This is a genomic window from Pseudomonas sp. GW456-12-1-14-TSB6 (genome assembly GCF_059424205.1).
In genome coordinates this window covers 110,889-168,559 of record NZ_JBWKZE010000006.1, presented here as the reverse complement: position 1 = coordinate 168,559, position 57,671 = coordinate 110,889, and the positions used below count along the sequence as shown (strand labels likewise).

Here is a 57,671-nt window from a genome sequence, read left to right as displayed (position 1 = left end):
GCAGATCCTGATGGTTTTCGCGGTGAAAGAGCGCAGATTATGCCAATCCAGAGGCCTTTAGAAGCTGACTACGCAACCACCTGCCCTGCCCTTCGGCCCTAGACTGAGGCTACCGAATCGACAACGAAAGGGGTGCGATATGGCAAGTCTCTGGCTGTTTTTCCTGGCGCTGGCAGTGGTCTTTCTGTTGCCCGGCCCGGACATGATCCTGCTGTTGCAGACCGGTGCCCGTCAGGGACGCGGCGCAGCGCTGGCCACGGCGGTGGGTCTGGCCATCGCCCGAGGCTGTCATGTAGCGCTCGCGGCGCTGGGGCTGGCGGCGCTGTTCAAGGCGGCGCCGTGGACCTTCGATGCTGTGCGGATCGCCGGGGCGGCGTATTTGCTGTGGATCGGCATTCAATGCCTGCGCACCACGCTGTTGCCGGATCTGGACGCCGGCACCGTGACGGACAGTCATGCGCAGTGGTATGCAGCCATCCGCCGCGGCCTGCTGACCAACCTGCTCAACCCGAAAGCGTTACTGTTCTGCTCGGTGCTGCTGCCGCAGTTCATCGTGGCAAATGGCGCAGCGGTGCTGACCCAGTTCGCCGTGCTCGGTGCGATGCTGGTGGGCACAGGTCTGCTGTTCGACAGCGCCTACGCCCTGACCGGCGCCGCGCTGGGCCGCTGGCTGAAACACAGCCCGACGGCCCAGCGAGTGCAACAGTGGCTGTTCGGCAGCCTGTTGATCGGCTTTGCCGTGCGCCTGACGTTCGTCCAGCAGGCTTAGACTTTGCGGGCCTTGCGTTGGCGTCGAGTGATCAGCAACAACGCCACCGCGGTGAAGGCCACGATCGCACCGATCTGCACCGGCCACTTGTACGGCCGCAGTGTCGAACGCAACGAGTCGGTCACCTGAGTGACGTAGCGCTTGTCGGCATTTTCGAAGTCCGGATAAGGGCATTGATGGCCGAAATCCACGGCCCACGGCACGTACGGCCCTTCGTCGACATAGCGTTTGTACAAGGCGCTCTGCTCTTCCAGGCTGCTGTTCCAGCCCGCCGCCGAGCACAACACGGCGGCGAACGCCTGACTGGTGTGCGGCAGATTATCCGCCGCACGGCTGGCCAGCGCCGTGGCGACAAAACGATAGTGATAACGCTCATCCGGTTGCGCTTCACTGGCCTTCTGACGTCGCACTTCGGCCTCGCTGACCAGCGGCCCGACTTTCAGCTCGGTGTTTTCCAGGCTGTAGTTGCCGCCGAAGGTCGCGTAATCCGGGGCCATTTCGTAGCCCAGGATGTCCATGCCCCACTCACGGGCTGTCCACGCAGCATTGAACAGTGCGCTGGCACGTTGGGTCGGCCACCACGCTGAGTCGGCCTTCAGGCGTTGCTCGCCATAGAGCCGGGCCTTGTTCTGCAGATCGGCATTGTCGAAATAACCGACCGCTTCTGCGTAGTGCCCCTCACGCAACAAGCGCCGCCCCAGCAGATTGCGCAGGCTGGCGGCCACCGGCAGCGGCACGTAATTGTCGCGATCCTGCTGGCTCAGCGCGGGCGGTGCCGGCACGTTGGTATCGACATAGTTTTTCAGCTCCTCGACCGTCAGCACTCGCTCGGCCACGGTCGCAGCGTCGAACCAGTAAAGGTGCTGGCTGCGATACAACTGGTCGAAGGCCTGCAGGTACTCGCCACGTTGCAGCGCAAGGATCGCGCGCTCGCCCTCGACCCGGCATTTCGGCTGCACGGTTTCGAGATTCCAGTCGGCGGTACGCCGCTCGCCCCAGGATTCGTCCTGCGGGAACGCTTGCGCAGCCTTCGCGTAGGCCGCAGCCGCTGCGTTCCGATCGCCATCGCGCACCGCCAGTTTTGCCCGCAGCCACCACGCCAGACCGCTGTCGCCCGCGTGTTCGAGGAACGCCTTGGCGCTGGCGTAATCGCCTTGCTGATAATTCATCGCCGCCAGGCGATCAGCGTTGTCGAGGCTGCCGCGCGTGCTCGCTTGCAGCGCTTTGACCAGCTTCTTCTCGTTCGGTGGCTCATCGCCGAACGACCAGCCGATCCGGCTGATCAGCGAGGCGGTCACCAGTTGCTGCACCGCTTCGCGGCGCAGCAATTTCGCCAGCCGATCTTCGGGCTCCTCGGCCAGTTCGTTCATCAACTGCTTCAGCGAGGTGTAACCGACGTCCGAGCCGTGCAGGTTCTGCGCGGCATACAGCTTGATCGCGCTGTTCCAGTCACCCGCCATGCGCAACGCCCGCGCCTCTTCGCCGAGGCTGGCCACGCCCAGTTCCAGCGGATCGCTGAAACCGTCGATGCTCAATTGCCGCGTCTGGCGGAAGGCGTCGATGGCGTTTTCCAAGGCTTCGAGCGCATCGCCCGCTTCGCTGCTCATGGCAAAGAACGCCCGGCCCAGCGAATACGCGGCCCAGGTGCTGCGCAACGCACGCTGATCGGCCGGCAGCGCCAGCAACTGACGGAAATACTCGACCGCCAGTTGATGGTCACCGGCGCCGAACGCCACCGCGCCCGCCACATACAGACGCAGTTCCGCCGGCAGGCTCGCACCCTGCGCGTCGACCTGACGCGCGTCGGTCAGGCTGCGCAGCTGTTTGACCAGCGCTTGCTGTTCAGGCGTCAGGCCGATCTGCTCGGCCTTGTCGCGCACCTCGGCGGGTTCTGGCGCCTCGGCGTAGATGTCATCCGGATTGTGGGTGGCGGCGGTGACGTTCTTCAGCCCGGCGATGGTTTTGCCGAGGCGACTGATCTCGAACCTGAAGTTGCCCTCCGGCAGCTCCGCCAGCGATTGCCCGCGATCGTCGAGCAGACGCATCGGGAAGTCCGGGCCACAGGCCAGCGCCGAGCCCAGCGGCAGGCTGAGGCTCAGGCAAAGCAGATGGCGGGGCCAGTTACGGGTCAACATGCGAACCTCCTTGATCAATATTTGCGCAGCGTGCCCAACCGATCGCGCGCTGCCCTCCCGCCGGCAATCGGCCGTCGCGCAGGCGGGTGAAGGTAAGCAGATCCGGGTCTTGTTGCAACGAATAACCGGCGAGCGCGTCAGCGCCTTCGCAGCCCCGGGCCTGGATGGTGATGCGGGCGGGCCAGGCGCTGTCGAGGTTACCGACGTTACGCAGGGCAATGTCTTGCAGGCCATTCTGTTCGGTAAACACCACGCCGAGCTGGCTGCTCAACGCATCGCCTCGGGCGACCGCGCGCAGCGTGCTCAGGCTCCAGGCTCTGCGGTCGTTGGCCAACGGCAGACGAAACCAGATCAGGCCGGCCAGATGCGCCGGGCGATCCTCGCGCAATTCATTGGCGAGTCGGCCCAGTTGTTGCGGATCGGCGAGCAATTCGCGCCGCTGACCACCGCGCTCGAGCGGTACTTCGCTTTCCACCACCGGAGCTCCATCGACATCCGGCAACAGCGCCACGCCATAGGCCGGCAGCGCCAGATAAAACGGTTTGTCGGTCACTCGCCCCCAGGCCTTGGCCCAGCGCCGCGCCTGTTCGGAGTCGAACAGACCGCGACGCGGATCGCTGACGGCATGCACCTGCAACACACTGCTGTCGACGATCGCCAGCAGCGCGGGCAATTGCGGACTGTCGAGCCAGGCAGGTAACGCAGTGATGCTCAGGGGCAGGTTGGCCGGCAATGCCGTACGCAAGTGAGCAAGGAATCCGATGTAAGCAGGCAGGCGGGCACTGCCGGCATCATGGTCGATCTCGACCCCGGCCAAGGTAAGCCCCTGAACTTGCCAGTCAGCGAGCACTTGAAGGATTTGCGCCGTAACCGCTTGCGAATCGAGCGCCTTGAGCTGGCCGTCGAGGCGAATCACCGCGATCAACGGCCGGGCATCGCGTCTCAGCAACGCAGAATCGACGCGTGCCCGACTCCATCCGGCATTCGGGAACGCCTGCAACGCCAAGACCCGCAACGTCGAAAAGTCGTTGCGACTGTCATTCAGGGCAAGCTCATGGGCCGGCGTCCATTGCCGTTGCCAGACGTAAAGTTGCTGATCGAGTGGCACTGCGTCCTGTCGCTCACAAGCACACAGCAACAACACAGCCACCAGGGCGGACCACCCGATGATAAAGCGCATACCTTGCAGATCCCTGAGACATCAGGCTGCAAGGTTACACAAAAGCGTTCAGGGCTTGCGGGCAATGATGACCTGACTTTTCGCCACCACCGCATCCAGCGCCTGCTTGATCTGCGCGCCGCGCGGCGAGTCGAGCACCGCTTGCCAGGTCTCGGCCCAATGGTTGAGCAGCGGATGATCCGGGTTGCTGAACTCGACCTTCGCTTCCCAGAACAGCATCATCCACATCGACCAGTAGAAGCCGTACTGGCTATGGCTGATGATCTCGAGTCCCGCCTCGCTGACCATCGCCTTGAACTGCTCTTCGCTGATGATGCGAATGTGGTTGGGCTTCTGGAAATACTCCGGCGCGGCGATGTCTTTTTGCAGGTCTTCGGAGCTGGGGTGCGGCACGCTCAGCAGATACAGCGCGCCCGACTGGCCGACGCGCACCAGTTCGGCAAGGAACTGCGCCGGGTCGTCGACGTGTTCGATGACTTCAGTGGACACCACGCGAGTGGCGGTGCCATCGGCGATCGGCAGCGGATTGCAGTCGGTCACATGGCATTCGACGCCACGCGCCGGCGTATCGCTCAGGCGCTGGCGAGTCGCTTCGACCTTGGCGCCGTCGATGTCGGCAATGATGATCTTCGCCCCGCGCATGCCGCAGAAATGCACGTTGCCACCGTCGCCGCAGCCAACGTCCAGCAAGGTGTCGTCGGCGGTCACCGGGAAGCCTTTGAACAGCTCGCCGGTTTCCTGGTTGAACCAGCCGCTGAGCATCGCGTCGTGCAGGCCGAGCATGTAAGGGTCGACCTTGTCGGCGACCGGTGCGACAGCGTGTGCGGGGGCCGGAGCCGCCGTGAGTTTTTTCAAAAGGCTCAGCATGAGGTGGCTCCAGGGGGCGAGACAACGGTTCGCGAGGTGCCGAGGCGTTTCACCAGCGTGGCGCCTCGATTGCGCATGGGCATTTCGATCAAGCGGTAATTGAGTTCGCTGAGCAGCACGATCAGGCCACCGGCTATCAGCAGCGTCACGATCGGATGCCCGGCCGGGCTCGGCAGACCGGCACCCTGCAAACGGAAAATCAGTTCCCGCACCAGTTGATAGGCCGGGATGTGGATCAGGTAAATGCCGTAGGAGCGGCTGCCGATCCATGCCATCAGTCGTTGCAGGCCACCGGCCGGCAGCAGGTAATTGCGGTCGTATGAAGCAATCCACACCAGCACGGCGCTGAGCACGGCGATAGACCCGATGCGGTAACCGGCGAAGGTGAAACGGTCGGTGGCCATGAAGCTCAGCAGCGCTCCGAGGCCGATCAGCGCGAACACTCCGGCCCATGGCCGCCGCAGGAATACCGGCTCCCAACGGCGGTAACCCGGCTGCACGCTCCACATCGCCAACAACACACCCAGCGCCAGCGCATCGGTACGAATCACCATCAGCAGCGGCGTGCGCACCGTAAACAGCTGCACCGCCACCAGCGCCAGCAATGCCCACACCAGATGCTTGCGGCACAGCATGATCACAAGCGGGAACAACAGGTAGAACTGCTCCTCCAGCGCCAGGCTCCAGTAGACGAAACTGCTGCCGTATTCGTAATGAAAGAACGCATCGGCAAAGCGGAAGTTGGCGTACTGCAGCACCCCGGCCAACGTGGCCTGGACGTTGGCGGACCACGTCCCGAACGCGCCTGATCGATTCAGAAACACGCACGCCAGCAGCATCAACGCCAGCCACAGCCAGGCCGAGGGCAACAGACGAAACGCCCGACGCAGCCAGAAATTGCGCGTCTGCTCCCAGTATTCCTGGCGATTGCTGCAACCGCGCAGCGCCGGGATCAGGCTGCGGGCGATGACAAACCCGGAGATCGCAAAAAACAAGTCGACGCCCCACCACGGCTGCGCCCAGGCATGAACCCTTTCAAGCAGCGGCACCGGGTCGGTGAACAGGCTGCCCTGCAGGTGATGAAACAGCACGCCGAGTACCGCGACAGCGCGCAGGACTTCGATGTCCATGATCCGCTTGCCGCTCATGACACAGGTCCTGCATCGAGCGGTTTGCGGGCAATGATCACCTGGCTCTTGGGCATGAACCGGTCGAGCATCTGCTTGATCGCCAATCCATCGGGCTGCGCCAGCAAGTCCTGCCAGGTTCTGGCCCAACTCTCCATCAACGGTGGATACGGCGCCTGGATCCGGTCGCGCACGGCGCCACCGAGGTCACGGCCGGCAGCCCGTTCGCTGGCCCAGAAAAAAATCATGCCCATGACCCAGAAAAACCCCGTGGCCTGACGATGCTCGATCACCAGACCGGCATCCTCCACCAGTGCCGCGAAGCGTTCCGGGGTGAAGATCTGCACATGATTGGGCGACTGGTAATAACCCGCCGGGGCGATGCCCTGCTGCAAATGCTCGCCCACCGGTGCCGGCACGCTGAGCAGGTACAGCGCACCGGGACGGCCCATGCGTACCAGCTCGGCCATGAACGGCTCGGGATGATCGATGTGTTCCAGCACTTCCATGCACACGACCTTGCTCGCACAGCCGTCGCTCAGCGGCAATGGCAGGCTGTTGCTGACCAGACCGAGACTGGCCTTGCGGCTCTGCGCTTCGACTTGTCGGGCGAGGTCGCGCACCTTGTCGTGTTCGCTGTCGGTGAAGATCACCGAGGCGCCCTGGCGCACGGCGAACAATGTCGCGACACCCTCGCCACACCCCACGTCGAGCAGGGTGTCGTCCGCGTCAATGACAAAGCCCTTGAGCAACTCACCACTGTCGCCGTTAAACCAGCCGTCGAGCATGGCGTCATGCAGACCCACATCCCTGGGCGACACGCCCGCGGCAACCGGTTCAGGCACGGATACCGGCGCCGGGTGCGCAACCGGACGCAAACGCCTCAGCCATGCGCGGATCATGTCCCCGTGGCTTCCGTTGCAGCGGCACCAAGGTGCTCGTGTACCTGAACGAGAAAATCGCGCAACCGCTGCTCGGCCACCGCCTGACTGCAGAACGCCTGCAGGCTGGCAACGGCCTGCGCCGACATCTGTGCATAGAGCCGGGGATTGTTCTTCGCCACCTCATAGCTGTCGCGATAGGCCACACAGACCGACGCCCAGTTGGTCATATAGCGCAACGTGCGGAACGCCTTGCGCGGATCGTGAGGCCAGGCGGTGAGTTCATCGGTGGACTCCACCACGAATGCGTTATCGGTGCTCAGGTAATCGATCATCGCCGTGGTGCGCGGCGCCACAGCCGGCTTGCCGCAGGACATGAATTCCATCAGTGGCAGACACTGGCCCTCGCCGTAGGACGTGTTGACCACGTACCGGGTGGCCTGCACGAGACGCTCGTAGTCGGCATCCGCGAGGTAGCCGTAAATCAGCACGATGCGACAGCGGTAGGACTGGTTCTTGTACAGATGATGAAGAATGTCGCTGAGCGCCTCTTCGGCATCGTGGTGCGTGAGCTTGAGCACCAGTGTCGCGTCTTCGACATCGCGAAACGTCACACAGAAGGCGCTGAGCATGTCTTCCCAGTTCTTGCGTCCGTCACCGGGATTGAACACCGATGTGTAGACGACACCGTCCAGCAGCAGCTCCTGCTCGCGCGCCGGCGCCTGGAAATCGATGCCCTTGCCACGGCGCAGGTGTTTCGGGCCGAACGCGTCGAGATCGAGCTGACGACTGTCGGCGACCAGCCCTTTGATCGTCAGGCGCACCAGCCCTGTCGAGGGCTGGCCCTGAAGCTGCGCGCCACGGGCCGCGAAGCGATCCCACACCGGCGCCGGCACCGCGACAATCGGGTAATCGGCGCCCATGGCCTCGCGCACGGCGTTGACCGTGTAGCTGGAATGGGTGATCGCCGCGCCGCAGGCCCGGAGCACCGTGCGCCAGTCATTGCGCGGCTCGTTGTCGAAGGGTTCGTTGGGGATGGTGCTGAATTCCCAGGCGAACACCGGCAACGTCGGACATGCCAGGTGGATCGGCGTGCGGTGCGGCGGCGAGAACGACAGGAACACGCAGGGCTCGCCACGGGACAGGCATTCCAGATACAACGCATCGACTTCGCGCGCCGGATCGACGACTTCCACCACACGCCCAAGGCGTTCGAGCACCGGGCGATACTCCTTGAGCACGAAGTAATAGCTGTACTCCGAACGCCCCAGGTTCTGCGCGATGGTGTGCTGGTTGGTTTCCGAATGAATGATGATCAGCATGAGGCGTTGTCCGTCACGGGGGCGGCATCGGCAGCCAGCGGCACGAGGCCGAAAAAGTCCGCCATGCGCCGTTGTACCGGGGCAAACGCGCAGTAATCGTGCATGCGTTCGACAGCGGCGGCAGACATGCGCGCGTATTCCTGCGGCTGCGCCTTGGCCATCCGGTAGCTGTTCTCATAGGCGCTTTTGAGCGAAGCCCAGTCCGGCCGATAGCGCAGGGTGCGGTAAATGATGCGGGTGTCCTGGGGCCAGATCGTCAGCTCTTCGCTGGACCGGACGACGAAGGCCACGGTGTCGTCGATGTAGTCTTCCATGGCCGTGTGATCCGGGGCGATCACCGGTTTGCCGCTGGACATGAACTCCATCAATGGCAGGCACAGGCCTTCGCAGCGTGAGGCGTTCACGTAGAAACTCGCAGCCTGGTAGAGCCGCGCGTATTGCGCGTCGTCCAGATAACCATGCATCACCAGCACCCGGCAGGCGAACGGTGTCAGTTGTGCGAGCAGGGTCATCAGTTCGCTGTAGTAGGACGCCAGATCGTTCTGGGTAATCTTCAGCACCAGTGTCGCGTCAGGCGTTTCGCGAAAGGCCCAGCAGAAGGCGGTAACCAGATGATGCCAGTTCTTGCGGCCGTCCCTGGGGTTGAACACCGTCACGTAGATCACGCCTTCCACCGTGGTCTCGACCACCGAGGACGTGTCCGGCAGATCCAGCGGCGGTGGCTCGGCCACGGCCACCGCATGCGGAGCGGCAATGGCCGGCAGGCGTTTCTCGAGCCAGGCGTGTGTGCGATCCGACAGCAGATCCTGCACACCTTCCCAGTACCAGTGATGCAGGAACTTCACCCGTTCTTCACCCGCCCCCAGCCTCCACAGACGCAGATAATGACGGGCAATGACCAAGCGGCGTTTGAACGTCAGCGGTGGCGGGCGTAGCGCCTCGATTTCGGCCAGTTGTTCGGCAGTCAGCGGCTTGGGCAACAGATCGTCGGCAGATAACGCCAGCGTGCGACTGTCGAAAATGCAGCCCTTGATGGCCAGGGTCGCGCCGGGATTGATCGGCTCACTGACATGTTGCTCACGAATGGCGGCGAAGTTTTCCCACAAGGGCGTCGGCAGCACGAGTACCGGAAAGTCCTCGCCCATGGCGCGGCGAATCGCGCGGGCGGTGTGGCTCGACAGCGTGATGACCCGTCCCTGTCGGGCGAGCATCTGCGTCCAGTCGTGGCGCGGATCATCGTCCCATGATTCATCGGGGATCGAATCGAATTCCCATGCAATCACGCAGATTGTCGGGCATTCAAGGTCGGTCGGGGTATTTTGTGGCGGCGTGAAGGACAGGAAAACGCTGCTTTCACCGGCGGCGAGCAGTTGTCGGTAGAGTGGATCAACCTCGGCGCTAGTGGACACCACATGCACTCGCCCCAGGCTTTCCAGCACCGGGCGATAGGCCTTGAGCACGAAGTAGTAGCTGTATTCGGGACGCCCCAGACTCTGGCTGATGGAGCGGTCGTTGACGTCCGAGTAGAGAATGAAATTCATGGCATCCCACGGTGCAACCGCCATCCCGGCAGCTTCACGCTATGACGGCCGAGCGTCGGATCGAACCGGCATCAGCGCTGTTCGTCCTGCGTCATCGGGCACGTCTCTGTTCTTGTTTTAATGGTCGGTTTTACCCTGTCGCACGATCCTTGCGAAAAGCCGCCGTGGATCGCGACGAGGGGCATTCTAAACACATCCGTCGCGCCTTCGGGAACCGCCCGGCGAGAAAAACCCGACTACTCTGACGAGAACTGACCGGTCACGGTTTGGCCGGTTGAAATTGCTGCGCAATTGGCACAGATTGGCAGCCAAACAACTACAACAATGACTTCACCTGCCGTTCTGCCCGGTTTTTTCAGGGGTCTGACAGACATTCCCTTAAAGCCTGTGGGAAGAGGTGAAAGTTAAAGACCAAGGGGTCGCTGTTTGAAAAAAAGTCTGTTCATCACGGGCCTCAGTGGGTTCGTAGGACAACACATCCAGTCACGTCTGCAAGGGGAAGACGCGACGTGGCAGCTGCTGCCTGCCGCCTCGGCCTACGACCTGACAAAACCGGACAGCCTCATCGATCTGTGGCCACAGCTGCCCGACGCGGTCATTCACCTGGCTGGCCAGACCTTCGTCCCCGAAGCCTTCCGCGACCCGGCACGCACCTTCGACATCAACCTGCTCGGCACCTTGAACCTGTTGCAGGCCCTCAAGGCCCGTGGCTTCAAGGGCACGTTCCTGTATGTCAGCTCGGGCGATGTCTACGGCCAGGTCGAAGAACCCGCGCTGCCGATCACCGAACAACAACCACCCTGCCCGCGCAATCCCTATGCGGTCAGCAAGCTGTCGGCCGAATTCCTCAGCCTGCAATGGGGCCTCAGCGAAGGCTGGCCGGTGCTGGTGGCGCGGCCGTTCAACCACATCGGTACCGGGCAGAAGGAAAGCTTCGTCATCGCCAGCGCCGCGCGGCAGATCAACCGCATCAAGCAAGGACTGCAAGCGCCGCGCCTGGAAGTCGGCGACATCGATGTCACCCGCGATTTCCTCGATGTCGGCGACGTGGTCTCGGCCTATTTCGCACTGCTGGAGAAAGGCACGCCGGGGCAGGTCTACAACATTTGCTCAGGCCGTGAGCAAAGCATCCGCAGCCTCATCGAACAGATGGGCGACCTGGCCGAGGTCGAGCTGCAACTGGTTCAGGATCCGGCACGCATGCGCCGCGCGGATCAGCGTCGCGTCTGCGGCAGCCACCAACGGCTGGCCCGGACCACAGGATGGACGCCGCAAATCACTACACAACAATCCCTGCGGGCGATCCTGTCCGACTGGGAGACGCGAGTACGACAAGAATGACAAAAAGTGCATTGATCACCGGGATCACCGGCCAGGACGGCGCGTATCTGGCCAAGCTGCTGCTCGACAAGGGTTACAAGGTTCACGGCCTTGTCGCACGGCGCAGCAGCGATTCACGCTGGCGCCTGCGGGAGATGGGCGTCGAAGCGGACATCGTCTACCTGGATGGCGACATGGCCGATGCCTGCTCGGTGCAGCGCGCGGTGATCAAGTCGGCACCGGACGAGGTGTATAACCTGGCAGCCCAGAGCTTCGTCGCTGCCTCCTGGGACCAACCGGTGACCACCGGGATCGTCGATGGCCTGGGCGTGACCCACCTGCTCGAAGCGATCCGTCAGTTCAGCCCGCACACGCGTTTCTATCAAGCGTCCACCAGCGAAATGTTCGGTCTGATCCAGGCCGAGCAGCAAGACGAGAACACCCCGTTCTACCCGCGCAGTCCTTACGGCGTGGCCAAACTCTATGGCCACTGGATCACCGTCAACTACCGCGAAAGCTTCAACCTGCACGCCAGCAGCGGCATTCTGTTCAATCATGAATCGCCCCTGCGCGGCATCGAATTCGTGACCCGCAAGGTCACCGACGCCGCCGCCCGGATCAAACAGGGCAAACAGCAGGAGCTGGCCCTGGGCAACATCGACGCCAAGCGCGACTGGGGCTTTGCCGGTGATTACGTCGAGGCCATGTGGCTGATGCTGCAACAGGACAAGCCCGACGATTTCGTGGTCGCTACCGGCGTCACCACCACCGTGCGCGAGATGTGCCGCATCGCCTTCGATCACGTCGGCCTGAACTACCGGGATTATGTGAAGATCGACCCGGCGTTTTTCCGCCCGGCGGAAGTCGAAGTGCTGCTCGGCAACCCGGCCAAGGCCCAGCGCGTGCTCGGCTGGAAACCCAGGACCGACCTCGACACCCTGATCCGCATGATGATGGATGCGGACATGAAACGCGTCGCCAAGGAGTAGGCAGGCCATGCTGATCCCCGTGATTCTGTCCGGCGGTGCCGGCACCCGTTTGTGGCCGGTTTCCCGCGAAGGCCATCCGAAGCCGTTCATGACCCTGCCCGACGGCCAGTCGCTGCTGGGCAAGACCTACCGGCGCGCCGCCGCGCTGCTGGACGGTTGGGGCGACATTGTCACGGTGACCAACCGCGAGTACTACTTCCAGAGCAAGGATCACTATCAGGCCGCGCGCCTGTCCCGGCATCGCGGACACTTCCTGCTCGAGCCCACCGGACGCAACACCGCACCGGCCATTGCGGCGGCGGCACTGTCGCTGCAAGCCCTGCACGGCGATGCGGCAATCATGGTGGTGATGCCCGCCGACCATTTGATCGTCAATGAAGAGGCGCTCAAAAGCGCGGTCGAGCACGCGGTCAATCTGGCGAAGGACGGTTATCTGGTGACCTTTGGCGTGGTGCCGACCGCCCCGGAAACCGGCTTCGGTTACATCGAGACCGGCGCACCGCTCAACGACCGGGGCGCGGCCAAGGTCCAGCGTTTCGTGGAAAAACCCGATCTGCAAACCGCCACCCATTATCTGGAGAGCGGCAATTTCCTGTGGAATTCGGGGATGTTCTGTTTCTCCACCGCAACGGTGATCGCCGAGCTGGCGCTGCACGCCCCCGAGCTGCTGGAACAGGCCCGCGCCTGCATGGCCGCCAGCGAACCGGTGGAAACCGCCGGTTGCCTGCAACAGGAACTGTCGCCCCAGCTGTTCGCCGAGATCACCGACATCTCCATCGACTACGCACTGATGGAGCGCTCGGAAAAGGTTGTGGTGGTGCCGGCGGGTTTCGACTGGAGCGACATCGGATCATGGGGTGCAGTGGCCGCGCTGGTGCCGGCGGACGCGGATAACAACCGCGCCAGCGGCGAAGCGATCTTCATCGACAGCCGCAACAACTTCGTTCAAAGCGATGGCCGGATGGTGGCTGCCGTCGGTGTGGAAGACCTGATAATCATCGACACCGCCGACGCCGTGCTGGTAGCCCACGCCGACCGTGCCCAGGATGTGCGACGCGTGGCCAAACAGCTCAAGGACAAATCCCACGAAGCCTATCGCCTGCATCGTACGGTCAGCCGTCCGTGGGGCACTTACACCGTGCTCGAAGAAGGCCCGCGCTTCAAGATCAAGCGCATCGTGGTCAAACCCGGCGGCAAGCTGTCGTTGCAGATGCACCATCACCGCAATGAACACTGGGTGGTGGTCGAAGGCATGGCCAAAGTCACCAACAACGGCAGCGGCACGACGTTGGTGGCGAAGAACGAATCGACGTTCATCGCCGCCGGTCACAAGCACCGTCTGGAAAACCCCGGCGTGATCGACCTGGTGATCATCGAAGTGCAAAGCGGCGAATACCTGGGAGAGGACGACATCGTCCGCTTCGAAGACCAATACGGCAGGACGGTGTGAATGCTGCTTTCCCTGTACCGCTCGCTGCACGACTACCGGGGTTTCATCCTCGGTAGCGTCAAGCGGGAGTTTCAAGCGCGGTATCGCAATTCGCTGTTCGGCGCGCTGTGGACGGTACTCAACCCGCTGTCGATGATCATCGTGTACACGGTGATCTTTTCCCACATCATGCGCGCCCGCCTGCCCGGCGTGGACGACGGCATGGCCTACAGCGTCTACCTGTGCGCCGGGCTGCTGACCTGGGGCCTGTTCTCGGAAATCACCCTGCGCAGCCAGAACATGTTTCTGGAAAACGCCAACCTGCTGAAAAAAATCAGCTTCCCGCGCCTGTGCCTGCCGGTGATCGTGCTGCTCAATGCAGGAATCAACTTCGTGATCATCATCGGCCTGTTCCTCGGGTTTCTGCTGATCAGCGGGCGCTGGCCGGGCATGGCCCTGCTGGCACTGGTGCCGCTGCTGGCGCTGCAAGTGCTGTTCTGCGCCGGACTGGGCATGATCCTCGGCGTGCTCAACGTGTTCTTTCGCGATGTCGGGCAATTGTTCGCCATCTGCCTGCAATTCTGGTTCTGGCTGACACCGATCGTGTATCCGCTGAGCATCCTGCCCGAGTGGGTGCAGCGCCTGTTGCAGCTCAATCCGCTGACCAACCTGATCGGCAGCTATCAAAACCTGTTCCTCTACGGTCAGTGGCCGGTGTGGAGTTCGCTGCTGCCGATCTTCGTGATCGGCCTGCTGCTGTGCGCGGTCGGCCTGCGCCTGTTTCGTCGGCGGGTCGGCGAAATGGTGGATGAACTCTGATGGGGCACATACGCGTTACGGGCCTGGGCAAGGCCTACAAGCAGTACCCCACCCGCTGGAGTCGCCTGGCCGAATGGCTGATTCCGTTTTCGCCGATGCGCCATCGCCAGCACTGGGTGCTGCAGGACGTAAATTTTGAAATCGCTCCCGGTGAAGCGGTGGGTATTGTCGGGGTCAACGGCGCCGGCAAAAGCACCCTGCTGAAAATGATCACCGGCACCACTCAACCGACCTGCGGCCAGATTCAACTCGAGGGCCGGGTCGCGGCGCTGCTGGAACTGGGCATGGGGTTTCACCCGGACTTCACCGGCCGACAGAACGCAATCATGGCCGGGCAACTGCTGGGCATGCAGGTCGAAGACATCGAAGCGCTGATGCCGGACATCGAACGCTTCGCGGAAATCGGCGAGGCCATCGATCACCCGGTGCGCACCTACTCCAGCGGCATGCAGATGCGCCTGGCCTTCAGCGTCGCCACCGCGCGCCGCCCGGATATTTTGATCGTCGACGAAGCGCTTTCGGTGGGCGATGCCTACTTCCAACACAAGAGCTTCGACCGCATCCGCAGCTTCCGCAAGGCCGGCACCACGCTGTTGATCGTGTCCCACGACCGCTCCGCGATCCAGTCGATCTGCGACTCGGCGATCCTGCTCGAAGGCGGCCACATGGTGATGCACGACAAACCCGAAGCGGTCATGGATTACTACAACGCCCTGCTCGCCGAACGCGAAGGCCAGACCGTGCGCCAGGAACTGCTCGACGGCGGCCAGGTACGCACTGTGTCGGGCACCGGCGAGGCCGGGATCCTCAGCGTGCGCCTGCTCGATGAACGCGGACGCTCCATCGACGCCGCCGAAGTCGGTCAGCCGGTGACACTGGAAGTCGAGGTGGAGATTCGCCAGGACATCGAGCGGCTGGTGCTCGGCTTCATGATCAAGGATCGCCTGGGCCAGGCCATGTACGGCATCAACACCCACCGTCAGAACCAGGCGCTGGAAGACCTGAGTGCGGGTGAACGTATCATCTATCGCTTCGCCTTCGTCATGGGCCTGGGCAAGGGCAATTACTCCGTGGCCCTGAGCCTGTCGCGACTGGACTCGCACCTGGACCGCAACTTCGAATGGCGTGACTACGGTCTGGTGTTCCACGTGATCAACAACCGCCAGGAAGATTTCGTCGGCTGTTCATGGCTGGGCGCCAGCACCTCGATCACCCGCCACGCGGACAGCCTCGCGGAGCGCGCGCCATGACCCGCCTGCTGGTTGAATGCACCCACGTGTTCAAACACCCGAAGGTCAATTCGGGGATTCAGCGGGTGGTGCGCAACGTCATCAAACAGCTGCCGCCGAGCGCCGAAGGGATCGAATGCGTGCCGGTGGTTCTGCTCAAGGGCCAGTTGTACCGAGTGAAGCGTCTGGCGCCGCTGGATTCGCCGCTGTTCAATGCCATCGTCACGTTTGGCGAACGTCTTGAACGGCTGGCTCATCGTTTCTGGCAGCTGCATCAACGGCTGGACACTCGTTGCCGCACAAAACTGGCACGACGCGTGTTGTACGTCGGCTATCGCCTGACCTCGTTCGGTGCATTCGGGCTACCGCTGCGGCTGGTCGGGCTAGTCAATCGCTATCAAATGCCCCAACGCTGCGAGCCGCTGCAACACCAGCCGGGCGATCAACTGGTGCTGCTGGATTCGTCCTGGCATTCCGACTTTTTCCTGCATGCCGAGCGCCTCAAACAGGAAGGTCTGGGCATCGTTGCGGTGATCTACGACCTGATTCCCTTGTCCCACCCGCAGTTCTACGACACGCGGCTGGTCGAGGTGTACAGCGAGTGGTTCGACTGGATCGCCCGCAACGCCGACGGCTTCATGGCCATTTCCGCCACCGTGCGTGATCAGTTGCGTGCAGAAATGCAGCGTCGCCTCGGGTCGGCACAAGTCGGCAAACGCTGGTTCGACTACTTTCACCTCGGTTCGGAGCTGGATCTGCAGAGCGTCGAAGCCGCCGTCGAACCACGTTTGCAACAGCTGTTCGCAACACCGGAGCCGGTGTTCCTGATGGTCAGCACCATCGAGCCGCGCAAGAACCACGACTATCTGCTGGATGCCTTCGACCATGCCTGGGCGAACGGCTCGAAAGCCCGGTTGTGCATTGCCGGGCGCATTGGCTGGAAGTGCGACGCGCTGCTGGCCCGGATCCGCCATCATCCCGAGCTGAACCGACGCCTGTTCATGTTCAACGACTTGAGCGACACCAGCCTCGAACATGCCTACGCCCATGCCAGCGCGCTGGTGTTTCCCTCGTTCGTCGAAGGTTTCGGCCTGCCGCTGGTGGAAGCCATGCAGCGCGGGCTGCCGGCGATGGGCAGCGACATCCCGGTGTTTCGCGAGATCGGCGGTGAGTTCATGGCCTATTTCGACCTGCAGTCGCCGCAAAGCCTCGCCGATCTGGTGCAGAGCTTTGAGCGCAGCGGCCGATTCCCCGCCGCCCGCGATGTCAGCGACTGGCATTGGATCGGCTGGCGGGAAGCCAGCGCGCAACTGGCCGAGCGTACCGCGCGCCATGTGCTGGAGGCACCTCAGGTGTCAGCGAGGCAACATGCGCATAGCCCTTAACGCCCGCATCCTCCAGGCACCGCGCACCGGCATCGGCCATTACGTGGCCGAACTGGTGAATGCCTTGCACACTGAAACCGATATCGAGGTGGCGCTGTTCCATGGCTGGGGCTGGAGTGCGCAACTGCCGGAAGCGGCGATGCCCGGTTATTCGCGCCTGACGCCGCTGCTGCGGCAGATCCCCGGGGCCTATCAGGCGCGCCGCTGGCTTGAACAGAAACGCTTCGATCAGGGCCCGGCGCAACCGGTCGATCTGTACCACGAACCGAGTCTGTGGCCGCTGGCCTTCGATGGCCCGACCGTGATTACCCTGCACGATCTCACGCACCTGCATTTCCCCGAGACCCAGCCACCGGCGCGGCTGCGGGAAATCGAGCGCCGGCTCGCCGAAGGCGTACGCCAGGCGCGGATCATTCTGACCGACTCGCAAGCCATCGCTGACGAGGCCCGGGAGTATTTCGGACTGCCTGCCGAGCGCTTCGTGGTCGCGCCGCTGGGTGTCGCCGAGCGTTTCAGGCCGCGCGATCCACAAGCCATCGATGCGGTGCTCAAGGCCCATGCGGTCGAGTACCGGGAGTACTTTCTCTGCGTCGGCACCCTGGAGCCGCGCAAGAACCTGAATCTGGCCCTGCGCGCCCACGCGCTGTTGCCAGATCGGGTGCGCCAGCGTTTCCCGCTGTTGATCGTCGGCATGGCCGGCTGGCAGCGCGACCAGTTCAGTGATGAATTGCGACAGGCACTGGCTAGCGGGCACGTGTGCCTGCTCGGCTACCTGCCCGATGAGCAAGTCGCGCAATTGCTGGCCGGCGCCCGGGCGCTGATTTTTCCGTCGCTGTATGAAGGTTTCGGCCTGCCGGTGCTGGAAGCGATGGCCAGCGGCACGCCAGTGGTAATCACCCGCTCTTCGGCCATGCCGGAAGTGGCGGGCGACGCCGGCAACTATATTGAAGCTGACGATGCAGACGGCTTGCGTGATGCGATGAGCCGACTGATCGATGATCAAGCGCACTGGCAGGCATGCCGGGAAGCCGGATTGCAGCAGGCACGGCTTTTTTCCTGGAAGCGTTGCGCGCAGGCCACGGCCGGCGCCTACCACCAGGCCATGGGAGGTTGAATGCGAGTTCTTCATTTCTTCAAGACGTACCTGCCTGACTCGGTCGGCGGTATCGAGCAAGTGATCTTTCAACTCTGCGAAAGTGGCGCCCAACACGGCATCGAAGGCCAGGTGCTGACCCTCAGCGCCAATCCAGAACCTGCGGTGGTGCGTCTCGGCCAGCATGAAGTGCATCGGGCCAAACTGGATATCCAGTTCGCCTCCACGGGTTTTTCCTGGAGCGTGTTCAAGCAGTTTCGTGAACTGGCCGCCGAAGCCGACGTAATCAACTACCACTTCCCGTGGCCGTTCATGGATCTGGTGCATTTCGCCAGCGGCGTGAACAAACCGACGGTGGTGACCTATCACTCGGACATCATTCGCCAGAAGCACCTGCTCAAACTCTATCGCCCGCTGATGAACCGCTTTCTCGCCAGCGCCGACCGGATCGTCGCGGCTTCGCCGAACTATCTGCACACCAGCGACGTGTTGCAGCAATTCCAGGACAAGACTCGCGTCATCCCCTACGGCTTGAACAAGGCCGGTTATCCACAGCCCGACATCGAGCGCATGAATCGCTGGCGGCAGCAGCTTGGGGACAAGTTTTTCCTGTTCGTCGGGGTGATGCGCTATTACAAAGGCCTGCACATCCTGCTCGAAGCCTTGAAAGACGTGGACTATCCGGTGGTGATCGTCGGCGCCGGCCCGCTGGAGCAGGAACTGCACGCCCAGGCCGCGGCCCTGGGTCTGCGCAACATTCATTTCCTCGGGCGGCTGAGCGATGAAGACAAGGTCGCCCTGCTGCAACTGAGCTACGCCATCGTCTTCCCATCGCACCTGCGCTCGGAAGCGTTCGGCATTTCGCTGCTCGAAGGCGCGATGTACGGCAAACCGATGATCTCCAGCGAGATCGGCACCGGCACCAGCTACATCAACATCCACAACGAAACCGGACTGGTGGTGCCACCGAGTCATCCACCGGCATTTCGCGAAGCGATGCGCACCCTGTGGGAAAACCCGGCCCACGCCGCCGAAATGGGCCTCAAGGCTGAGGCCCGCTACCGGCAGTTATTCACAGCCGATGAAATGGGCCGCAAATGGACCGAGCTGTATCAGGAGCTGCTGGAGGAAAAGGCGTTGTCCTACGCCTGATCCGTTACAGATCCAGCACCAGCGGCTGGGCACTCTGCGCCGGCACCGCGCAGCAAATCAGCACCTGCCCCTCCTCCGGCACTTCTGCCGGAGGCTGTGGATAATTCACCGCGCCGCTGATCAGCCGCGTCCTGCAGGTGCCGCACGAACCACCGCGACAACTGAATTCCGGCCGCAGGCCGCGGCTTTCCGCCAGCTCCAGCAGACTGCCGCCGTCGGGCTGCCAGCGCGCTTCCTTGGCTGAACGGTTGAACACCACCGATACTGACGTGGTCGCGGCCGGCGGTTGTTCCATCACGATCGCATCCGGATCGGGTTGACGCTTGAGGGTCGAAGGACCAAAGGTTTCTGCGTGGATCTGCCCGTCCCGCACATCCAGTTCGCGCAAGATGTCATAAATACCTTGGGTAAAACCGCCGGGACCGCAGAGCACGAAGTCGACCTGATCGAAGTCCTCGTCGGTCAGCAGATTGCGCAACAGATCGCCATCGATACGGCCACGCAGGTCGAAGTCTTTTCCTTCGACCAGATCGTCTTCCGGCTGACTTAGCACTCGCAACACCTTCACGGCATCACCGGCATCCTCCAGCAACCGATCCACCTCCGCGCGAAACGGCTGGTCGGCGAGGCTGCGGGAACTCTGAACAAACAGGGTCGGACGAATCCGCCGGGTCCGCAGGCCCTGATACACCACCTCACGCAGCATCGACAGCAGCGGCGTGATGCCGACTCCGGCCGCCAACAACACCAGTGGACGGCGCTCCAGCGCCTCGACCGTGAAATGCCCTTGAGGCAAGCGCGCCTCCAGCACATCGCCTACGCGAATCTGCTCATGCAGGTGCGTCGACACCCGGCCTTCGCGTTTCACGCTGATCCGGAAGAAATCATCCGACGGCGCGCCGGACAGGCTGTAGGTACGGATGTGCACCTCGCCATCGAGGGTGAACCGCAGCGGCAGATGCTGCCCGGCGAGAAACACCGGCAGTCCTGCGCCATCGTCCGGCTCCAGATAAATCGAGCGGATGTGACGGCTTTCCATTTCGACTTTTGCCACGCGCAATGGCCGCCAGCTGTCCCCCAATGCCTTGGCCTGCAACCGTGCATCGGCCTGGGCCCAGTTACCGGTCAGCAGGCTGGTGGGTGACATGCCGTCGAAGCGCCAGCGAAGAGCCAGCGCTGCCGGACGCCGAACCAGTTTCTCCACCTCAAACGTCCACAGGCGTTCGGCGCCCTGGAAGGCCTCGATCTGCGGCGCCTCGAGAATGATCTCGGTGCGACCGCTGAGCTGCAACACATCACCTGTGGAAAAGTCGATGAACAGCAAGCCGGCCAAGGGATTGAGCAGCAGATTGCCCAGCGTGTTGAAGTGCAGGTTGCCGGCAAAATCAGGGATCGTCAGGCGATTACCCTCGATCCGCACAAAACCGGGCTGACCGCCGCGGTGGGAAACATCCACCGAACGCTCGCCGTCGACATCAACGTAACTGGCGACAAAGAAAGTGTCGGCGCTTTCGATCAGCGCAATGGCGGCGTCATCGAGGCTGTCACGGTGTTCGGCTTTGCGGGTCTGCGGATCGGTCAGCGGCACCCGCTGAAACTGACGCAATTGAATGTATTGCGGGCAGTTGCCGAACGATTGATCCACCGTCAGACCGAACCCGTTCGCGTCAAGATTATCGATGTGGCCATTGAGCCGATTGCGCCGGCGGGTGTGCAGTTCGATACCAAGCAGACCAATGGCGGCGCCGGCTTGTAACTGCGCCGGGTCATCGGCAGCCGGCAGACTGGCGAACTGCAGTTGCGTCGGCTCGGGAGAGTGAGCAAAGCCCGGCTCCCCCTCCAGCACACTGGCCCAGGGTCGACCTTCGGCATCCACCGCGCCGTACAGCATGAAAGGCAATTGCTCATAGAACTGGCGGTGTTGATCCGGCATCCAGGTGCGAATCACCTTACGCCCGAATTCCGCCATGCGCTCGGCAACGCCGACATGGGCCTGTAACTGTTGCTCGCCAGCGTGCCACGGTGAACGTTCCATCACGGTCTCTCCCCTGCGCCGTCGGCGCAGATTGAATGTCAGACGGTGGTTTGCAGGCCGGCAATGGTGCGCGGCATGCCGACAAAACCGGGCAGCGCCTCGATGCGCGAAAGCCAGGCGCGAACGTTAGCGTAGTCGTCCAGCGACACATTGCCTTCCGGTGCGTGGGCAATGTAGCTGTAGGCCGCCACGTCAGCGATGGTCGGCTCAGTACCCGCCAAATACGGGGTTTTGCCCAGTTCCAGGTCCATCACCTTGAGAAAGTTGTGCGCACGGGTGATGACTTCCTCGGCGTTGAACTTCGCCCCGAACACCGTGATCAGGCGGGCGGCCGCAGGGCCGAAAGCAATCGGCCCGGCGGCAGCGGACAACCAGCGCTGCACATGCGCGGCGCCGACCGGATCGCTCGGCAGCCAGCGGCCGTTGCCGTATTTCTGTGCCAGGTAGACGAGAATCGCGTTGGAGTCGGCCAGTACCACGCCATTGTCATCAATGGCCGGAACCTGACCAAAGCTGTTGATAGCCAGGTATGGCGCCTGTTTATGTTCGCCCTTGGCCAGATCGACGAAGATCAGTTCGGTCGGCAGTTGCAACAGTGACAACATCAGTTCGACGCGATGGGCGTGGCCGGAACGCGGGAAGTTGTAGAGTTTGATCGCTTGCATGGTCGACTCCGCTGGATGATGGCGCCGTTCAGGGTGGACGGCGGCCGTGGGAGCCATCTTCCACCTATCGTGAAAACAACAGAATCACCAGCAAACGCAATCCATTATTTCTCTGGATGAAATAACGCGGCGTTTTTCAGCGCCGGATGCTCACGCAATGCGTTCACCATGAAATCGACAAAACTGCGCACCCGCGCCGGCGCCTTGCGTCCGCCCTGATACACCACATGGATCGGCAACGCAGGCAGTTCGAACTCGGCGAGGACGATTTCCAGTTCGCCGGAGGCGACCTTGCTGGCCACCTGATAAGACAGCACCCGGGTCAGTCCCAGGCCCAGCGACGCCGCCGTGATTGCAGCCTGATTGGCCGTGACCACCAGACGCGGTTCCGGTTTTACCCCGATGAGTTCACCGTGTTCCATAAATGGCCAGCTACGCTGCTGGCCGATGGCCGAAGTCGCCACCACCGGCGCCCCGGCCAATGCCTGTGGATGGGCAGGCCGACCATGGACCGCGAAGTATTCCGGCGAGCCGCAAATCACCCGTCGTACCTCACCTACACGGATCGCATGCTGATTGCTGTCCGGCAACTCACCGATGCGCACCGCGACGTCGATGCCCTCCTCGACCATGCTTACTACCCGGTCGAGCAACAGGGCGTTGATGGAAACGTCCGGGTATTGCGTCAGATAACGCGCCATCACCGGCGTGACAAACAGCTCGCCGAATAAAACAGGCGCCGTCACCGTCAACTGCCCACGGGGCTGGGTATGACTGCCGGCAGCGGAGTCCTCCGCTTCCTGCATCTCGGCGAGAATCCTCCGACAGTCTTCCAGGAAACGCAGACCGGCTTCGCTCAAATGCACGCTGCGGGTGGTACGGATCAACAACTGCGTGCCGATCCGCTGCTCCAGCGCCGCCACCGCCCGGGTCACGCTCGCCGCCGACAGACCCAGACGCCGCGCCGCAGCGGAAAAACCCTGTTCCTGGGCGACGATGGCGAAAACCTGCATTTCCTGGAAGCGATCCACTTTTCAACTCCTAAACCGCGGCGTTCATCCGCTGATGCAAGTCAGGGAATAACAGTTGAGCAAACCAGATCGGCAAACCCGGATAGAGATCACGTGCCTTGGGTGTCGCACTCTGAACCAGACCCAGTTGTACGAGACTTCTCAATTGATCCGTTGCCACCCGATCGGACAATCCCGTGAAGATTTTGAAATCCGCGCGGCTCAACGTGCCCTGCGTCAGCAGAACATGCAAAGCACGGGCTGTTTCCAGCTTGATTCCCTCTCGCTTGATCCGCTCGTCCCAAGCAAAAATGGTATGCAACCTTTCGCGCATATTGGAGATGTTCAACGCCTGCTCTGTATAACGCATCTGGTCGAGACAGGTTTCCAGCATGAAACCGACAAATTCGAACAAACCGGCCTGCGTCAGTTGACCACGACCATCCAGATCCCCACGACGCGGCTTGTCGGCGTTGGCCAGCCGGGCGTAATAGGACGCCTGCTGTCGAGCAAGCCCGCGGGATAAGGACCAGAGCGGCGAAACCAGCCCAAGTTTCTGCAACTGGAGATGCGTCACCAGCCTGACTGTTCGTCCATTTCCGTCAACGAAAGGATGCACCCAGGCCAATCGATGGTGATAAGCCATGACGGCAAGCAGTCGACTCCGAGCGTCCGGCAAACGACCGTATACCTGCTGCATCCGGTTAAGCATGGGCGATACAGATTGGCAGGAGGGGGCCGCGTGATTGCCGACAAGCACTTCCTGACTCGCCACATCCCGCAGTTGACCAGGCACCAGTTGACTCCCGTCACTCAGGCTCAGTTGCTCGTCGCAAGCACCGAGAAAAAGACGCTTGTGCAGGCGCGTAACGAATGCCGGACTGAACAGGGTTTCCCATGACAGGTCCTTATGCATAGTCAGTGCTCGTTCAAATGCCTGCTGTGTGCCGATGTGCGTCATAGCCAGCTCTGTGAGCTCTTTGCGGTGACGTTTTGGAGCTGTCGGGGCAAGCGTCACTGGCTCCGTGAACTGGCCTTCTATCAGGTTGCTGTAAAAACTGCTGGTGACACGCAGTAGGCCGCCGACGCGTTGCAGCATGGGGGGAGAAACCATGGCGCTGAGTTTTCCCGCCTGAAAGGGCACTTGCTCGGCCAGTTGCAATATTTCGCTGGGAAATACAGGCATGAGCGGCTCGAGCCAATGGTTTCCCAAGACAGATTCAGCACTCATCAAACCTCCAGAATCGCGGATTTTTTTGCGAATTCAAGATTACGCTCAAAGCCTTTAATTACCTAGCCTTGAGTAATGTAGGAGATTTCATTAATGGGTGTAGTTAGCGGATTTTTTTTCCGGATTTTCTGTAGGAATTGCTGCGGTGTATCTGTGTTCTGCACAAGAGCGCGAATAATTCGCGCTCTTGTGCAGCCCATCACTCCACCGTCACCGATTTCGCCAGGTTGCGCGGCTGATCCACGTCCGTGCCCTTGAGCACCGCAACGTAGTACGACAGTAGTTGCAGCGGAATGGTGTAGAGGATCGGCGACAGGATGTCGTGGATGTGCGGCATCTGCACCACGTGTGTGCCTTCGCCATTGGTCATCCCGGCTTTTTCGTCGGCGAACACGATCAGTTCGCCACCGCGGGCGCGGACTTCCTGCAGGTTGGACTTCAGCTTCTCCAGCAGTTCGTTGTTCGGCGCGACGGTCACCACCGGCATGTCGTTATCCACAAGCGCCAGCGGGCCGTGTTTCAGCTCGCCAGCTGGATAGGCTTCGGCGTGGATGTATGAGATTTCCTTGAGCTTCAAGGCCCCTTCCATCGCCACCGGAAATTGCGCGCCACGGCCCAGGAACAGGGTGTGGTTCTTCTCGGCGAACAGCTCTGCGATTTTTTCCACCGTGCTGTCCATCGCCAGCGCTTCGCCCAGACGAGTTGGCAGACGACGCAGTTCTTCGACCAGCGTGGCTTCAACGCCTTTGCCCAATGTACCGCGCACCTGGCCCAGAGACAGGGTCAGCAGCAGCAGACCGACCAGTTGCGTAGTGAAGGCCTTGGTCGAGGCCACGCCGATTTCACGACCAGCCTGGGTCAGCAGGGTCAGGTCGGATTCGCGCACCAGCGAACTGATGCCGACGTTGCAGATCGCCAGACTGGCGAGGAAGCCCAGTTCCTTGGCGTTGCGCAGGGCGGCCAGGGTGTCGGCGGTTTCGCCGGACTGGGAGATGGTGACGAACAGGGTGTCCGGCTGCACCACCACCTTGCGGTAGCGGAATTCACTGGCGACCTCGACCTGGCACGGAATCCCGGCCAGCTCTTCGAGCCAGTAACGGGCAACCATGCCGGCGTGATAGCTGGTACCACACGCCACGATCTGTACGTTGCGCACTTTGGCGAACAGTTCAGCAGCTTGTGGACCGAAAGCCTGCACCAGCACCTGATTCGCACTCAATCGGCCTTCCAGAGTGCGCTGCACCACGGACGGCTGCTCGTGGATTTCCTTGAGCATGTAATGACGGAACTCGCCTTTGTCGGCGGCTTCCGCACCATCCGTGTATTGCACGGTCTGGCGCTCGACGGCTTTGCCGGTCACGTCCCAGATCTGCACCTTGTCCCGCTGGATTTCGGCGATATCGCCCTCTTCCAGGTACATGAAACGGTCGGTGACCTGACGCAGGGCCAGTTGATCGGAAGCGAGGAAGTTTTCGCCCAGGCCCAGACCGATCACCAGCGGGCTGCCGCTGCGAGCAGCAACCAGTCGATCCGGTTGCTTTGCGTGGATAACCGCCAGACCGTAAGCGCCATGCAGCTCCTTGACCGCAGCCTTCAGAGCGTCCGACAGGTCCGGTAAGGTCTTGAGTTTTTCAGTCAGCAGGTGAGCGATGACTTCGGTGTCGGTATCGGAACTGAACACGTAGCCCAGCGCCTTGAGTTGTTCACGCAGCGCCTCATGGTTTTCGATGATGCCGTTGTGCACGACAGCGACGTCACCGGAGAAATGCGGGTGAGCATTGCGCTCGCTCGGCGCACCATGGGTGGCCCAGCGGGTGTGGGCAATACCGAGACGGCCAACCAGCGGATGTTCGGCCAGCGCCGCGTCGAGTTCGCTGACTTTGCCGACACGACGAGTGCGTTCCAGAGCGCCGTCATTGGTGTACACCGCAACACCGGCACTGTCATAGCCCCTGTATTCGAGGCGTTTGAGGCCTTCGACCAGAATGGCGGTGATATTACGTTCAGCTACCGCGCCGACAATTCCACACATGCTTATTTCTCCTGACTGACAGTCGCGCAAATCAAGTTGATACCGCGAGCCTGAATCTGATCGCGCGCATCCAGGGGCAGGCGATCATCGGTAATTAGGGTATGGACGCTGCTCCATGGCAGCTCCAGGTTCGGAATCTTGCGGCCGATCTTGTCGGCCTCGACCATCACGATCACTTCCCGCGCCACTTCCGCCATCACCCGGCTGAGGCCGAGCAATTCATTGAAGGTGGTGGTGCCACGCACCAGGTCGATGCCATCGGCACCGATAAACAACTGGTCGAAGTCGTAAGAGCGTAGTACCTGCTCGGCGACCTGGCCCTGAAAGGATTCCGAGTGCGGATCCCAGGTGCCACCGGTCATCAGCAGCACAGGCTCGTGCTCGAGTTCACTCAGGGCGTTGGCCACGTGCAGGGAGTTGGTCATGACCACCAGGCCTGGCTGCTGGCCGAGTTCGGGAATCATCGCGGCGGTGGTGCTGCCGCTGTCGATGATGATGCGGGCGTGCTCGCGGATGCGTGTGACGGCGGCGCGGGCAATCGCCTGTTTGTATTTGGAAACGTTTTGACTGACGTCCGCCACCAGTTCCTGGGGCATGGTGATCGCGCCACCATAGCGACGCAGCAGCAAGCCATGACTTTCCAGGGCGGCGAGATCCTTGCGAATCGTAACTTCCGAAGTTTCGAAGCGCTTGGCCAGTTCATCCACACTCACTTCGCCCTGCTCATTGAGTAAAGACAGAATGTTGTGACGGCGCTGAGGTGTGTTGCGTTTCGACATGGCTAATTAAGTTTCGATTCGAAAGATAACGGAAGCAATCAAAACCTATCAGCTGCGAATCGTCAAGTCGGTGCCCAAAAAAAGACCGCTGGCAGCGGTCTTTTTTAATTTGAGCATTGTAGATAACTCAGCTCTTCTTGATCTTCTCAGGCCGCTTCCAGCCATCGATGTTCTTCTGCCGCGCCCGGCCAACAGCCAATTGCGCGTTATCCACATTCTGAGTGATGGTCGAGCCGGCTGCAGTAGTTGCACCGGCAGAGATATCCACAGGCGCCACCAGCGAGTTGTTGGAACCGATGAACACATCCTCGCCCAACACGGTTTTCCACTTGTTGGCGCCATCGTAGTTGCAAGTGATGGTGCCGGCGCCGATGTTGGTGCGTGCACCGATCTCGGCATCGCCCAGGTAAGTCAGGTGCCCGGCCTTGGCGCCCTCGCCCATGCGCGCGTTTTTCAGTTCGACGAAGTTACCCACATGGGCGCGGGCCTCCAGCACAGTGCCCGGACGCAGACGGGCAAACGGGCCGGCATCGCTGCCTTCGCCCAGCACCGCGCCTTCGATATGGCTGTTGGCCTTGACCACCACGCCTTTGCGCAGGGTGCTGTCCTTGATCACGCAGTTCGGGCCGATGATCACATCGTCCTCTATGACAACCTTGCCTTCGAGAATCACGTTGATGTCGATCAGCACATCGCGACCGACGGTCACTTCGCCTCGCACATCGAAACGGGCCGGATCGCGCAGGGTGACACCCTGAGCCATCAGGCGACGACCGGCGCGCAGCTGGTAATGACGCTCCAGCTCGGAGAGCTGTTTGCGATCATTGGCGCCCTGCACTTCCATCGGATCGTGAGGTTGTTCGGTGGCGACGGTCAGGCCATCGCTGACCGCCATCTCGATCACGTCGGTCAGGTAGTACTCGCCCTGAGCGTTGTTGTTCGACAGGCGACTCATCCAGTCCGCCAGACGATTGGCCGGCACTGCCAGGATGCCGGTGTTGCCTTCAGTGATCGCCCGTTGCGCTTCGCTGGCGTCCTTGTGTTCGACGATGGCGGCAACCTTGCCGTCGGCATCGCGCACGATGCGGCCATAACCGGTCGGATCGTCCAGCTCGACGGTGAGCAAGCCCATCTGCCCGGGTACAACGTGCTTGAGCAGACGTTGCAGGGTCTCGACTTCGATCAACGGCACATCGCCGTAGAGAATCAGTACGGTATCGGCGGTGATGAAAGGAACAGCCTGGGCCGTGGCGTGGCCGGTGCCCAGCTGCTTGTCCTGCAATACGAAATTCAGATCGTCAGCGGCCAGACGCTCGCGCACTACATCGGCGCCGTGGCCGATGACGACATGAATGCGCTGTGGATCAAGTTGACGGGCGCTGTGGATAACATGGCCAAGCATGGAATCGCCGGCAATCGGATGCAGCACTTTTGGCAGCGCGGAACGCATGCGGGTGCCTTGACCGGCCGCGAGGATAACGATTTCAAGAGACATGACTGGCTACCAATCCTGGGTGGTCAGCAACTGCGACCGGGTTTCGGGAATTCTGAAAAGAAAAAAGGGTAGCCGAGGCTACCCTTTTTTATCAATCGCACAACAAGTGGCTGACGGATTAACCGCCAAACTTCTTGCGGATCTGCTGGACGGTGCGCAGCTGAGCTGCAGCCTCGGCCAGACGTGCGGACGCAGCTCCGTAGTCGAAATCTGCGCTCTTCTCATGCAGAGCAGCTTCGGCAGCCTTGAGAGCTGCTTGAGCCTGAGCTTCATCCAGGTCGGCGGCACGTTGCACGGTATCGGCAAGCACCTTGACCATGTTCGGCTGAACCTCGAGGAAACCACCGGAGATGTAGAACACCTCGGCTTCCCCGCCTTGCTTGATCAGGCGGATCGGACCTGGCTTCAGATTAGTGATCAGCGGCGCGTGGCCCAGAGCGATACCAAGATCACCCAGAGCACCGTGCGCAATCACCATCTCGACCAGGCCGGAAAAGATTTCTCCTTCCGCGCTGACGATGTCGCAATGGACTGTCATAGCCATCTGATTGCCTCAACCTAAATTAGCGCCCGTTGCCGGGCGCCTGGATTACAGTTTCTTGGCTTTCTCGATCGCTTCTTCGATGCCGCCGACCATGTAGAACGCTTGTTCTGGCAGGTGGTCGTAGTCACCGTTGAGGATGCCTTTGAAGCCAGCAATGGTGTCTTTCAGGGAAACGTATTTACCCGAAGCACCGGTGAAGACTTCAGCCACGAAGAACGGCTGCGACAAGAAGCGCTGGATCTTACGAGCACGGTTTACCAACTGCTTGTCGGCTTCCGACAGCTCGTCCATACCCAGGATCGCGATGATGTCCTTCAGCTCTTTGTAACGCTGCAGCACGTACTGAACACCACGAGCGGTCTCGTAGTGATCATTGCCGATCACGTTCGGGTCCAGCTGACGCGAAGTCGAGTCCAGTGGGTCTACCGCCGGGTAGATACCCAGGGAAGCGATGTCACGGGACAGAACGACGGTGGCGTCCAGGTGAGCAAACGTGGTCGCTGGCGACGGGTCAGTCAAGTCGTCCGCTGGTACGTATACGGCCTGGATCGAAGTAATCGAACCTTGCTTGGTCGAAGTGATGCGCTCTTGCAGCACGCCCATCTCTTCAGCCAGGGTCGGCTGGTAACCTACTGCCGAAGGCATACGGCCCAGCAGTGCGGATACTTCGGTACCGGCCAGGGTGTAACGATAGATGTTGTCGACGAACAGCAGAACGTCGTTACCTTCGTCACGGAACTTCTCGGCCATGGTCAGACCGGTCAGCGCTACGCGCAGACGGTTTCCCGGTGGCTCGTTCATCTGACCGTAGACCAGGGCTACCTTGTCGAGAACGTTGGAGTCCTTCATCTCGTGGTAGAAGTCGTTACCCTCACGAGTACGCTCACCCACACCGGCGAACACGGAATAACCGCTGTGCTCGATGGCGATGTTACGGATCAGTTCCATCATGTTTACGGTCTTGCCTACACCGGCACCACCGAACAGACCGACTTTACCGCCCTTGGCGAACGGGCAAACCAGGTCGATAACCTTGATGCCAGTTTCCAGCAGCTCGTTGCCACCGGCCTGTTCAGCGAAGGAAGGAGCGGCGCGGTGGATACCCCAGCGCTCTTCTTCGCCGATCGGGCCAGCTTCGTCGATCGGGTTGCCCAGTACGTCCATGATCCGGCCCAGAGTCGCTTTACCGACCGGTACGGAGATGGCTGCGCCAGTGTTGTTGACGTCCAGACCGCGCTTCAAGCCTTCGGTGGAGCCCATCGCAATGGTACGAACCACGCCGTCGCCCAGCTGCTGCTGAACTTCCAGAGTGGTTTCGGCGCCTTGAACCTTCAAGGCGTCGTAGATGCTCGGTACGCTGTCGCGTGGAAATTCCACGTCGATAACGGCGCCGATGATTTGAACGATACGTCCGCTACTCATAGCTGGATCCTCTGAATATTTGAACCGTTAAACCGCGGCAGCGCCGCCGACGATTTCCGAGATCTCTTGGGTGATCGCAGCCTGACGCGCCTTGTTGTAGATCAGCTGCAAATCGCTGATCAAATCACCGGCGTTGTCGGTAGCGTTCTTCATCGCGATCATCCGCGCAGCCTGTTCAGCCGCGTTGTTCTCGACCACCGCCTGGTACACCTGCGACTCCACGTAACGCACCATCAAGCCGTCAAGCAGCTCTTTGGCGTCTGGTTCGTAGAGGTAGTCCCAGTGGTGCTTGAGTTCTTGATCCGGGGTCGCCACCAATGGAATCAACTGCTCCACGGTAGGCTGTTGCGTCATGGTGTTGATGAACTTGTTGGATACCACGGACAGGCGGTCGATACGGCCGTCCAGGTAGGCATCCAGCATCACCTTGACGCTGCCGATCAGATCATTGATCGACGGCTCTTCACCCAGGTGGCTGATAGCTGCAACGACGTTACCGCCGAAGTTGCGGAAAAAGGCCGCACCCTTGCTACCAACGACACACAGATCGATCTCGACGCCGTTTTCGCGGTTTACCGCCATGTCCTTGACCAGGGCCTTGAACAGGTTGGTGTTCAAGCCGCCGCACAGACCACGGTCACTGCTCACCACGACATAACCGACGCGCTTTACTTCGCGATCGATCATGAACGGATGGCGGTATTCCGGGTTGGCGTTGGCCAGATGCCCAATTACCTGGCGGATACGCTCCGCATAAGGACGGCTAGCAGCCATGCGCATTTGTGCCTTGCGCATTTTGCTGACCGCCACTTTTTCCATGGCGCTGGTAATTTTTTGCGTGCTTTTGATGCTCGCAATCTTACTGCGAATCTCTTTTGCGCCTGCCATGTAACACCTATCAGGTTAGCAAGCGGGAGCCTTGCGGCTCCCGCTGCGGCTTACCAGGTTTGGGTGGCCTTGAACTTCTCGATACCAGCCTTCAGGCCAGCGTCGATTTCGTCATTGAAGTCACCTTTAACGTTGATCTTCGCCATCAAATCGGCGTGATCGCGGTTGAAGAAAGCAATCAGCGCTTGTTCGAAGCTGCCAATCTTGGCGATTTCAATGTCAGTCAGGAACCCACGCTCAGCGGCATACAGCGACAGCGACATGTCGGCGATCGACATTGGCGCGTATTGCTTCTGCTTCATCAGCTCGGTAACGCGCTGACCATGCTCAAGTTGCTTGCGGGTCGCTTCGTCCAGGTCAGAAGCGAACTGGGCGAATGCCGCCAGTTCACGGTACTGAGCCAGAGCGGTACGGATACCACCGGACAGCTTCTTGATGATCTTGGTCTGAGCGGCACCACCCACACGGGATACCGAAACACCGGCGTTCACTGCAGGGCGGATGCCCGAGTTGAACATGGCCGATTCCAGGAAGATCTGACCGTCGGTGATGGAAATCACGTTGGTCGGAACGAACGCGGAAACGTCGCCAGCCTGGGTTTCGATGATCGGCAGTGCGGTCAGGGAACCGGTTTTGCCGGTCACTGCGCCGTTGGTGAACTTCTCTACGTACTCTTCCGAAACGCGGGATGCACGCTCCAGCAGACGGGAGTGGAGATAGAACACGTCGCCTGGGTAAGCTTCACGGCCTGGTGGACGGCGCAGCAGCAGGGAAATCTGGCGGTAAGCCACTGCTTGCTTGGACAGATCGTCATAGACGATCAGCGCGTCTTCACCGCGGTCGCGGAAGAATTCACCCATGGTGCAACCGGAGTACGGAGCCAGGAATTGCAGTGCTGCAGATTCCGAGGCGCTCGCTGCAACGATGATGGTGTTAGCCAGTGCACCGTTTTCTTCCAGCTTGCGAACCACGTTGGCGATGGTCGATTGCTTCTGACCGATTGCCACGTAGACGCAGAAAATGCCGCTGTCTTTCTGGTTGATGATCGCGTCGATCGCCAGAGCGGTTTTACCGATCTGACGGTCACCGATGATCAGCTCACGCTGGCCACGGCCGACAGGGATCATGGCATCGACAGCCTTGTAGCCAGTCTGTACAGGCTGGTCTACCGACTTACGCCAGATCACGCCCGGAGCAACTTTCTCGACCGCGTCGGTCTCGGTGTTGCCCAGTGGACCTTTGCCGTCAACAGGGTTACCCAGTGCGTCGACAACGCGACCCAGCAGTTCCTTACCAACCGGAACTTCGAGGATGCGGCCGGTGCACTTGGCGCTCATGCCTTCAGCCAGACTGGTGTACGCGCCCAGTACAACGGCACCTACGGAGTCTTGCTCCAGGTTGAGGGCCATACCGTAGACGCCGCCCGGAAACTCGATCATCTCGCCGTACATGACGTCGGCCAGACCGTGAATCCGCACGATACCGTCAGATACGCTGACGACAGTGCCTTCGTTACGGGCTTGGGAGGTCACATCGAGCTTTTCGATGCGGCCCTTGATAATTTCACTTATTTCGGAAGGATTGAGTTGCTGCATTGCTCTGCTGCCCCTTCAAACTCAAGATTTCAATGCTTCGGCAAGTTTCGCGATTTTGCCGCGAATCGAGCCATCGATAACCAGGTCGCCGGCGCGGATGACCACACCCCCGATAAGGGAGCTGTCTTCCTCGACTTGCAGGCGCACTTCCCGGTTGAGTCGTGCACTGAGAACCTTGGCGAGTTTGTCTTGCTGTTCTTGGTTCAATGCAAAAGCACTGGTCACTTCAACGTCTACCGATTTCTCTTGCTCGGCCTTGTACAGGTCGAAAAGAGCGGCGATCTCCGGCAGAAGCGGGAGACGGTCGTTTTCGGCAACGACATTGATGAAGTTCTGTGCCTTGGCATCAAACTTGTCGCCGCACACGTCAATGAACGTGGCGGCCTTTTCTGCGCTCGTCAGTCGCGGGGCCTTGAGCACGCGCTGCATGGTGTCGTCTTGCGACACCGCTGCTGCCAGGCCGAGCATGGCTGACCAATTGGCCAGTTGCTGGTGGGCCTGAGCGTGCTCGAAGGCCGCCTTAGCGTAAGGTCGGGCCAACGTGGTCAGTTCTGCCATGATCGCCCTCGCTTAGATTTCAGCAGCCAGTTGGTTAACCAGCTCTGCGTGCGCGTTTTGATCGATTGTGGCACCCAGGATCTTCTCGGCGCCGCCGACAGCCAGCAAGCCCACTTGGGCGCGCAGCTTGTCTTTGACACTGTTCAGTTCCTGTTCGATCTCGGCTTGAGCCTGAACCTTCACACGGTCAGCGTCGACGCGGGCCTTTTCAACGGCCTCTTCGACAATCTGGTTACCGCGTTTCTTGGCTTGCTCGATGATTTCAGCTGCCTGAGCTTTCGCTTCGCGCAGTTGCTGACCCGCTTTCTCTTGGGCCAACTCCAGGTCGCGAGCTGCACGGCTGGCAGCGTCCAGACCATCAGCGATCTTCTTTTGACGTTCGTGCAGAGCTGCGATGACCGGAGGCCATACGAACTTCATGCAGAACAGTACAAAAATCAGGAACGCAACGGACTGGCCAATCAGGGTCGCATTAATGTTCACGCCAACACCTCGCAGTTACGTTGTCCATCACACCAAATCACTCGGAGATCCGAATGATTAGCCAGCGATCTGACCAACGAACGGGTTCGCAAAGGTGAAGAACAGAGCGATACCAACACCGATCATGGTTACGGCGTCGAGCAGACCGGCAACGATGAACATTTTAACTTGCAGCATTGGAACCATTTCTGGCTGACGCGCTGCGCCTTCCAGGAACTTGCCGCCCAGCAGGCCGAAACCAATTGCGGTACCCAGTGCGCCCAGGCCGATCAACAGTGCAACAGCGATAGCGGTTAGACCAACTACAGTTTCCATCTTTCCTCCCGACTTTTACGTCGTATGGTTTAGGTTTTTTAGATTAAAGCGGTAAAACAAATCGTTTCATGGTGCCCCGTGAGGAGCCCCTTCCCGTTTGACCGGGAAGGACATCAGACTAGTCGAGACTGGTCTTAATGGTTTTCTTCGTGCGCCATCGACAGGTAGACGATGGTCAGCATCATGAAGATGAACGCCTGCAGGGTGATGATCAGGATGTGGAACACAGCCCACGCCCACTGCAGGACAACGCCCAGGCCGCTGAGCCAGAGCAGGCCGCTGCCGAACATCACAGCGATCAGGATGAACACCAGCTCGCCGGCATACATGTTGCCGAACAGACGCAGAGCCAGAGAGATCGGTTTGGCGATCAGGGTCACGAATTCCAGCAGGAAGTTCACCGGGATCAGCAGGGCCTGAACGAAGATGTTCTTGCTGCCGAACGGGTGCAGGGTCAGTTCGCCGATGAAACCGCCGATGCCCTTGACCTTGATGCTATAGAAAATGATCAGTGCGAAAACCGAGAACGCCATGCCCAGGGTCGCGTTCGGGTCGGTAGTCGACACGGCACGGAACGGGATGTGGTGGTCGCCGGAGATCAGGATGGCCAGCTGAGGAATCCAGTCGACCGGTACCAGGTCGACGGCGTTCATCAGGAACACCCAGACGAAGATGGTCAGTGCCAGCGGTGCGATCACCGGGCTACGGCCATGGAAGCTGTCTTTCACGCTGCCATCGACGAATTCGACCAGGACTTCAACGAAGTTCTGCAGTGCACCCGGCTGACCGGAAGTCGCCTTCTTGGCCGCCATGCGGAAAAGAATGACGAAGATCAGACCCAGCGCGACCGACCAGCCGAGGGTATCGACGTGGAAAGCCCAGAAGCCCATTTCCTTGGCTTCTGCTGCGGTGTGGGCAAAGCCCCAGCCGCCGTTGGGTAGCTGACCGAAGGTCAGGTTCTGCAAGTGGTGCTGGATATAGCCCGAAGCGGTTGTTTCTGCCATGGTTGCCTCAAACGCCCTAAGGTCTCGAAAGTCTTGTTCTCATCAGCAGGGGAGCGAACCAGCTGACCGACTGAGTCAGCACGAAGGCGCCGAATACAGCGATCGGCGCCAGTGGCTTCACACCTGCAAACACCAGTGCAAACAGCACTGCCGTCAAAATCAGTTTGCCTGCCTCGCCGGCATAGAAAGACCGGACGATGGACTGGGCTGCTCGGGCGCCGGAAAACCGAAATGCCTTGTGAGCGAAATAAACATTGGGCAGCAAGGCTATCAGGCCTCCGCAAAGTCCCGAGTATCCGGCAACGACTCCGTGCCATTGCCAGAGCGCCAAAGCGGCAATGAGCAAAATGACAAATTGAGCCATTAACACCGGAAAAACCGCCAGGCGATGGAACGGCAGGCGGTTTGGCTTGCGGGTTTCCATCACTATTGCTCTCCAATGGTCGGCTGCCGAAATTCAATAACTTGGCATAATTTGTGCCGACAAAATGCGCGCAGAGTATAGGGGCGGTTCTGCCCCTATTCAACTGTCAGGTAGTGATTTCCGACTGCGCGCTACAAGAGGAATTGTTTCAGCGGATGTGTGCGAGCACACCTTGAAGCTCATCGAGGGAGTTGTATCCGATCACCAGCTGACCCTTGCCCTTCTTCCCGTGGCGGATCTGCACCGCAGAGCCCAGGCGCTCGGCCAGACGCTGTTCGAGGCGGGCGATATCCGGGTCAGGTTTGGCAGGCTCTACCGGCTCCGGTTTGCCACTCAACCATTGGCGAACCAGTGCCTCAGTTTGGCGCACGGTAAGACCGCGTGCGACAACATGTCGCGCCCCTTCCACCTGCTGATTGTCCGGCAGACCGAGCAATGCACGGGCATGACCCATCTCCAGGTCGCCATGGGACAACATGGTCTTGATGACTTCCGGCAGCGCAATCAGGCGCAACAGGTTGGCCACGGTGACGCGGGACTTACCCACAGCCTCGGCAACCTGTTGCTGAGTGAGCTGGAATTCCTGCTGCAAGCGCTGCAGGGCTACCGCCTCTTCGATCGGGTTCAGGTCTTCGCGCTGGATGTTCTCGATCAGCGCAATGGCGATTGCCGTTTCATCCGGCACATCGCGCACCATCGCCGGGATGGTTTCCTGCCCGGCTTGTTGACTCGCGCGCCAGCGACGCTCGCCGGCAATGATTTCAAAACGACCACCACCAATCGGGCGAACCACGATCGGCTGCATCACGCCCTGGGCCTTGATCGACTGCGCCAGCTCTTCCAGCGCCTGCGGATCCATGTCCCGGCGTGGCTGATACTTGCCGCGCTGCAGCAGGTCCAGCGGCAGGTGCTGCAACTCGCGGCTGTCAGCCTGCGCCGCTTGTTCTTCCAGCGAGCTGACAGTCGGACCGCTCAACAGCGCATCCAGTCCTCGTCCGAGACCTCGTTTCTTGACGGCCATGGGGATTCCTTAAGTTGGCTGGGCAGCGGCGGTGCGTGAATTTTTGCGCTGACGGCGAACCATCTCGCCCGCCAGGGCCAGATAGGCCAGCGCGCCACGCGATTGCTTGTCGTAGGCCAGCGCCGGCATGCCGTAGCTCGGTGCTTCGGCCAGACGAATGTTGCGCGGGATCACCGTGTCGTACAGTTGATCGCCGAAGTGTTCCTTGAGCTGGGCTGAAACGTCGTTCATCAGGCTCAGACGCGGGTCGTACATGGTCCGCAACAGGCCTTCGACTTTCAGGTTCGGGTTCAGCAGTTCAGCGATGCGCTTGATGTTATCCACAAGGTCGCTCAGACCTTCGAGCGCAAAGTACTCGCACTGCATGGGGATAATGACCCCGTCAGCGGCGACCAGTGCGTTCAGCGTGAGCATCGACAGTGACGGCGGGCAGTCGATCAGAATGTAATCGTAGTTCTCGCGGATCGGCGCCAGCGCGCTGCGCAGACGGCTTTCTTTCATCTGCATTTCCAGCAACACCACTTCGGCCGCCGTCAGGTCACGGTTGGCCGGCAGCAGTTGATAGCCGCCATGTTCGGAGTAGTGCATTGCCTGGGCCAGATCGCATTCGCCGATCAGCAGGTCATAGACCGAGTTTTCCAGGCCATGCTTATCCACACCGCTACCCATGGTGGCGTTGCCCTGTGGATCGAGATCGATCAACAGCACCCGGCGCTTGGTCGCGACCAGGGATGCTGCGAGGTTGATGCAGGTGGTGGTCTTGCCCACACCACCCTTCTGGTTCGCTATCGCGAATACCTTAGCCATTCTTGCTTGTGTTCCCAATCATGCCGTGCGGCGCAGTATCAGCAGATGGCGTTGGCCTTGGCAACCGGGTACGGCCAGGGCGTGTTCGCTATCGAGTTTGAAGTCTGCCGGCAATGCTACCAGCTCATCCGCCGGATGGACGCCCTTCATTGCCAGCCAGCGCGTATCGGCGTCGCCGAGGTGGCGAGTCCAGTTGGTGAAGTTCTCCATGCTGCTGAACGCCCGGGAAATGATCCCGTTGAACGGCTGTGCAGGCTGGAAGGCTTCGACGCGACTGTGGATAACTTGCAGGTTATCCAGTTTGAGTTCGAGTTTGACCTGGGTCAGGAAGCGGGTTTTCTTGCCGTTGCTGTCCAGACAGGTCACCTGCGAGTCCGGATACAGGATCGCCAGAGGGATCCCCGGCATTCCGCCGCCGCTGCCGACATCCAGCCAGCGCCCATTTTCGATGAACGACATCACGCTCAGGCTATCGAGCAAATGACGGGAAACCATTTCGTCCGGATCGCGAACGGCAGTCAGGTTGTAGGCCTGGTTCCATTTGATCAACAGGGCCAGATAACCCAGCAGCAGTTCGTGCTGGGTTTCAGTGAGATTGACACCGAGCTCGCGGGCTCCTGTGGATAACTCTTCGGCGTGTTGCGAAGTGACCTTAGAACTCAAGCGCTTTGCTCCAACTGACGGCCCGCGCCGCGTTTTTTCAAATGAATCATCAACAGCGAGATCGCTGCCGGGGTCACACCGGGGATCCGCGAAGCCTGGCCCAGCGTCTCGGGACGCGTGGCACCCAGCTTGCTCTGGATCTCCTTGGAGAGACCGGAAATGTTGGTGTAATCGATATCCACAGGCAGTTTCGTGTCTTCACTGGCACGCAGACGGGCGATTTCGTCCTGTTGGCGATCGATGTAACCGGCGTACTTGGTCTTGATCTCGACCTGTTCGGCGACCTGTGGATCTTCGGCGCCCTGCCCGGTCACTTCGACCAGACCAGCGTAGTCGATTTCCGGACGGCTCAAGAGATTGAGCAAGTTGTATTCGTGAGTCAGCGGCGTGCCGAATTTGTCGGCAATCGCATCGCCCTGCGGGGTGCCCGGGCGAACCCAGGTGCTTTTCAGGCGTTGCTCTTCGATTTCGATGCTTTCGCGTTTCTTGCAGAACGCTGCCCAGCGCGCGTCATCGACCAGGCCCAGTTCGCGACCTTTTTCGGTCAGACGCAGGTCGGCGTTGTCCTCACGCAGGATCAGGCGGTACTCGGCACGGGAAGTGAACATGCGGTACGGCTCTTGGGTACCGAGGGTGATCAGGTCGTCGACCAATACCCCAATGTAGGCTTCGTCGCGACGCGGGCACCAGGCTTCTTTGCCTTTCGCACGCAATGCGGCGTTGGCACCGGCGAGCAACCCCTGGGCACCGGCTTCTTCGTAACCGGTGGTGCCGTTGATCTGGCCAGCGAAGAACAGACCGCCGATCACCTTGGTTTCCAGGCTGTACTTCAGGTCGCGCGGATCGAAATAGTCGTACTCGATCGCATAACCCGGACGCACGATGTGCGCATTTTCCATGCCGCGGATCGATTGCACGATCTGCAATTGCACGTCGAACGGCAAGCTTGTGGATATCCCGTTCGGATAAAGCTCATGGGTGGTCAGGCCTTCCGGCTCGATGAACACCTGATGGCTTTCCTTGTCGGCAAATCGGTGAATCTTGTCTTCGATCGACGGGCAATAACGCGGACCAATGCCTTCGATTTCGCCTGCAGCGGAATACATCGGCGAGCGATCGAGGTTCGCGGCAATGATTTCGTGGGTGCGGGCGTTGGTGTGGGTAATCCAGCAACTGACTTGCCGTGGATGTTGTTCCTTGTTGCCCATGAACGACATCACCGGGATCGGCGTATCGCCTGGCTGCTCGGTCATCACCGAGAAATCCACAGACTTGCCGTCGATACGTGGTGGCGTACCGGTTTTCAGGCGACCGACACGCAGCGGCAATTCACGCAGACGATGCGCCAGGGCGATCGATGGTGGATCACCGGCGCGACCACCGGAAAAATTCTGCAAGCCGATGTGGATAAGTCCGCCCAGGAACGTACCGGTGGTCAAAACCACGGAATCGGCGAAGAAACGCAGACCCATTTGGGTGACGACACCGCGTACTTGTTCCTGCTCGACGATCAGGTCGTCAGCAGCTTGTTGAAATATCCACAGGTTCGGCTGGTTTTCCAGAATTTCGCGGACAGCGGCCTTGTACAAAATCCGGTCGGCTTGCGCACGGGTCGCCCGTACGGCCGGGCCTTTGCGGCTGTTCAACACGCGAAACTGGATACCGCCCAGATCGGTGGCCATGGCCATCGCGCCGCCGAGGGCGTCGATTTCCTTGACCAGATGGCTTTTGCCGATGCCACCGATAGCCGGGTTGCAACTCATGGCACCGAGGGTTTCCACGTTGTGCGTCAGCAGAAGGGTTTTTGCACCCATGCGTGCTGAGGCCAGTGCTGCCTCGGTACCGGCATGACCGCCGCCGATGACGATCACTTCAAAACGGGAAGGGAAATCCACCACGCACCTCGTGCCTGCTTAAGTAGGTAATTCAGGAATAGTTTGAGATCAGGTTTCTGGACCTGGTCGGCAAGTATAGGGACTTCGCCCTTCCTAAAGAACCCTTTGCACAAAATTTAACCAGCTGTGGAGAACTCGCGGTTAAAAGAATAAAAAAGAGAGAAATTTATAAAACCTTTGTTTTAAAGCTTATTCTTACTGCCCATGATTTCTGTGGATAGATTTACACAGGCCTTTATTTTCAATGTGTACAGAGATTCAAAACCCTGTGGCCATGTCGCCATGAGGCCGTTGGATAACCGGTGTAAGCCTGTGGATGAAAGGGTAGGTTATCCACAGAGGTAGTTATGTTCAGCTTTCAGGTCCTGTTATCAACTGCCCTCAGTGGCAGTTATTCACAGGGCTTAATCCACAGAAATCGGGTGAATGAAGGAATCCGCTCAGGAACAGGAATCTGTCCGGCACTGGAGGAAGGAAATACGAGGGAGGGAGAACAGACAGGTCGCAAACGGACCTGTCTGTGGACAACGGAAGGCTTATTTACCGATGCAGAAGCTGGAAAAGATCCGTCCCAGCAGATCATCCGAGCTGAACGCTCCGGTGATTTCCCCAAGGGACTGCTGGGCCTGACGCAGGTCTTCGGCCAGCAGTTCACCAGCACCCGCCAACGTCAGCTGGGCACGTCCATGTTCCAGGGCATCACTGGCATGACGCAGGGCTTCCAGGTGCCGGCGTCGTGCGCTGAAGCTGCTTTCCGAGGTTTGCTCGTAACCCATGCAGGCTTTGAGGTGATCACGCAGCAGATCCAGACCTTCTCCCGCAGATTTGGCGCTCAGGCTGATCGTCACGTGGCCATCGTCACTGACTTCCAGGGCAATGGCTTCGCCAGTCAGATCGGCTTTGTTGCGGATTAATGTGACCTTCGCCGGATCCGGCCGGGTTTCGAGGAACTCCGGCCACAGGGCGAACGGATCGGCGGCCTCTGGCGCAGTGGCATCGACGACCAGCAGCACTCGGTCAGCTTCGCCAATGGCTTTCAACGCTCGTTCAACGCCGATCTTTTCCACATGGTCATCGGTATCACGCAGACCGGCGGTGTCCACAACGTGCAGCGGCATGCCGTCGATGTGGATATGTTCGCGCAAGATATCCCGAGTGGTGCCGGCGATTTCGGTCACGATCGCGGCTTCACGACCGGCCAGCGCATTCAGCAGGCTGGATTTACCGGCATTCGGACGACCGGCGATCACCACGGTCATACCGTCCCGCAGCAACGCGCCCTGCCCGGCTTCGCGCAATACGGTGGATAACTCGTTACGAACCTTGTCGAGCATGCTCAGCACGTGGCCATCGGCGAGAAAATCGATTTCTTCTTCCGGGAAGTCGATAGCCGCTTCTACATAGATCCGCAGGCCGATCAGCTGTTCGGTGAGGTTATGCACACGTTGGGAAAACGCACCTTGCAAGGAGCGCAAGGCGTTGCGCGCGGCCTGTGCAGAACTGGCTTCGATCAGGTCGGCGATGGCCTCGGCCTGAGCAAGGTCGAGTTTGTCATTGAGGAAGGCGCGTTCGCTGAATTCTCCGGGACGGGCCAGACGGCAGCCCAGTTCCAGACAACGCTTGAGCAACATGTCGAGGACGATCGGGCCACCGTGGCCCTGCAGTTCCAGTACATCTTCGCCGGTGAACGAGTTCGGCCCGGGGAAATACAGCGCCAGACCTTCATCCAGCACCTGTTGATCGTCACTGAAGAACGGGCCGTAGTGGGCAAACCGTGGTTTCAGTTCACGGCCGCTGATGGCTTTGGCCGCAACACTGGCCAGCGGCCCGGAAATTCGAACGATGCCCACGCCGCCACGGCCCTGGGCGGTAGCGACGGCTGCGATGGTTTCACGAGGTGCGCTCATAAACCGGTATCCAGACAAAAATGGCAGATAGCAAAACGCCCCACTAGGGGGCGTTTTGAGTGGTGTTATCCACAGAGTAAGTTACGCCTCGGCTTTTTTCGTCGCCGCTTCGATCTTACGCGTGATGTACCACTGTTGGGCAATCGACAGGCAGTTGTTCACAACCCAGTACAGCACCAGACCCGCCGGGAACCACAGGAAGAAGAAGGTGAAGATGATTGGCATCATTTTCATCACCTTGGCCTGCATCGGATCCGGAGGTGTTGGGTTCAGACGCTGCTGGATGAACATGGTCGCGCCCATGATGATCGGCAGGATGAAGAACGGATCCTTGATCGACAGGTCGGTAATCCACAGCATGAACGGCGCCTGGCGCATTTCCACGCTTTCCAGCAGAACCCAGTACAGGGAAAGGAAAACCGGCATCTGCACCAGGATCGGCAAGCAGCCACCCAGCGGATTGATCTTCTCTTTCTTGTACAGCTCCATCATGGCTTGCGACATTTTCTGCCGGTCATCGCCATGTTGCTCTTTCAGTGCAGCCAGTTTCGGAGCCACGGCGCGCATGCGGGCCATCGACTTGTAGCTGGCGGCCGACAGAGGGAAGAAAATCCCTTTGATCAGCATGGTCAGGAAGATGATCGACCAGCCCCAGTTGCCGACGATGCTGTGGATATGTTGCAGCAGCCAGAAGATTGGCTGGGCAATGAACCACAGAATGCCGTAGTCGACAGTCAGTTCCAGACCTGGGGACAACTCTTTCAGCACCGCCTGGCTTTTCGGACCGGCGTAAAGAACAGCGCTGGTCTCGACTTTCGCACCCGGTGCAGCGGTCAACGAAGGACCGGTGTAACCGATGATGTAGTTGCCTTTGCTGTCTTTACGGGTCTGGACGATGTTGTTTTCGCCCTTCGGAGCAACCCATGCAGTCACGAAGTAGTGTTGCAGCCAGGCTACCCAACCACCGGTGACGGTTTCCTTGAGCTGAGCTTTGTCCATGTCCTTCATGGACACTTTCTTGTACGGCTCGGAACTTGTCCACAGGGCGGCGCCCAGGTACGTCGCGGTACCGGTTGCAGTTGTGGACGAAGGATCGGCGCTGGCATCGCGTTTCAGCTGGGCGAACATCGAACCGGACCAGGGCTGAGCGCTCTGGTTGTCGATCAGATAGGTCACGGTCACGTCATACAGGCCACGTTTCAGAGTGAAACGCTTGATGTAATTGACGCCGTCCTTGCTGAATTTCAGGTCGACGACCAGTTGGTCCTGACCGTCAGCCAGTTGATAAGTTTTCTTCTCCGAGGAGTAGATCGGACGACCGGCCGGGTTTGCATCCGGACCGTTGGTGCCAATCAGACCGCTCTGTGCCAGATAAGTACGTTCACCACCGTTGTCGAACAGCTGGAACGGAACGTCCGGACGATCCTGACGACGTGGATACAGCGGCAAGGTCAGCTGGGCAACATCACCACCTTGTGGATCGATCGCGAGATCGAGCACGTCGGTCTTGATCTGGATCAGATCCTTGCTGACGGCGACCGGCGTTTCGGCAGGTGCGCTGGTATCACTTGCGGCGCGCGGAATATCGTCACTGGCAGCAGCATTATTGCCAGTGGCGGTGTCCGGCAAACCGGATGTAGTCGTACTGGAAGCAACATTCTGAGTCGGCAGGGCAGCCTGGCCATAGTCCTGGTTCCATTTAAGGACCATGACATAGGACACGATTGCCAGGGCGACGATCAGGATCGTGCGTTTGATATCCATGATTACTCGGCCATCGAAGAAGAACGGGAGGTAGGGATAGGTGGAACCGGGTCATAACCACCGGGATTCCACGGATGACAGCGACCTAAACGACGAAAGGTCAGCCAGCCACCGCGCAGAAGGCCATGATTTTCGATGGCTTCATACGCGTAGCAAGAACAACTGGGGTAGAAACGACAGTGACTGGCCATCAGGGGACTAATGGCGTAGCGATAAAACTGGATCGGAACGAGTGCCAGTTTACGCATCTGGACTGTCTACCCCTACAGTTTCGGTTTTGACTGCTGGTGCCGGCTTGTTGCGTGCCAGACGTTTCCAGAGTTTGCCGAAATGCTGAATCAATTCGGGGTTTTCTACGTCACCCAAACCTTTGCGCGCGACGATAACGATGTCCCAGCCGACCAGTGAATCCTGGTGCAGGCGAAACGATTCGCGCATCAGACGTTTGAGGCGATTGCGCTCGACGGAGAGTTTTACACTCTTTTTCCCGATAACCAGTCCGAGACGGGGGTGATCGAGATCGTTGTTGCGCGCAAGGAGCAGGAGATTTTTCCCCGGAACCTTGCCGGTAGGGGAGTCAAAGACTGCCTTGAAATGCCGGGGAGTAAGCAGACGCTTTTCCCGACTGAAGTCCTGACTCACCTCCAGTGCCGGATTATCAAACTGCCAGACGTGCGCGGCCTTTGGCGCGACGACGCGACAGTACGGCACGACCGTTCTTGGTAGCCATGCGAGCACGGAAACCGTGGGTACGAGCGCGTTTGATAGTGCTTGGTTGGAAAGTACGTTTCATGTCGTGTTACCTGGTTCGTCCACAACGGGCCGGAATGGCCCCCGTTTTAAGAGACCGGGGATTCTAGAGAAAGCAAGCCAATAGGTCAATTTCCAACCAACGTTTCCTTATAAATAGATCTTCGGAGCTGTCAGGACCTGATTACTCGGTTTGCCAGAGATAAAAATAAAGAAGGGAATTATTTAAAGCTTTTCTGTAAAGCTTGTAAAAGCTAGGAACACCACTGTCTGTGGATAACTGGCTCAAGGCCTTGTTTCAAGCGATGTACAGAGAATGACAACTACAGTGGAAAACCGTGTTCAGCCTGTGCTGTGCTGTCGGATAACCTGTGTGTGGAATGGGTGGTTATCCACAGGATGGTTATCCACCGAGTTTCGCCCCCAGTTGTCCAGTGTGCTCAGATAGGGTTATCCACAGAGCTTATGCACACACCGTCGGTCGCCTTTTTCTCGTTTAACGCATTGATAAATCATGTCCACCGGGCAACCTGCATGTGGATAAGTGGACGACTGGCCGCTACAATGGCCGCTTGTTTTTGCCTCACCGGCTTTCAACTTAGGGGATATCCGTGTCAGTGGAACTTTGGCAGCAGTGCGTGGAGCTTTTGCGCGAAGAGCTGCCTGCCCAACAATTCAACACCTGGATCCGTCCACTACAGGTCGAAGCCGAAGGCGACGAGTTGCGCGTCTACGCACCGAACCGTTTTGTTCTGGACTGGGTCAACGAAAAGTACCTGGGGCGCGTCCTTGAACTGCTGGATGAGCATGGCAACGGTCTGGCACCGTCGCTTTCCTTATTAATAGGCAGCAAACGCAGTTCGGCACCGCGTGCCGCACCGAATGCGCCATTGGCCGCTGCGCAAGTGTCCCAGGCTCAGACCAATGCCGCGCCGGCAAGCGCGCCAGCGCCAGCTCCCACGCCTGCACCGACCAAGCGTTCGACGCAGAAAACCGAAGAAATCAGTGAAGAGCCGTCCCGCGACAGCTTCGATCCGATGGCCGGTGCCGCTTCGCAACAAGCCCCGGTTCGCGCCGAACAGCGCACCGTGCAAGTCGAAGGCGCGCTCAAACACACCAGCTACCTGAATCGCACCTTCACCTTCGAAAACTTCGTCGAAGGTAAATCCAACCAGCTCGCCCGTGCGGCGGCCTGGCAAGTGGCAGACAATCCCAAGCACGGCTACAACCCGCTCTTCCTTTATGGTGGCGTGGGTCTGGGTAAGACGCACTTGATGCACGCGGTGGGTAACCATCTATTAAAGAAGAACCCGAATGCCAAGGTCGTGTACCTGCATTCCGAGCGTTTCGTGGCCGACATGGTCAAGGCACTGCAACTGAACGCGATCAACGAGTTCAAGCGTTTCTACCGTTCGGTGGACGCCCTGCTGATCGACGACATTCAGTTCTTCGCCCGCAAGGAACGTTCCCAGGAAGAGTTTTTCCACACCTTCAACGCCCTGCTTGAAGGTGGCCAGCAGGTCATTCTCACCAGTGACCGCTACCCGAAAGAAATCGAAGGCCTTGAAGAGCGCCTCAAATCCCGCTTCGGCTGGGGCCTGACGGTTGCCGTCGAGCCGCCGGAGCTGGAAACCCGCGTCGCCATCTTGATGAAGAAGGCCGACCAGGCCAAAGTCGAGTTGCCACACGATGCGGCGTTCTTCATTGCCCAGCGCATTCGCTCCAACGTCCGTGAGCTGGAAGGCGCGCTGAAACGCGTGATCGCCCACTCGCACTTCATGGGCCGCGACATCACCATCGAGTTGATTCGCGAATCCCTGAAAGACCTGTTGGCGCTGCAGGACAAACTGGTCTCTGTGGATAACATTCAGCGCACCGTCGCCGAGTACTACAAGATCAAGATCTCCGACTTGCTGTCCAAGCGCCGTTCGCGTTCGGTCGCTCGTCCGCGTCAGGTGGCCATGGCATTGTCCAAGGAACTGACCAACCACAGCCTGCCGGAAATCGGCGATGTGTTTGGCGGTCGCGACCACACGACCGTGTTGCACGCCTGCCGCAAGATCAATGAACTTAAGGAATCCGACGCGGACATCCGCGAGGACTACAAGAACCTGCTGCGTACACTGACCACTTGATGAACACCAGCGCAGCTTATTAAGGCAAGGGACTAGACCATGCATTTCACCATTCAACGCGAAGCCCTGTTGAAACCCCTGCAACTGGTCGCAGGCGTCGTCGAGCGCCGACAGACCTTGCCGGTACTGTCCAACGTGCTGCTGGTTGTCGATGGCCAGCAACTGTCGCTGACCGGTACCGACCTGGAAGTCGAGCTGGTCGGTCGCGTGCAACTCGAGGAGCCGGCTGAAACGGGTTCCATCACCGTGCCTGCGCGCAAGCTGATGGACATCTGCAAGAGCCTGCCAAACGATGCGCTGATCGACATCAAGGTCGACGAGCAGAAGCTGGTGGTGAAAGCCGGCCGTAGCCGTTTCACCCTGTCGACCCTGCCGGCCAACGACTTCCCGACTGTGGAAGAAGGCCCGGGTTCGCTGACCACCAGCCTGGAACAGAGCAAGCTGCGTCGTCTGATCGAACGCACCAGTTTCGCCATGGCCCAGCAAGACGTGCGTTATTACCTCAACGGCATGTTGCTGGAAGTGTCGACCGGTGTGATCCGTGCCGTGGCCACCGACGGTCACCGTCTGGCCATGTGCTCGATGCAGGCCGACATCGGCCAGCAGGATCGCCATCAGGTGATTGTGCCTCGTAAAGGTATTCTCGAACTGGCACGTCTGCTCACCGAGCCGGATGGCAATGTCAGCATAGTGCTGGGCCAGCACCACATCCGCGCGACCACCGGCGAATTCACCTTCACCTCCAAGCTGGTCGACGGCAAGTTCCCGGACTACGAGCGTGTTCTGCCGAAAGGCGGCGACAAGTTGGTACTGGGCGATCGTCAGGCGCTGCGTGAAGCGTTCAGCCGTACCGCGATTCTGTCCAACGAGAAGTACCGCGGTATCCGTCTGCAACTGGCCAGCGGTCAGTTGAAGATCCAGGCCAACAACCCGGAGCAGGAAGAAGCGGAAGAAGAAGTAGGCGTGGAATACAACGGCGGCTCCCTGGAAATCGGCTTCAACGTCAGCTATCTGCTCGACGTGCTGGGCGTGATGACCACCGAGCAGGTTCGTCTGATTCTGTCCGACTCCAACAGCAGTGCGCTGGTGCAAGAGTCCGACAACGACGATTCGGCTTACGTTGTCATGCCGATGCGTCTGTAATCAGCTGACTCTGGATGTCGTTAAGTCGCGTTTCGGTCACCGCGGTGCGCAATCTGCACCCGGTGACCTTCTCCCCCTCCCCCCGAATCAACATTCTTTACGGCGCCAACGGCAGCGGCAAAACCAGTGTTCTGGAAGCCATTCACCTGCTTGGGCTTGCCCGTTCGTTTCGTAGCACGCGGCTGTTGCCGGTCATCCAGTATGAGCAACTCGCTTGCACCGTATTCGGTCAGGTTGAACTTGCCGAGGGTGGCCACAGCGCATTGGGGATATCTCGCGACCGTCAGGGCGAGTTCCAGATTCGCATCGATGGTCAGAATGCCCGCAGCGCTGCGCAACTGGCGGAGATTCTGCCGCTGCAGTTGATCAACCCCGACAGCTTTCGCCTGCTGGAGGGTGCGCCGAAGATTCGCCGGCAGTTCCTCGATTGGGGCGTATTCCACGTCGAGCCACGGTTCATGGCCACCTGGCAGCGTTTGCAGAAGGCCTTGCGCCAGAGAAACTCCTGGCTGCGGCATGGTACACTTGACGCCGTTTCGCAAGCGGTTTGGGACAGGGAACTGTGTCAGGCCAGCGCTGAAATCGATGAATACCGCCGCGCTTACATCAAAGCCTTGAAACCAGTCTTTGAACAAACCTTGAGCGAACTGGTTGAGCTCGAAGGTTTGACGCTCAGCTATTACCGAGGCTGGGACAAAGACCGGGAATTGAGCGCTGTACTCGCCGGATCCGTGCAACGGGACCAGCAGATGGGTCATACCCAGGCCGGGCCACAACGGGCTGACTTGCGTCTTAGATTGGGTGCACACAACGCCGCGGACATCTTGTCCCGGGGTCAGCAGAAGTTGGTGGTCTGTGCGTTGCGGATTGCCCAGGGGCATCTGGTGAGCCAGGCCCGACGCGGCCAGTGTATTTATCTGGTGGATGACTTGCCGTCCGAACTGGACGAGAGCCACCGTCGCGCGCTGTGCCGCTTGCTGGAAGACTTACGCTGCCAGGTTTTTATCACCTGTGTAGATCACGAATTATTGAGGGAAGGCTGGCAGACGGAAACGCCAGTCGCTCTGTTCCACGTGGAACAGGGCCGTATCACCCAGACCCACGACCATCGGGAGTGAAGGCATTGAGCGAAGAAAATACGTACGACTCATCGAGCATTAAAGTGCTGAAAGGCCTGGATGCCGTGCGCAAACGTCCCGGTATGTACATTGGTGACACCGACGATGGCAGCGGTCTGCACCACATGGTGTTCGAGGTGGTCGACAACTCGATCGACGAAGCCCTCGCCGGCCATTGCGACGACATCAGCATCATCATCCACCCGGATGAGTCCATCACCGTTAAAGACAACGGCCGTGGCATCCCGGTAGACGTGCACAAAGAGGAAGGCGTTTCCGCCGCCGAGGTCATCATGACCGTCCTCCACGCCGGCGGTAAGTTCGACGACAACTCCTACAAGGTATCCGGCGGTTTGCACGGTGTAGGTGTTTCGGTTGTGAACGCGCTGTCCGAAGAACTGGTCCTGACCGTTCGCCGCAGCGGCAAGATCTGGGAACAGACCTACGTCCACGGCGTACCTCAGGCACCGATGGCGATCGTTGGCGACAGCGAAACCACCGGCACCCAGATTCACTTCAAGGCTTCCAGCGAAACCTTCAAGAATATTCATTTCAGCTGGGACATCCTGGCCAAGCGTATTCGTGAACTGTCCTTCCTCAACTCCGGTGTCGGTATCGTCCTCAAGGACGAGCGCAGCGGCAAGGAAGAGCTGTTCAAGTACGAGGGCGGCCTGCGTGCGTTCGTTGAATACCTGAACACCAACAAGACTGCGGTCAACCAGGTGTTCCACTTCAACATCCAGCGTGAAGACGGCATCGGCGTGGAAATCGCCCTGCAGTGGAACGACAGCTTCAACGAGAACCTGTTGTGCTTCACCAACAACATTCCGCAGCGCGACGGCGGCACCCACCTGGTGGGCTTCCGCTCCGCACTGACGCGTAACCTGAACAACTACATCGAGCAGGAAGGCCTGGCGAAGAAGCACAAAGTCGCCACCACCGGTGACGATGCCCGTGAAGGCCTGACCGCGATCATCTCGGTAAAGGTGCCGGATCCTAAGTTCAGCTCCCAGACCAAAGACAAGCTGGTGTCTTCCGAAGTGAAGACCGCGGTCGAACAGGAAATGGGCAAGTACTTCTCCGACTTCCTGCTGGAAAACCCGAACGAAGCCAAACTGGTTGTCGGCAAGATGATCGACGCCGCCCGTGCCCGTGAAGCCGCGCGCAAGGCTCGTGAGATGACCCGCCGCAAAGGCGCGCTGGACATCGCCGGCCTGCCGGGCAAGCTCGCTGACTGCCAGGAAAAAGACCCGGCGCTGTCCGAACTGTACCTTGTGGAAGGTGACTCCGCGGGCGGCTCTGCCAAGCAGGGACGCAACCGGAAGACCCAGGCCATCCTGCCGCTGAAGGGCAAGATCCTCAACGTCGAGAAAGCTCGTTTCGACAAGATGATCTCGTCCCAGGAAGTGGGCACCCTGATTACCGCGCTGGGCTGCGGTATCGGTCGCGAAGAGTACAACATCGACAAGCTGCGCTATCACAACATCATCATCATGACCGATGCTGACGTCGACGGTTCGCACATCCGTACCCTGCTGCTGACCTTCTTCTTCCGTCAGTTGCCGGAGCTGATTGAGCGCGGCTACATCTACATCGCCCAGCCGCCGCTGTACAAGGTCAAGAAAGGCAAGCAAGAGCAATACATCAAAGACGACGACGCCATGGAAGAGTACATGACGCAGTCGGCCCTGGAAGATGCGAGCCTGCACCTGAACGAAGACGCCCCGGGCATTTCCGGTGAAGCGCTGGAACGTCTGGTGAATGACTTCCGCATGGTGATGAAGACCCTCAAGCGTCTGTCGCGCCTGTACCCGCAGGAGCTGACCGAGCACTTCATCTATCTGCCGGCCGTCAGCCTGGAAATGCTCGGCGACCACGCGAAGATGCAGGACTGGCTGGCCCAGTACGAAGTCCGTCTGCGCACCGTCGAGAAGTCGGGCCTGGTCTACAAGGCCAGCCTGCGTGAAGACCGTGAACGTGGCGTGTGGCTGCCAGAGGTCGAACTGATCTCCCACGGCCTGTCGAACTACGTCACCTTCAACCGCGATTTCTTCGGCAGCAACGACTACAAGACCGTCGTCACCCTCGGCGCTCAACTGAGCACCCTGCTCGACGAAGGCGCGTACATCCAGCGTGGCGAGCGCAAGAAAGCGGTCACCGAGTTCAAGGAGGCCCTGGACTGGCTGATGGCCGAAAGCACCAAGCGCCACACCATCCAGCGATACAAAGGTCTGGGTGAAATGAACCCGGATCAGCTTTGGGAAACCACCATGGACCCAAGCGTGCGCCGCATGCTGAAAGTCACCATCGAAGACGCCATTGGCGCAGACCAGATCTTCAACACCCTGATGGGTGATGCGGTCGAACCTCGCCGTGACTTCATCGAGAGCAATGCTTTGGCGGTGTCCAACCTGGATTTCTGATCCCGGTCAGCACCAACGAAAAGGCCAACGCACCAGCGTTGGCCTTTTTTATTGCCTGCGATTCACTCCCCCGCTGCCACACTCTCCAACCGATACCCATATCCATAAATCGTCAACAACTGCCAACCCCGATCCGCCGTCAGCCCGAGCTTGTTGCGCAGGCGATAGATATGCGTGTCCAGCGGTCGCGAGGTGGACATCTCTTCGTGGGGCCAGAATCGTTCGTACAGGTAATCCCGTGACAGTGGTCGGCCGAGGTTGCTGAACAGGCAATGGGCGAGACGATACTCGCGCTCGGTCATGACGATCGGTTTTCCATCGCGGGTGACGGTCAGTTCGGCGTCGTCGAACACCAGGTCGTTGAAACGCAGGACGTCGGCCGGGGTGCTACGTTGCAGGTTGTGCCGGCGCAGTACCGCCGCCACGCGGGCCTTCAGTTCATTGGGCCGAAACGGCTTGCTGACATAATCGTCGGCACCCGCATTCAGGGCCTGGACGATATCGCTCTCACCATCGCGGCTGGTCAGCATGATGGCCGCCGGTGGTGCTTCCATGTGTTCGCGGGTCCAGCGCAGCAGCGCCAGGCCGGTGAGGTCGGGCAATTGCCAGTCGAGGATCAGCAGGTCGAAGGTTTCCCGGCGCAACTGTCGCAGCAGCACTTCACCGCTTTCGAAGCTGTGCAGTGACCAGGGCTGCCCCCCGACCTCGGCCATTTGTTGCAGGGTCTGCTCGACCCGGCGCAGTTCGGCGGGTTCATCGTCCAGTATCGCAACGCGCATACGCGGTGATTCCTTGTCGCTCGGGCAATGGGTGCCGACCGGATCGGCTCACTCCATGCAGTGAAAGTAAGCGGCACGCCGTGGGGGGAGCCGCTATGATTCTTCGGGTCTACGTCCTCAGACCGGCCGCCTATGAAACCATTCAACCCGCCCTGCCCTGTTGTCCATGAATAACCACCGCCGACATGAAAGCCGTGTACCCAGCCAGGTTCAGCGTTTGTTCCGGCAACTGGTGCGCGAGTGGGTGTGGATAAGTCTAGTGCTGTTGCCGCTGACTGCACTGCTTTCCTGGCGTGCGCAGATCAATTTGCATGATCCGGCGCCGTTGATGGGCGCGGGACTTTCAGTTGCCTTGGTCGCTTGCGTACTTGGGTTGCTGCTGTGGCGCCCGCGTCTGGCACTCTGGCTGACATTGGGCGGGATGGCCTGTGTGCTGCTGACCAGTGCAGGCCTGGCTGAAATGCGGCGTTGGTGGTCACCCACGCCTGCGGTGCTGGGCATGCTGTTCGGCTATCTGATCTGGAACTGGCGACGCCTGAGTGTGGTGCTGACCTACTTCGGCTGGGAGCTGGCGCGGCTGGACAGTGAACCGAAAGTCTTTCCCGAACGGCGTCGGGCGCAGTTTCCCAGCGCCGACCGCTTGCAGGGGCAGATCATGGCGCTTGAGCAAGCCATGAGCCGCACTCGCGATACCCGCCGATTCATCGCCGACGGGCTGGAGTATCTGCCGGTCGCGACCCTGATCAGCGATCCACGGGGGCAAGTCTTGTTGGGCAATCGCAAGGCCCGGAGCCTGTTCGATCACAATCTGGTGGGCGAGGATGTGCTCGATCAACTGGCGGGCCTGGGCTATCCGGAGTTATCCACAGAGCCACACCCGCCGCTGTCCGAGCTGCCTCTGCTGGAGTTTCGTGACCACAAGGAACGTAGCCTGCGCCTGGAACGCGCCGCATTGTTGCCGGTTGATGGCGACCTGCCGATCGGCTGGCTCCTGAGTCTCACTGACCTCAGCGCCGAACGCGCCGCCGAGGAACAGCGCGGTGTGTTGCTGCGCTTCCTGTCCCATGACCTGCGCGCGCCCCATTCGGCGATTCTTGCCCTGCTCGATGTGCACCGACATCAGGCGGGAACGGATTCGCCACTGTTCGAACAGATTGAGCGCCAGGTACGCCGGGCGCTGGAACTCACCGACGGCTTCGTTCTGCTGGCCCGTGCGGAATCCGAGGCGTACCAGTTTCAACCGAGCCTGTTCGGGATGCTGGTCATGGACGTTCTGGATCAGGCGTTGCCCATCGCTCAGCAAAAACGCATCGAGCTCCTGAGCGACATGGACGAGCAATCACAGGAGCGTCTGATTCTGGCCGATCAAGGCTTGTTGACCCGCGCCCTGTTCAACCTGCTGGAAAATGCGATCAAGTACAGCCCGGCTGGATCCACAGTGAATCTGCGTGTCAGTTGCGACAACGACTGGCTGCGTTGTGAACTGTCCGATCAAGGCAAAGGAATCGCTGCAGAAGAACTGCCTGACCTGTTCAGCCAGTACCGGCGGTTTTCCTCTGCGCAGGGTATCGATGGCGTGGGGCTTGGGCTCTCGATGGTCAAAGCTGTGATCGATCACCACGGCGGTCGGATCGAATGCCTGAGTGTGGTTGACCAAGGCACGACGTTCCTTCTGGAACTGCCACTGATCGCTGAAGAGCAGGCATAAAAAAACCGGCTATATCAGCCGGTTTCCTTACTTCCGAAAAAAACTTATGCACCTTTTACGGTGTTTTATCAGCTTCGGAAATATATAAGTAAATCAGTAAGTTAATTCGATAATTCGGGATTTTGCGAACAAACCGTACACAGGTTATCCACAAATCTCAGACAGCGATCTGATCGTTCGCAGCCGGTGCCTGAGGGGCCGGAGGCAGCGAGCCCATTTCTCGTTGTGTTTTCTCGTTCCACGCCTGCACCCGGTCATTCAGATCGGCGATGGCGCGCGGGCCACTACCCTCGGCGTACATCGGCTCACCGATGACCACGGTAATCACACCCTGCTTTTTACCCCAACCGATTTTCGGCCAGAACTTGCCGGCATTGTGTGCAATCGGCAGTACCGGAAGCCCCGCATTCACCGCCAATGCGCTGCCACTGCGGGAGAACTTGCCGATGGTGCCGTGGGGAACGCGAGTGCCTTCAGGGAAGATCAGCACCCAGACATTGTCCTTGAGCAGCTCGTCACCTTTCGCCGCCACCTGCTTGAGGGCGGCTTTCGGGTTGTCGCGGTCAATCGCGATCGGTCGCAGCATGGCCATGGCCCAGCCGAAGAACGGCACGTACAGCAATTCACGCTTGAGCACCTGGCTCAAGGGCGAGAAATAAGCGGAGAGAAAAAACGTCTCCCAGGTGCTCTGGTGGTTCGATTGAATCACACAGGGCCGGTCAGGCACGTTTTCCGCGCCTTTGACTTCGTAACGGATACCGAGAAATACCTTGGTCAACCACAAGGCGCAGCGGCACCAGTACACGTTGATGAAACGATAGCGCGCCTTGAACGGCAGAAAGGGCGCGATAAAAAAGCTCAGGCTGCACCACAGCAGAGCGGTGGTACCCAGCAGCAGGTAAAAGAGGAAGATTCTGATGGCCTGCAGTATCGACATGGCGACGTTTACCGTTACGGGCAATGCCCGACTGTTCAAGCGCACTCCCGATCAATCCCTGGTCAGGAACTTCAGAAGCACTCTAGTTGTGGATAAGTTCTGCGGCAATTGCCGCGAGATCGTCAAAAATCAGGGTGCCAACCGGCAAGGTCTTGGCCTGAGTCTTTTCGCCTTTCCCGGTCTTTACCAAAACGGGCTGTGAATCGACGGCTTTGGCGGCCTCCAGGTCACCAAGGCTGTCGCCGACGAACCAGACATTCGTCAGCGCGACGTTGTAATGCTGTGCGATGGTTTTCAACATCCCCGGTTTCGGCTTGCGGCAGTCGCAACCCTCGTCCGGCCCATGCGGGCAATACACGATCAGCCCGACTTCACCGCCCTGCTCCGCCACCAGTTCGCGCAGGCGCGCGTGCATGGCATCGAGGGTGGCGAGGTCGTAGTAGCCACGAGCAATGCCCGACTGGTTGGTGGCGACCGCCACCGTCCAGCCGGCCTTGCTCAACTGCGCAATCGCTTCGATCGAGCCGGGCAGTGGAATCCACTCTTCCACCGACTTGATATAAGCGTCGGAGTCGTAATTGATCACTCCGTCCCGATCGAGAATCAGCAGTTTCAACAGCAATCCCTCAACCCAGCAGCGAAATGTCGGCAACACCCAGGAACAGGCCACGCAGACGCGCCAGCAGCGCGTAACGGTTGGCCCGCACATTAGCGTCGTCGGCATTGACCATCACCGCGTCGAAGAACGCGTCCACCGGCTCGCGCAGAGCGGCCAGGCGTGCCAGCGATTCGTTGTACTGACGCGCCGCAGCCATTGGCTGTACAGCCTGGTCCGCTTGCTGGATCGCCGAGTACAGGGAGAACTCGTTGGCGTTGTCGAAGTACTTGGCCTGGACTTCGGTCGGCACCGAGCCTTCCACCTTGCTCAGCAGGTTCGACACACGCTTGTTCACCGCCGCCAGCGCTGCCGCTTCCGGCAGTTTGCGGAAGGCCTGAACCGCTTGCACACGCTGGTCGAAGTCCAGCGCCGAACCCGGCTTCAGGGCACGTACCGACAGGTAGGTGGCGACATCCACGCCTTCGTCTTCGTAACGCGCACGCAGACGGTCGAAGATGAACTCCAGCACCGCGTCGTTCAGGCCGGCAGCCTTGACCTTGGCACCGAACGCATTCACGGCGAAAGCCACGGCGTCGTTCAGGTCCAGATCCAGTTGTTTCTCGATCAGGATCCGCAGCACGCCGAGTGCCGCACGGCGCAGGGCATACGGGTCTTTGCTGCCGGTCGGCAGCATGCCGATGCCGAAGATGCCGACCAGGGTGTCGAGTTTGTCGGCGATGGCCACGGCCGCACCGGTCAGGGTGGCTGGCAGTTCAGCACCGGCACCGCGCGGCATGTACTGCTCGTTCAGCGCCAGGGCAACGTCTTCCGGCTCGCCGTCATTGAGGGCGTAGTAGTAACCGGCGACACCTTGCATCTCCGGGAACTCGCCGACCATCTCGGTCGCCAGGTCGCACTTGGACAGCAGGCCTGCGCGGGCAGCCCACGAAGCGTTGCCGCCGATGCGTGCGGCAATGTAGGCCGCCAGTTTCGACACGCGCTCGGCCTTGTCGTAGACGCTGCCCAGTTTCTCCTGGAACACCACGTTCTGCAGGCGATCGTTGAACGCTTCGAGCTTCTGCTTCTTGTCCTGCTTGAAGAAGAACTCGGCGTCGGTCAGACGTGGGCGAACCACCTTCTCGTTACCGGCGATGATCTGCTGCGGGTCTTTGGATTCGATGTTGGCCACAGTGATGAAGCGTGGCAGCAACTTGCCGTCGGCATCCAGCAGGCAGAAGTACTTCTGGTTGTCCTGCATGGTGGTGATCAGCGCTTCCTGCGGCACGTCGAGGAAGCGTTCCTCGAACGAGCACACCAGCGGCACCGGCCACTCGACCAGCGCGGTCACTTCGTCGAGCAACGCAGGAGGCACGATCGCGGTGCCTTCCTGACGGGTTGCCAGCTCTTCGGTGCGCTTGCTGATGATTTCGCGACGCTCGTTGGCATCGGCCAGTACGTACGCGGCACGCAGGTCGGCCAGGTAGCTCGACGGCGAACCGATGCGCACGCTTTGCGGGTGATGGAAACGGTGGCCACGGGATTCACGGCCAGCCTTCTGCGCGAGGATCGTGCAGTCGATGACCTGATCGCCGAGCAGCATCACCAGCCACTGGGTCGGACGCACGAACTCTTCCTTGCGCGCACCCCAACGCATGCGTTTCGGGATCGGCAGGTCGTTCAGCGAGTCTTCGACGATGGTCGGCAGCAGACTTGCAGTCGGCTTGCCGGCGATGTTCTGGCTGTAGCGCAGTTTCGGACCGCTCTGGTCGATTTCGCTCAACTCGACGCCGCACTTCTTGGCAAAACCCAGTGCCGCTTGAGTCGGATTGCCTTCTGCATCGAACGCAGCCTGACGTGGCGGGCCGTCGAGGTTGATGCTGCGGTCCGGCTGCTGGGTGGCCAGCGCAGTGATCAGCACAGCCAGGCGACGCGGCGCGGCGTAAACGGTTTTGCTCTCGTAATTCAGGCCGGCAGCCTGCAGGCCCTTGTCGATACCGGCAAGGAACGCTTCGGCCAGGGTGTTCAGGGCTTTGGGTGGCAGTTCTTCGGTGCCCAGTTCAACCAGAAAATCTTGAGCACTCATTGTGCAGCCTCCAGCTTGGCCAGTACTTCGTCACGCAGGTCCGGGGTTGCCATCGGGAAGCCCAGCTTGGCGCGGGCCAGCAGGTAGGCTTGGGCGACGGAACGCGCCAGGGTGCGCACGCGCAGAATGTATTGCTGACGCGCGGTCACCGAGATCGCCCGGCGTGCGTCCAGCAGGTTGAAGGTGTGCGAGGCCTTCAGGACCATTTCATAGCTTGGCAAC

At 60.0% G+C, this 57,671-nt stretch carries 51 protein-coding genes (1 of these 51 only partly in view); 14 read left to right on the top strand and 37 right to left on the bottom strand.

Annotated features, from left to right (window positions below; genetic code table 11):
* Positions 1–139 precede the first annotated feature (139 nt).
* On the top strand, positions 140–769 hold the full coding sequence (locus AC07Y2_RS07845; protein WP_039765022.1) for a LysE family translocator: 630 nt from the start codon (positions 140–142) through the stop codon (positions 767–769).
* On the opposite strand, the gene AC07Y2_RS07840 is transcribed toward AC07Y2_RS07845, so the two are convergent.
* From AC07Y2_RS07840 to AC07Y2_RS07810, 7 genes are read right to left on the bottom strand one after another with little or no spacing between them, the layout of a single operon-like run.
* The gene (locus AC07Y2_RS07840; RefSeq protein ID WP_103385799.1) at positions 766–2,904 is read right to left on the bottom strand and encodes a hypothetical protein; all 2,139 of its coding nucleotides are present in this window, start codon (positions 2,902–2,904) and stop codon (positions 766–768) included. The genes AC07Y2_RS07845 and AC07Y2_RS07840 overlap by 4 nt on opposite strands.
* Positions 2,891–4,084 carry a DUF3142 domain-containing protein gene (locus tag AC07Y2_RS07835; RefSeq protein WP_103385800.1) on the bottom strand — a complete coding sequence of 398 codons (1,194 nt, stop codon included), beginning with the start codon at positions 4,082–4,084 and terminating at the stop codon, positions 2,891–2,893. The genes AC07Y2_RS07840 and AC07Y2_RS07835 overlap by 14 nt, the downstream gene beginning before the upstream one ends.
* A 48-nt stretch (positions 4,085–4,132) precedes the next feature.
* On the bottom strand, positions 4,133–4,951 hold the full coding sequence (locus AC07Y2_RS07830) for a class I SAM-dependent methyltransferase (RefSeq protein WP_074689855.1): 819 nt from the start codon (positions 4,949–4,951) through the stop codon (positions 4,133–4,135).
* Complete coding sequence (locus AC07Y2_RS07825) at positions 4,945–6,099, bottom strand: acyltransferase family protein (RefSeq protein WP_103385801.1); 1,155 nt, start codon at positions 6,097–6,099, stop codon at positions 4,945–4,947. The genes AC07Y2_RS07830 and AC07Y2_RS07825 overlap by 7 nt, the downstream gene beginning before the upstream one ends.
* Positions 6,096–6,980, bottom strand: coding sequence for a class I SAM-dependent methyltransferase (locus tag AC07Y2_RS07820; protein ID WP_085667314.1), 885 nt, complete (start codon positions 6,978–6,980; stop codon positions 6,096–6,098). Before AC07Y2_RS07820 ends, AC07Y2_RS07825 begins: the two co-directional genes overlap by 4 nt.
* A complete protein-coding gene (locus AC07Y2_RS07815) occupies positions 6,977–8,281 on the bottom strand; it encodes a glycosyltransferase (RefSeq protein WP_103385802.1) in 1,305 nt (434 codons plus the stop codon). Before AC07Y2_RS07815 ends, AC07Y2_RS07820 begins: the two co-directional genes overlap by 4 nt.
* On the bottom strand, positions 8,275–9,822 hold the full coding sequence (locus AC07Y2_RS07810; protein WP_256586975.1) for a glycosyltransferase: 1,548 nt from the start codon (positions 9,820–9,822) through the stop codon (positions 8,275–8,277). The genes AC07Y2_RS07815 and AC07Y2_RS07810 overlap by 7 nt, the downstream gene beginning before the upstream one ends.
* A gap of 426 nt (positions 9,823–10,248) precedes the next feature.
* Here AC07Y2_RS07810 and AC07Y2_RS07805 point away from each other — a divergent pair, with 426 nt between their 5' ends.
* The 8 genes from AC07Y2_RS07805 to AC07Y2_RS07770 are packed head-to-tail and all read left to right on the top strand — an operon-like array spanning position 10,249 to position 19,238.
* Positions 10,249–11,163, top strand: a complete 915-nt coding sequence (locus tag AC07Y2_RS07805; RefSeq protein ID WP_103385804.1) for a GDP-mannose 4,6-dehydratase — start codon at positions 10,249–10,251, stop codon at positions 11,161–11,163.
* A complete protein-coding gene (gene gmd, locus AC07Y2_RS07800) occupies positions 11,160–12,131 on the top strand; it encodes a GDP-mannose 4,6-dehydratase (RefSeq protein WP_039765008.1) in 972 nt (323 codons plus the stop codon). The genes AC07Y2_RS07805 and gmd overlap by 4 nt, the downstream gene beginning before the upstream one ends.
* A gap of 7 nt (positions 12,132–12,138) precedes the next feature.
* The gene (locus AC07Y2_RS07795) at positions 12,139–13,581 is read left to right on the top strand and encodes a mannose-1-phosphate guanylyltransferase/mannose-6-phosphate isomerase (RefSeq protein WP_103385805.1); all 1,443 of its coding nucleotides are present in this window, start codon (positions 12,139–12,141) and stop codon (positions 13,579–13,581) included.
* A complete protein-coding gene (locus AC07Y2_RS07790) occupies positions 13,582–14,379 on the top strand; it encodes an ABC transporter permease (RefSeq protein WP_103385806.1) in 798 nt (265 codons plus the stop codon).
* Positions 14,379–15,629 (top strand): ABC transporter ATP-binding protein, encoded by a 1,251-nt coding sequence (locus AC07Y2_RS07785; RefSeq protein WP_039765002.1) that lies wholly within the window; start codon positions 14,379–14,381, stop codon positions 15,627–15,629. Before AC07Y2_RS07790 ends, AC07Y2_RS07785 begins: the two co-directional genes overlap by 1 nt.
* Complete coding sequence (locus tag AC07Y2_RS07780) at positions 15,626–16,993, top strand: glycosyltransferase family 4 protein (RefSeq protein ID WP_085667310.1); 1,368 nt, start codon at positions 15,626–15,628, stop codon at positions 16,991–16,993. The genes AC07Y2_RS07785 and AC07Y2_RS07780 overlap by 4 nt, the downstream gene beginning before the upstream one ends.
* On the top strand, positions 16,977–18,107 hold the full coding sequence (locus AC07Y2_RS07775; protein WP_039764999.1) for a glycosyltransferase family 4 protein: 1,131 nt from the start codon (positions 16,977–16,979) through the stop codon (positions 18,105–18,107). Before AC07Y2_RS07780 ends, AC07Y2_RS07775 begins: the two co-directional genes overlap by 17 nt.
* Positions 18,108–19,238: a glycosyltransferase family 4 protein gene (locus AC07Y2_RS07770; RefSeq protein ID WP_103385807.1), complete on the top strand. Its 1,131-nt coding sequence runs from the start codon at positions 18,108–18,110 to the stop codon at positions 19,236–19,238.
* 4 nt (positions 19,239–19,242) lie between these two features.
* On the opposite strand, the gene AC07Y2_RS07765 is transcribed toward AC07Y2_RS07770, so the two are convergent.
* From AC07Y2_RS07765 to rpmH, 25 genes are all read right to left on the bottom strand, one after another.
* Positions 19,243–21,273 (bottom strand): 2Fe-2S iron-sulfur cluster-binding protein, encoded by a 2,031-nt coding sequence (locus AC07Y2_RS07765; protein WP_103385808.1) that lies wholly within the window; start codon positions 21,271–21,273, stop codon positions 19,243–19,245.
* A 38-nt stretch (positions 21,274–21,311) separates the two neighbouring features.
* Positions 21,312–21,938, bottom strand: a complete 627-nt coding sequence (locus AC07Y2_RS07760; protein WP_039764994.1) for a glutathione S-transferase family protein — start codon at positions 21,936–21,938, stop codon at positions 21,312–21,314.
* Between the two features lie 104 nt (positions 21,939–22,042).
* On the bottom strand, positions 22,043–22,969 hold the full coding sequence (locus tag AC07Y2_RS07755; RefSeq protein ID WP_085667306.1) for a LysR family transcriptional regulator: 927 nt from the start codon (positions 22,967–22,969) through the stop codon (positions 22,043–22,045).
* A 10-nt stretch (positions 22,970–22,979) separates the two neighbouring features.
* Positions 22,980–24,179 carry a Fic family protein gene (locus AC07Y2_RS07750; protein ID WP_239065528.1) on the bottom strand — a complete coding sequence of 400 codons (1,200 nt, stop codon included), beginning with the start codon at positions 24,177–24,179 and terminating at the stop codon, positions 22,980–22,982.
* A gap of 199 nt (positions 24,180–24,378) precedes the next feature.
* Positions 24,379–26,211, bottom strand: a complete 1,833-nt coding sequence (gene glmS / locus AC07Y2_RS07745; RefSeq protein WP_103385809.1) for a glutamine--fructose-6-phosphate transaminase (isomerizing) — start codon at positions 26,209–26,211, stop codon at positions 24,379–24,381.
* Between the two features lie 2 nt (positions 26,212–26,213).
* On the bottom strand, positions 26,214–26,990 hold the full coding sequence (locus AC07Y2_RS07740; protein ID WP_039764989.1) for a DeoR/GlpR family DNA-binding transcription regulator: 777 nt from the start codon (positions 26,988–26,990) through the stop codon (positions 26,214–26,216).
* A 127-nt stretch (positions 26,991–27,117) separates the two neighbouring features.
* Positions 27,118–28,485, bottom strand: coding sequence for a bifunctional UDP-N-acetylglucosamine diphosphorylase/glucosamine-1-phosphate N-acetyltransferase GlmU (gene glmU, locus AC07Y2_RS07735; protein WP_085667305.1), 1,368 nt, complete (start codon positions 28,483–28,485; stop codon positions 27,118–27,120).
* Between the two features lie 118 nt (positions 28,486–28,603).
* A complete protein-coding gene (locus AC07Y2_RS07730; protein WP_007954164.1) occupies positions 28,604–29,029 on the bottom strand; it encodes a F0F1 ATP synthase subunit epsilon in 426 nt (141 codons plus the stop codon).
* A 45-nt stretch (positions 29,030–29,074) separates the two neighbouring features.
* Positions 29,075–30,451 (bottom strand): F0F1 ATP synthase subunit beta, encoded by a 1,377-nt coding sequence (gene atpD / locus AC07Y2_RS07725; RefSeq protein ID WP_007954162.1) that lies wholly within the window; start codon positions 30,449–30,451, stop codon positions 29,075–29,077.
* Positions 30,452–30,478: 27 nt separating this feature from the next.
* The gene (gene atpG, locus AC07Y2_RS07720; protein ID WP_007954161.1) at positions 30,479–31,339 is read right to left on the bottom strand and encodes a F0F1 ATP synthase subunit gamma; all 861 of its coding nucleotides are present in this window, start codon (positions 31,337–31,339) and stop codon (positions 30,479–30,481) included.
* Between the two features lie 50 nt (positions 31,340–31,389).
* Positions 31,390–32,934: a F0F1 ATP synthase subunit alpha gene (gene atpA / locus AC07Y2_RS07715; protein WP_039764983.1), complete on the bottom strand. Its 1,545-nt coding sequence runs from the start codon at positions 32,932–32,934 to the stop codon at positions 31,390–31,392.
* Between the two features lie 21 nt (positions 32,935–32,955).
* A complete protein-coding gene (locus tag AC07Y2_RS07710) occupies positions 32,956–33,492 on the bottom strand; it encodes a F0F1 ATP synthase subunit delta (protein ID WP_011336717.1) in 537 nt (178 codons plus the stop codon).
* 12 nt (positions 33,493–33,504) lie between these two features.
* A complete protein-coding gene (locus tag AC07Y2_RS07705) occupies positions 33,505–33,975 on the bottom strand; it encodes a F0F1 ATP synthase subunit B (protein ID WP_007954149.1) in 471 nt (156 codons plus the stop codon).
* Between the two features lie 57 nt (positions 33,976–34,032).
* Complete coding sequence (atpE, locus tag AC07Y2_RS07700; protein ID WP_003097235.1) at positions 34,033–34,290, bottom strand: F0F1 ATP synthase subunit C; 258 nt, start codon at positions 34,288–34,290, stop codon at positions 34,033–34,035.
* 134 nt (positions 34,291–34,424) lie between these two features.
* Positions 34,425–35,294 carry a F0F1 ATP synthase subunit A gene (gene atpB / locus AC07Y2_RS07695; RefSeq protein ID WP_039764981.1) on the bottom strand — a complete coding sequence of 290 codons (870 nt, stop codon included), beginning with the start codon at positions 35,292–35,294 and terminating at the stop codon, positions 34,425–34,427.
* Positions 35,295–35,310: 16 nt separating this feature from the next.
* On the bottom strand, positions 35,311–35,718 hold the full coding sequence (locus AC07Y2_RS07690; RefSeq protein WP_003229783.1) for a F0F1 ATP synthase subunit I: 408 nt from the start codon (positions 35,716–35,718) through the stop codon (positions 35,311–35,313).
* Between the two features lie 148 nt (positions 35,719–35,866).
* On the bottom strand, positions 35,867–36,739 hold the full coding sequence (locus tag AC07Y2_RS07685; protein WP_011336720.1) for a ParB/RepB/Spo0J family partition protein: 873 nt from the start codon (positions 36,737–36,739) through the stop codon (positions 35,867–35,869).
* A 9-nt stretch (positions 36,740–36,748) separates the two neighbouring features.
* The gene (locus tag AC07Y2_RS07680) at positions 36,749–37,546 is read right to left on the bottom strand and encodes a ParA family protein (RefSeq protein ID WP_039764974.1); all 798 of its coding nucleotides are present in this window, start codon (positions 37,544–37,546) and stop codon (positions 36,749–36,751) included.
* An 18-nt stretch (positions 37,547–37,564) separates the two neighbouring features.
* A complete protein-coding gene (rsmG, locus tag AC07Y2_RS07675) occupies positions 37,565–38,209 on the bottom strand; it encodes a 16S rRNA (guanine(527)-N(7))-methyltransferase RsmG (protein ID WP_007911906.1) in 645 nt (214 codons plus the stop codon).
* Positions 38,206–40,104 (bottom strand): tRNA uridine-5-carboxymethylaminomethyl(34) synthesis enzyme MnmG, encoded by a 1,899-nt coding sequence (mnmG, locus tag AC07Y2_RS07670; RefSeq protein ID WP_103385810.1) that lies wholly within the window; start codon positions 40,102–40,104, stop codon positions 38,206–38,208. Before mnmG ends, rsmG begins: the two co-directional genes overlap by 4 nt.
* A 536-nt stretch (positions 40,105–40,640) precedes the next feature.
* Positions 40,641–42,011, bottom strand: coding sequence for a tRNA uridine-5-carboxymethylaminomethyl(34) synthesis GTPase MnmE (mnmE, locus tag AC07Y2_RS07665; RefSeq protein WP_039764968.1), 1,371 nt, complete (start codon positions 42,009–42,011; stop codon positions 40,641–40,643).
* Between the two features lie 81 nt (positions 42,012–42,092).
* Positions 42,093–43,775 (bottom strand): membrane protein insertase YidC, encoded by a 1,683-nt coding sequence (gene yidC / locus AC07Y2_RS07660; RefSeq protein ID WP_074689782.1) that lies wholly within the window; start codon positions 43,773–43,775, stop codon positions 42,093–42,095.
* Positions 43,776–43,777: 2 nt separating this feature from the next.
* Positions 43,778–44,023, bottom strand: coding sequence for a membrane protein insertion efficiency factor YidD (gene yidD / locus AC07Y2_RS07655; protein WP_010465488.1), 246 nt, complete (start codon positions 44,021–44,023; stop codon positions 43,778–43,780).
* Positions 44,016–44,417, bottom strand: coding sequence for a ribonuclease P protein component (rnpA, locus tag AC07Y2_RS07650; RefSeq protein ID WP_039765426.1), 402 nt, complete (start codon positions 44,415–44,417; stop codon positions 44,016–44,018). The genes yidD and rnpA overlap by 8 nt, the downstream gene beginning before the upstream one ends.
* A 16-nt stretch (positions 44,418–44,433) precedes the next feature.
* Positions 44,434–44,568 (bottom strand): 50S ribosomal protein L34, encoded by a 135-nt coding sequence (rpmH, locus tag AC07Y2_RS07645; protein WP_003213577.1) that lies wholly within the window; start codon positions 44,566–44,568, stop codon positions 44,434–44,436.
* Positions 44,569–45,136: 568 nt separating this feature from the next.
* Here rpmH and dnaA point away from each other — a divergent pair.
* Genes dnaA through gyrB form a run of 4 tightly spaced genes read left to right on the top strand, consistent with a single transcriptional unit; the run spans position 45,137 to position 51,344 of the window.
* On the top strand, positions 45,137–46,660 hold the full coding sequence (dnaA, locus tag AC07Y2_RS07640; RefSeq protein ID WP_039764962.1) for a chromosomal replication initiator protein DnaA: 1,524 nt from the start codon (positions 45,137–45,139) through the stop codon (positions 46,658–46,660).
* Between the two features lie 39 nt (positions 46,661–46,699).
* Positions 46,700–47,803 carry a DNA polymerase III subunit beta gene (gene dnaN / locus AC07Y2_RS07635; RefSeq protein WP_011331733.1) on the top strand — a complete coding sequence of 368 codons (1,104 nt, stop codon included), beginning with the start codon at positions 46,700–46,702 and terminating at the stop codon, positions 47,801–47,803.
* Positions 47,804–47,817: 14 nt separating this feature from the next.
* Positions 47,818–48,921, top strand: a complete 1,104-nt coding sequence (gene recF / locus AC07Y2_RS07630; RefSeq protein WP_003220208.1) for a DNA replication/repair protein RecF — start codon at positions 47,818–47,820, stop codon at positions 48,919–48,921.
* 5 nt (positions 48,922–48,926) lie between these two features.
* Entirely contained in the window at positions 48,927–51,344 is a 2,418-nt protein-coding gene (gene gyrB, locus AC07Y2_RS07625; RefSeq protein WP_011331734.1) for a DNA topoisomerase (ATP-hydrolyzing) subunit B, read from the top strand.
* 62 nt (positions 51,345–51,406) lie between these two features.
* Here the strand turns inward: gyrB and AC07Y2_RS07620 are convergent, their stop codons facing one another.
* Entirely contained in the window at positions 51,407–52,123 is a 717-nt protein-coding gene (locus AC07Y2_RS07620; protein ID WP_085667304.1) for a response regulator transcription factor, read from the bottom strand.
* 166 nt (positions 52,124–52,289) lie between these two features.
* Between AC07Y2_RS07620 and AC07Y2_RS07615 the strand changes: the two genes are divergently transcribed.
* Complete coding sequence (locus AC07Y2_RS07615) at positions 52,290–53,831, top strand: sensor histidine kinase (RefSeq protein WP_103385811.1); 1,542 nt, start codon at positions 52,290–52,292, stop codon at positions 53,829–53,831.
* A 157-nt stretch (positions 53,832–53,988) separates the two neighbouring features.
* Here the strand turns inward: AC07Y2_RS07615 and AC07Y2_RS07610 are convergent, their stop codons facing one another.
* The 4 genes from AC07Y2_RS07610 to glyQ form a co-directional block, all read right to left on the bottom strand.
* On the bottom strand, positions 53,989–54,768 hold the full coding sequence (locus AC07Y2_RS07610; protein ID WP_103385812.1) for a lysophospholipid acyltransferase family protein: 780 nt from the start codon (positions 54,766–54,768) through the stop codon (positions 53,989–53,991).
* Positions 54,769–54,850: 82 nt separating this feature from the next.
* A complete protein-coding gene (gmhB, locus tag AC07Y2_RS07605; protein WP_164872121.1) occupies positions 54,851–55,390 on the bottom strand; it encodes a D-glycero-beta-D-manno-heptose 1,7-bisphosphate 7-phosphatase in 540 nt (179 codons plus the stop codon).
* A gap of 4 nt (positions 55,391–55,394) precedes the next feature.
* Positions 55,395–57,449, bottom strand: a complete 2,055-nt coding sequence (glyS, locus tag AC07Y2_RS07600) for a glycine--tRNA ligase subunit beta (RefSeq protein WP_064592404.1) — start codon at positions 57,447–57,449, stop codon at positions 55,395–55,397.
* Positions 57,446–57,671, bottom strand: partial view of a glycine--tRNA ligase subunit alpha gene (gene glyQ, locus AC07Y2_RS07595; protein WP_003187265.1) — the 3' portion only. 728 nt of this gene lie beyond the right edge of the window; the window shows 226 of its 954 coding nt (coding positions 729–954); its start codon lies off the right edge, out of view; it ends in the stop codon at positions 57,446–57,448. Before glyQ ends, glyS begins: the two co-directional genes overlap by 4 nt.

Coding starts and splice junctions, on each gene's coding strand:
- AC07Y2_RS07845 (WP_039765022.1), top strand. CDS start 140: ATGGCAAGTCTCTGGCTGTTTTTCCTGGCGCTGGCAGTGGTCTTTCTG.
- AC07Y2_RS07840 (WP_103385799.1), bottom strand. CDS start 2,904: ATGTTGACCCGTAACTGGCCCCGCCATCTGCTTTGCCTGAGCCTCAGC.
- AC07Y2_RS07835 (WP_103385800.1), bottom strand. CDS start 4,084: ATGCGCTTTATCATCGGGTGGTCCGCCCTGGTGGCTGTGTTGTTGCTG.
- AC07Y2_RS07830 (WP_074689855.1), bottom strand. CDS start 4,951: ATGCTGAGCCTTTTGAAAAAACTCACGGCGGCTCCGGCCCCCGCACAC.
- AC07Y2_RS07825 (WP_103385801.1), bottom strand. CDS start 6,099: ATGAGCGGCAAGCGGATCATGGACATCGAAGTCCTGCGCGCTGTCGCG.
- AC07Y2_RS07820 (WP_085667314.1), bottom strand. CDS start 6,980: ATGATCCGCGCATGGCTGAGGCGTTTGCGTCCGGTTGCGCACCCGGCG.
- AC07Y2_RS07815 (WP_103385802.1), bottom strand. CDS start 8,281: ATGCTGATCATCATTCATTCGGAAACCAACCAGCACACCATCGCGCAG.
- AC07Y2_RS07810 (WP_256586975.1), bottom strand. CDS start 9,822: ATGAATTTCATTCTCTACTCGGACGTCAACGACCGCTCCATCAGCCAG.
- gmd (WP_039765008.1), top strand. CDS start 11,160: ATGACAAAAAGTGCATTGATCACCGGGATCACCGGCCAGGACGGCGCG.
- AC07Y2_RS07795 (WP_103385805.1), top strand. CDS start 12,139: ATGCTGATCCCCGTGATTCTGTCCGGCGGTGCCGGCACCCGTTTGTGG.
- AC07Y2_RS07790 (WP_103385806.1), top strand. CDS start 13,582: ATGCTGCTTTCCCTGTACCGCTCGCTGCACGACTACCGGGGTTTCATC.
- AC07Y2_RS07785 (WP_039765002.1), top strand. CDS start 14,379: ATGGGGCACATACGCGTTACGGGCCTGGGCAAGGCCTACAAGCAGTAC.
- AC07Y2_RS07780 (WP_085667310.1), top strand. CDS start 15,626: ATGACCCGCCTGCTGGTTGAATGCACCCACGTGTTCAAACACCCGAAG.
- AC07Y2_RS07775 (WP_039764999.1), top strand. CDS start 16,977: ATGCGCATAGCCCTTAACGCCCGCATCCTCCAGGCACCGCGCACCGGC.
- AC07Y2_RS07770 (WP_103385807.1), top strand. CDS start 18,108: ATGCGAGTTCTTCATTTCTTCAAGACGTACCTGCCTGACTCGGTCGGC.
- AC07Y2_RS07765 (WP_103385808.1), bottom strand. CDS start 21,273: ATGGAACGTTCACCGTGGCACGCTGGCGAGCAACAGTTACAGGCCCAT.
- AC07Y2_RS07760 (WP_039764994.1), bottom strand. CDS start 21,938: ATGCAAGCGATCAAACTCTACAACTTCCCGCGTTCCGGCCACGCCCAT.
- AC07Y2_RS07750 (WP_239065528.1), bottom strand. CDS start 24,179: ATGAGTGCTGAATCTGTCTTGGGAAACCATTGGCTCGAGCCGCTCATG.
- glmS (WP_103385809.1), bottom strand. CDS start 26,211: ATGTGTGGAATTGTCGGCGCGGTAGCTGAACGTAATATCACCGCCATT.
- AC07Y2_RS07740 (WP_039764989.1), bottom strand. CDS start 26,990: ATGTCGAAACGCAACACACCTCAGCGCCGTCACAACATTCTGTCTTTA.
- glmU (WP_085667305.1), bottom strand. CDS start 28,485: ATGTCTCTTGAAATCGTTATCCTCGCGGCCGGTCAAGGCACCCGCATG.
- AC07Y2_RS07730 (WP_007954164.1), bottom strand. CDS start 29,029: ATGGCTATGACAGTCCATTGCGACATCGTCAGCGCGGAAGGAGAAATC.
- atpD (WP_007954162.1), bottom strand. CDS start 30,451: ATGAGTAGCGGACGTATCGTTCAAATCATCGGCGCCGTTATCGACGTG.
- atpG (WP_007954161.1), bottom strand. CDS start 31,339: ATGGCAGGCGCAAAAGAGATTCGCAGTAAGATTGCGAGCATCAAAAGC.
- atpA (WP_039764983.1), bottom strand. CDS start 32,934: ATGCAGCAACTCAATCCTTCCGAAATAAGTGAAATTATCAAGGGCCGC.
- AC07Y2_RS07710 (WP_011336717.1), bottom strand. CDS start 33,492: ATGGCAGAACTGACCACGTTGGCCCGACCTTACGCTAAGGCGGCCTTC.
- atpE (WP_003097235.1), bottom strand. CDS start 34,290: ATGGAAACTGTAGTTGGTCTAACCGCTATCGCTGTTGCACTGTTGATC.
- atpB (WP_039764981.1), bottom strand. CDS start 35,294: ATGGCAGAAACAACCGCTTCGGGCTATATCCAGCACCACTTGCAGAAC.
- AC07Y2_RS07690 (WP_003229783.1), bottom strand. CDS start 35,718: ATGGAAACCCGCAAGCCAAACCGCCTGCCGTTCCATCGCCTGGCGGTT.
- AC07Y2_RS07685 (WP_011336720.1), bottom strand. CDS start 36,739: ATGGCCGTCAAGAAACGAGGTCTCGGACGAGGACTGGATGCGCTGTTG.
- AC07Y2_RS07680 (WP_039764974.1), bottom strand. CDS start 37,546: ATGGCTAAGGTATTCGCGATAGCGAACCAGAAGGGTGGTGTGGGCAAG.
- mnmE (WP_039764968.1), bottom strand. CDS start 42,011: ATGAGCGCACCTCGTGAAACCATCGCAGCCGTCGCTACCGCCCAGGGC.
- yidC (WP_074689782.1), bottom strand. CDS start 43,775: ATGGATATCAAACGCACGATCCTGATCGTCGCCCTGGCAATCGTGTCC.
- yidD (WP_010465488.1), bottom strand. CDS start 44,023: ATGCGTAAACTGGCACTCGTTCCGATCCAGTTTTATCGCTACGCCATT.
- rpmH (WP_003213577.1), bottom strand. CDS start 44,568: ATGAAACGTACTTTCCAACCAAGCACTATCAAACGCGCTCGTACCCAC.
- dnaN (WP_011331733.1), top strand. CDS start 46,700: ATGCATTTCACCATTCAACGCGAAGCCCTGTTGAAACCCCTGCAACTG.
- recF (WP_003220208.1), top strand. CDS start 47,818: ATGTCGTTAAGTCGCGTTTCGGTCACCGCGGTGCGCAATCTGCACCCG.
- AC07Y2_RS07620 (WP_085667304.1), bottom strand. CDS start 52,123: ATGCGCGTTGCGATACTGGACGATGAACCCGCCGAACTGCGCCGGGTC.
- AC07Y2_RS07615 (WP_103385811.1), top strand. CDS start 52,290: ATGAATAACCACCGCCGACATGAAAGCCGTGTACCCAGCCAGGTTCAG.
- AC07Y2_RS07610 (WP_103385812.1), bottom strand. CDS start 54,768: ATGTCGATACTGCAGGCCATCAGAATCTTCCTCTTTTACCTGCTGCTG.
- glyS (WP_064592404.1), bottom strand. CDS start 57,449: ATGAGTGCTCAAGATTTTCTGGTTGAACTGGGCACCGAAGAACTGCCA.